The organism is Streptomyces sp. NPDC050743, assembly GCF_044456925.1.
Lineage (GTDB): Bacteria > Actinomycetota > Actinomycetes > Streptomycetales > Streptomycetaceae > Streptomyces.
Genome location: NZ_JBITGJ010000004.1, coordinates 271,107 through 326,928, shown reverse-complemented (window position 1 = coordinate 326,928; position 55,822 = coordinate 271,107). Strand labels below are relative to the sequence as shown.

Annotated in this window: 50 protein-coding genes (2 of these 50 only partly in view); 21 read left to right on the top strand and 29 right to left on the bottom strand. The window is 71.5% G+C overall.

What is annotated here, in order from left to right; translation table 11 throughout:
- On the bottom strand, positions 1-935 hold the 5' portion of the coding sequence (locus tag ACIBJF_RS07405; RefSeq protein ID WP_399172757.1) for a glycerate kinase. It extends 184 nt beyond the left edge of the window; the window shows 935 of its 1,119 coding nt (coding positions 1-935); it begins with the start codon at positions 933-935; its stop codon lies off the left edge, out of view.
- A gap of 183 nt (positions 936-1,118) precedes the next feature.
- Between ACIBJF_RS07405 and ACIBJF_RS07400 the strand changes: the two genes are divergently transcribed.
- From ACIBJF_RS07400 to ACIBJF_RS07390, 3 genes are read left to right on the top strand one after another with little or no spacing between them, the layout of a single operon-like run.
- Positions 1,119-2,204 carry an ADP-ribosylglycohydrolase family protein gene (locus ACIBJF_RS07400; protein ID WP_399172736.1) on the top strand — a complete coding sequence of 362 codons (1,086 nt, stop codon included), beginning with the start codon at positions 1,119-1,121 and terminating at the stop codon, positions 2,202-2,204.
- A gap of 28 nt (positions 2,205-2,232) precedes the next feature.
- Positions 2,233-2,727, top strand: a complete 495-nt coding sequence (locus ACIBJF_RS07395) for an NUDIX domain-containing protein (protein ID WP_399172735.1) — start codon at positions 2,233-2,235, stop codon at positions 2,725-2,727.
- Positions 2,724-3,056, top strand: coding sequence for a hypothetical protein (locus tag ACIBJF_RS07390; RefSeq protein ID WP_399172734.1), 333 nt, complete (start codon positions 2,724-2,726; stop codon positions 3,054-3,056). Before ACIBJF_RS07395 ends, ACIBJF_RS07390 begins: the two co-directional genes overlap by 4 nt.
- A gap of 6 nt (positions 3,057-3,062) precedes the next feature.
- Here the strand turns inward: ACIBJF_RS07390 and ACIBJF_RS07385 are convergent, their stop codons facing one another.
- The gene (locus ACIBJF_RS07385; protein ID WP_399172733.1) at positions 3,063-3,581 is read right to left on the bottom strand and encodes an ATP-binding protein; all 519 of its coding nucleotides are present in this window, start codon (positions 3,579-3,581) and stop codon (positions 3,063-3,065) included.
- 149 nt (positions 3,582-3,730) lie between these two features.
- On the opposite strand from ACIBJF_RS07385, the gene ACIBJF_RS07380 reads away from it, so the two are divergent.
- Both ACIBJF_RS07380 and ACIBJF_RS07375 read left to right on the top strand, forming a co-directional pair.
- A complete protein-coding gene (locus tag ACIBJF_RS07380; protein WP_399172732.1) occupies positions 3,731-4,330 on the top strand; it encodes a TetR/AcrR family transcriptional regulator in 600 nt (199 codons plus the stop codon).
- A 118-nt stretch (positions 4,331-4,448) separates the two neighbouring features.
- Positions 4,449-5,186 carry an SIR2 family NAD-dependent protein deacylase gene (locus ACIBJF_RS07375; protein WP_399172731.1) on the top strand — a complete coding sequence of 246 codons (738 nt, stop codon included), beginning with the start codon at positions 4,449-4,451 and terminating at the stop codon, positions 5,184-5,186.
- 39 nt (positions 5,187-5,225) lie between these two features.
- Here ACIBJF_RS07375 and ACIBJF_RS07370 read toward each other — a convergent pair whose 3' ends face one another.
- The 4 genes from ACIBJF_RS07370 to ACIBJF_RS07355 all read right to left on the bottom strand — a co-directional run bounded on the left by ACIBJF_RS07370 (position 5,226) and on the right by ACIBJF_RS07355 (position 9,897).
- The gene (locus ACIBJF_RS07370; protein WP_399172730.1) at positions 5,226-6,656 is read right to left on the bottom strand and encodes a selenium-binding protein SBP56-related protein; all 1,431 of its coding nucleotides are present in this window, start codon (positions 6,654-6,656) and stop codon (positions 5,226-5,228) included.
- Positions 6,657-6,858: 202 nt separating this feature from the next.
- Positions 6,859-7,347 carry a methylated-DNA--[protein]-cysteine S-methyltransferase gene (locus tag ACIBJF_RS07365; protein ID WP_399172728.1) on the bottom strand — a complete coding sequence of 163 codons (489 nt, stop codon included), beginning with the start codon at positions 7,345-7,347 and terminating at the stop codon, positions 6,859-6,861.
- Between the two features lie 11 nt (positions 7,348-7,358).
- A complete protein-coding gene (locus tag ACIBJF_RS07360) occupies positions 7,359-8,870 on the bottom strand; it encodes a DNA-3-methyladenine glycosylase 2 family protein (protein WP_399172727.1) in 1,512 nt (503 codons plus the stop codon).
- Positions 8,871-9,009: 139 nt separating this feature from the next.
- Positions 9,010-9,897, bottom strand: a complete 888-nt coding sequence (locus ACIBJF_RS07355; RefSeq protein ID WP_399172726.1) for a methylenetetrahydrofolate reductase — start codon at positions 9,895-9,897, stop codon at positions 9,010-9,012.
- A gap of 242 nt (positions 9,898-10,139) precedes the next feature.
- Here ACIBJF_RS07355 and ACIBJF_RS07350 point away from each other — a divergent pair, with 242 nt between their 5' ends.
- Positions 10,140-10,841 (top strand): B3/4 domain-containing protein, encoded by a 702-nt coding sequence (locus tag ACIBJF_RS07350; RefSeq protein ID WP_399172725.1) that lies wholly within the window; start codon positions 10,140-10,142, stop codon positions 10,839-10,841.
- A gap of 17 nt (positions 10,842-10,858) precedes the next feature.
- Entirely contained in the window at positions 10,859-12,709 is a 1,851-nt protein-coding gene (locus ACIBJF_RS07345) for an aminotransferase class I/II-fold pyridoxal phosphate-dependent enzyme (protein ID WP_399172724.1), read from the top strand.
- A 15-nt stretch (positions 12,710-12,724) separates the two neighbouring features.
- On the opposite strand, the gene ACIBJF_RS07340 is transcribed toward ACIBJF_RS07345, so the two are convergent.
- From ACIBJF_RS07340 to ACIBJF_RS07325, 4 genes are all read right to left on the bottom strand, one after another.
- Positions 12,725-13,234: an O-acetyl-ADP-ribose deacetylase gene (locus ACIBJF_RS07340; RefSeq protein ID WP_399172722.1), complete on the bottom strand. Its 510-nt coding sequence runs from the start codon at positions 13,232-13,234 to the stop codon at positions 12,725-12,727.
- Entirely contained in the window at positions 13,231-14,649 is a 1,419-nt protein-coding gene (locus ACIBJF_RS07335; protein WP_399172721.1) for a phytoene desaturase family protein, read from the bottom strand. The genes ACIBJF_RS07340 and ACIBJF_RS07335 overlap by 4 nt, the downstream gene beginning before the upstream one ends.
- 125 nt (positions 14,650-14,774) lie before the next feature.
- The gene (locus ACIBJF_RS07330) at positions 14,775-15,623 is read right to left on the bottom strand and encodes an inositol monophosphatase family protein (RefSeq protein WP_399172720.1); all 849 of its coding nucleotides are present in this window, start codon (positions 15,621-15,623) and stop codon (positions 14,775-14,777) included.
- A gap of 92 nt (positions 15,624-15,715) precedes the next feature.
- Entirely contained in the window at positions 15,716-17,533 is a 1,818-nt protein-coding gene (locus ACIBJF_RS07325) for a gamma-glutamyltransferase family protein (protein ID WP_399172719.1), read from the bottom strand.
- A gap of 128 nt (positions 17,534-17,661) precedes the next feature.
- Here ACIBJF_RS07325 and ACIBJF_RS07320 point away from each other — a divergent pair, with 128 nt between their 5' ends.
- The 6 genes from ACIBJF_RS07320 to ACIBJF_RS07295 all read left to right on the top strand — a co-directional run bounded on the left by ACIBJF_RS07320 (position 17,662) and on the right by ACIBJF_RS07295 (position 22,703).
- Positions 17,662-18,726, top strand: a complete 1,065-nt coding sequence (locus ACIBJF_RS07320) for a biotin/lipoate A/B protein ligase family protein (protein ID WP_399172717.1) — start codon at positions 17,662-17,664, stop codon at positions 18,724-18,726.
- A 188-nt stretch (positions 18,727-18,914) separates the two neighbouring features.
- Positions 18,915-19,421, top strand: coding sequence for an SAV_915 family protein (locus ACIBJF_RS07315; RefSeq protein ID WP_399172716.1), 507 nt, complete (start codon positions 18,915-18,917; stop codon positions 19,419-19,421).
- Positions 19,418-19,723, top strand: coding sequence for a DUF6317 family protein (locus tag ACIBJF_RS07310; RefSeq protein WP_356313933.1), 306 nt, complete (start codon positions 19,418-19,420; stop codon positions 19,721-19,723). The genes ACIBJF_RS07315 and ACIBJF_RS07310 overlap by 4 nt, the downstream gene beginning before the upstream one ends.
- Complete coding sequence (locus ACIBJF_RS07305; protein WP_399172713.1) at positions 19,723-21,021, top strand: hypothetical protein; 1,299 nt, start codon at positions 19,723-19,725, stop codon at positions 21,019-21,021. Before ACIBJF_RS07310 ends, ACIBJF_RS07305 begins: the two co-directional genes overlap by 1 nt.
- Positions 20,999-21,535 (top strand): hypothetical protein, encoded by a 537-nt coding sequence (locus ACIBJF_RS07300; RefSeq protein ID WP_399172712.1) that lies wholly within the window; start codon positions 20,999-21,001, stop codon positions 21,533-21,535. The genes ACIBJF_RS07305 and ACIBJF_RS07300 overlap by 23 nt, the downstream gene beginning before the upstream one ends.
- Positions 21,536-21,992: 457 nt before the next feature.
- Positions 21,993-22,703: a hypothetical protein gene (locus ACIBJF_RS07295; protein ID WP_399172710.1), complete on the top strand. Its 711-nt coding sequence runs from the start codon at positions 21,993-21,995 to the stop codon at positions 22,701-22,703.
- A 14-nt stretch (positions 22,704-22,717) separates the two neighbouring features.
- Here the strand turns inward: ACIBJF_RS07295 and ACIBJF_RS07290 are convergent, their stop codons facing one another.
- From ACIBJF_RS07290 to ACIBJF_RS07250, 9 genes are all read right to left on the bottom strand, one after another.
- On the bottom strand, positions 22,718-24,244 hold the full coding sequence (locus tag ACIBJF_RS07290; RefSeq protein ID WP_399172709.1) for an NCS1 family nucleobase:cation symporter-1: 1,527 nt from the start codon (positions 24,242-24,244) through the stop codon (positions 22,718-22,720).
- 116 nt (positions 24,245-24,360) lie between these two features.
- Positions 24,361-25,383, bottom strand: a complete 1,023-nt coding sequence (locus tag ACIBJF_RS07285; protein ID WP_399172708.1) for a TIGR03842 family LLM class F420-dependent oxidoreductase — start codon at positions 25,381-25,383, stop codon at positions 24,361-24,363.
- An 11-nt stretch (positions 25,384-25,394) separates the two neighbouring features.
- Positions 25,395-26,798, bottom strand: a complete 1,404-nt coding sequence (hydA, locus tag ACIBJF_RS07280; RefSeq protein ID WP_399172707.1) for a dihydropyrimidinase — start codon at positions 26,796-26,798, stop codon at positions 25,395-25,397.
- Positions 26,799-26,826: 28 nt separating this feature from the next.
- On the bottom strand, positions 26,827-27,669 hold the full coding sequence (locus tag ACIBJF_RS07275) for a nitrilase-related carbon-nitrogen hydrolase (RefSeq protein WP_399172706.1): 843 nt from the start codon (positions 27,667-27,669) through the stop codon (positions 26,827-26,829).
- Positions 27,670-27,825: 156 nt separating this feature from the next.
- Positions 27,826-29,391: a PucR family transcriptional regulator gene (locus tag ACIBJF_RS07270; RefSeq protein ID WP_399172705.1), complete on the bottom strand. Its 1,566-nt coding sequence runs from the start codon at positions 29,389-29,391 to the stop codon at positions 27,826-27,828.
- 75 nt (positions 29,392-29,466) lie between these two features.
- Positions 29,467-30,750, bottom strand: a complete 1,284-nt coding sequence (locus ACIBJF_RS07265) for an aspartate aminotransferase family protein (RefSeq protein ID WP_351803754.1) — start codon at positions 30,748-30,750, stop codon at positions 29,467-29,469.
- Positions 30,747-31,589 (bottom strand): nitrilase-related carbon-nitrogen hydrolase, encoded by an 843-nt coding sequence (locus tag ACIBJF_RS07260; protein ID WP_399172704.1) that lies wholly within the window; start codon positions 31,587-31,589, stop codon positions 30,747-30,749. The genes ACIBJF_RS07265 and ACIBJF_RS07260 overlap by 4 nt, the downstream gene beginning before the upstream one ends.
- Before the next feature lie 206 nt (positions 31,590-31,795).
- On the bottom strand, positions 31,796-33,871 hold the full coding sequence (locus ACIBJF_RS07255; RefSeq protein ID WP_399172703.1) for a hypothetical protein: 2,076 nt from the start codon (positions 33,869-33,871) through the stop codon (positions 31,796-31,798).
- Positions 33,872-33,971: 100 nt separating this feature from the next.
- A complete protein-coding gene (locus tag ACIBJF_RS07250) occupies positions 33,972-34,223 on the bottom strand; it encodes a helix-turn-helix domain-containing protein (RefSeq protein WP_399172702.1) in 252 nt (83 codons plus the stop codon).
- 62 nt (positions 34,224-34,285) lie between these two features.
- On the opposite strand from ACIBJF_RS07250, the gene map reads away from it, so the two are divergent.
- Positions 34,286-35,062, top strand: a complete 777-nt coding sequence (gene map / locus ACIBJF_RS07245) for a type I methionyl aminopeptidase (RefSeq protein WP_399172701.1) — start codon at positions 34,286-34,288, stop codon at positions 35,060-35,062.
- 142 nt (positions 35,063-35,204) lie between these two features.
- Positions 35,205-37,772, top strand: a complete 2,568-nt coding sequence (locus tag ACIBJF_RS07240) for an ATP-dependent Clp protease ATP-binding subunit (RefSeq protein WP_399172699.1) — start codon at positions 35,205-35,207, stop codon at positions 37,770-37,772.
- A 50-nt stretch (positions 37,773-37,822) separates the two neighbouring features.
- On the opposite strand, the gene ggt is transcribed toward ACIBJF_RS07240, so the two are convergent.
- On the bottom strand, positions 37,823-39,625 hold the full coding sequence (gene ggt, locus ACIBJF_RS07235; protein ID WP_399172698.1) for a gamma-glutamyltransferase: 1,803 nt from the start codon (positions 39,623-39,625) through the stop codon (positions 37,823-37,825).
- Positions 39,626-39,767: 142 nt separating this feature from the next.
- Between ggt and ACIBJF_RS07230 the strand changes: the two genes are divergently transcribed.
- Both ACIBJF_RS07230 and ACIBJF_RS07225 read left to right on the top strand, forming a co-directional pair.
- Positions 39,768-40,511 carry a hypothetical protein gene (locus tag ACIBJF_RS07230; protein ID WP_399172697.1) on the top strand — a complete coding sequence of 248 codons (744 nt, stop codon included), beginning with the start codon at positions 39,768-39,770 and terminating at the stop codon, positions 40,509-40,511.
- Between the two features lie 108 nt (positions 40,512-40,619).
- Positions 40,620-42,188: an alpha/beta fold hydrolase gene (locus ACIBJF_RS07225; RefSeq protein WP_399172695.1), complete on the top strand. Its 1,569-nt coding sequence runs from the start codon at positions 40,620-40,622 to the stop codon at positions 42,186-42,188.
- A gap of 193 nt (positions 42,189-42,381) precedes the next feature.
- Here ACIBJF_RS07225 and ACIBJF_RS07220 read toward each other — a convergent pair whose 3' ends face one another.
- From ACIBJF_RS07220 to ACIBJF_RS07200, 5 genes are all read right to left on the bottom strand, one after another.
- Entirely contained in the window at positions 42,382-42,801 is a 420-nt protein-coding gene (locus ACIBJF_RS07220) for a DUF6278 family protein (protein WP_399172693.1), read from the bottom strand.
- A 16-nt stretch (positions 42,802-42,817) separates the two neighbouring features.
- Positions 42,818-43,597 carry an exodeoxyribonuclease III gene (locus ACIBJF_RS07215; protein WP_399172692.1) on the bottom strand — a complete coding sequence of 260 codons (780 nt, stop codon included), beginning with the start codon at positions 43,595-43,597 and terminating at the stop codon, positions 42,818-42,820.
- A gap of 35 nt (positions 43,598-43,632) precedes the next feature.
- Entirely contained in the window at positions 43,633-44,268 is a 636-nt protein-coding gene (locus tag ACIBJF_RS07210) for an MBL fold metallo-hydrolase (RefSeq protein WP_399172691.1), read from the bottom strand.
- 51 nt (positions 44,269-44,319) lie between these two features.
- The gene (gene pcaC, locus ACIBJF_RS07205) at positions 44,320-45,609 is read right to left on the bottom strand and encodes a 4-carboxymuconolactone decarboxylase (RefSeq protein ID WP_399172690.1); all 1,290 of its coding nucleotides are present in this window, start codon (positions 45,607-45,609) and stop codon (positions 44,320-44,322) included.
- Between the two features lie 490 nt (positions 45,610-46,099).
- Positions 46,100-47,317 carry a tyrosine-type recombinase/integrase gene (locus ACIBJF_RS07200; protein WP_236580138.1) on the bottom strand — a complete coding sequence of 406 codons (1,218 nt, stop codon included), beginning with the start codon at positions 47,315-47,317 and terminating at the stop codon, positions 46,100-46,102.
- A gap of 1,037 nt (positions 47,318-48,354) precedes the next feature.
- Between ACIBJF_RS07200 and cutA the strand changes: the two genes are divergently transcribed.
- On the top strand, positions 48,355-48,681 hold the full coding sequence (cutA, locus tag ACIBJF_RS07195) for a divalent-cation tolerance protein CutA (RefSeq protein ID WP_006143010.1): 327 nt from the start codon (positions 48,355-48,357) through the stop codon (positions 48,679-48,681).
- Positions 48,682-48,746: 65 nt separating this feature from the next.
- On the opposite strand, the gene ACIBJF_RS07190 is transcribed toward cutA, so the two are convergent.
- Positions 48,747-49,988, bottom strand: coding sequence for a helix-turn-helix transcriptional regulator (locus tag ACIBJF_RS07190; RefSeq protein WP_399172688.1), 1,242 nt, complete (start codon positions 49,986-49,988; stop codon positions 48,747-48,749).
- 131 nt (positions 49,989-50,119) lie between these two features.
- Here ACIBJF_RS07190 and ACIBJF_RS07185 point away from each other — a divergent pair, with 131 nt between their 5' ends.
- Positions 50,120-50,629 carry an ATP-binding protein gene (locus tag ACIBJF_RS07185; protein WP_399172687.1) on the top strand — a complete coding sequence of 170 codons (510 nt, stop codon included), beginning with the start codon at positions 50,120-50,122 and terminating at the stop codon, positions 50,627-50,629.
- A 62-nt stretch (positions 50,630-50,691) separates the two neighbouring features.
- Here the strand turns inward: ACIBJF_RS07185 and ACIBJF_RS07180 are convergent, their stop codons facing one another.
- From ACIBJF_RS07180 to ACIBJF_RS07170, 3 genes are all read right to left on the bottom strand, one after another.
- The gene (locus ACIBJF_RS07180; RefSeq protein ID WP_360964827.1) at positions 50,692-51,192 is read right to left on the bottom strand and encodes an SAM-dependent methyltransferase; all 501 of its coding nucleotides are present in this window, start codon (positions 51,190-51,192) and stop codon (positions 50,692-50,694) included.
- Between the two features lie 494 nt (positions 51,193-51,686).
- Entirely contained in the window at positions 51,687-52,604 is a 918-nt protein-coding gene (locus tag ACIBJF_RS07175; RefSeq protein ID WP_399172685.1) for an SUMF1/EgtB/PvdO family nonheme iron enzyme, read from the bottom strand.
- A gap of 9 nt (positions 52,605-52,613) precedes the next feature.
- The gene (locus tag ACIBJF_RS07170) at positions 52,614-53,408 is read right to left on the bottom strand and encodes an aminotransferase class IV family protein (protein WP_360964833.1); all 795 of its coding nucleotides are present in this window, start codon (positions 53,406-53,408) and stop codon (positions 52,614-52,616) included.
- Between the two features lie 378 nt (positions 53,409-53,786).
- On the opposite strand from ACIBJF_RS07170, the gene ACIBJF_RS07165 reads away from it, so the two are divergent.
- Complete coding sequence (locus ACIBJF_RS07165; protein ID WP_399172684.1) at positions 53,787-54,179, top strand: DUF6415 family natural product biosynthesis protein; 393 nt, start codon at positions 53,787-53,789, stop codon at positions 54,177-54,179.
- A gap of 182 nt (positions 54,180-54,361) precedes the next feature.
- Positions 54,362-55,822, top strand: partial view of an ATP-binding protein gene (locus tag ACIBJF_RS07160; RefSeq protein WP_399172756.1) — the 5' portion only. 57 nt of this gene lie beyond the right edge of the window; the window shows 1,461 of its 1,518 coding nt (coding positions 1-1,461); its start codon is at positions 54,362-54,364; its stop codon lies off the right edge, out of view.

Genomic DNA, 55,822 nt, shown 5'->3' with positions numbered 1-55,822 from the left:
GCGGCCCGCGCGGCGGCGGCGACCCCCGCGGGCGCCTTCCCGTGCAGCGTCTGCTCGTCCAGCGAGCCCTCACCGGTGATCACCAGCGAGGCCCGCTCCAGCGCGGGCGCGAAGCCCAGGACGTCCAGCATGATCTCGATACCGGGCCGGAAGCGGGCCCCGAGCAGCAGCGCGCCGTAGCCGATGCCGCCCGCCGCACCCGCGCCGGGCGACGCCGCGTACTCCGCCGCGCGCGGCCCGGCCTCGGCCTCCAGCACCTTGGCGAAGTGGGCGAGGGCCGCGTCCAGGGCCTCCACGTCGTCCGGCGAGGCGCCCTTCTGCGGGCCGTACACCGCCGGCGCGCCCTTCGGCCCGGTCAGCGGATTGTCGACGTCGCTGGCCAGCACGAGCTCCACCGAGGACAGGCGCGGGTCCAGGCCGGACAGGTCGGCGCGGGCGAGGTCCGCCAGCCCGCCGCCGCCCGGCGACACCGGCTCGCCGCCCTCGTTCAGGAAGCGCGTGCCCAGCGCGGACAGCATCCCGGCGCCGCCGTCGGTCGTGGCGCTGCCGCCGACGCCGAACACGATCGTCCGGGCGCCCGCGTCGAGCGCGGCCCGCAGCAGCTCCCCGGATCCGTACGTGGAGGCCGTCAGGGGCGCGAAGACCCCGGCGGGGAGGCGCTGGAGACCGCTCGCCTCCGCCATCTCCACGACCGCGGTCCGGCCGCGCAGCGCGAACGCGGCGGTCACCTCCTCGCCGAGCGGCCCGGCGACCCGTACCTCGCGGCGCTCGAAACCGGCCGCGACCGCCGCGTCCACGGTCCCGTCGCCGCCGTCGGCCACGGGCAGCGCCTCGACCGTCAGGTTCGGCACGACCCGGCGCAGCCCGGCCGTCACCCGCTCGGCGACCTGCACGGCCGTCAGCGAGCCCTTGAACTTGTCCGCGGCGATGAGCACCCGACGGGTCTCGTTCACTGCAGCGTCCGCCACCTTGCTTTCCCCTTGCTCTCCGGGCCCCGCGCACGTCAGGGCCAGTCGCGCCGCTGCGACCTTAACCGGAGGACACCCCCGTCGTCATGCCCCGACCGAAGGCTGGGAACCGGCTGGGAAGACCCTGGGCAAAACGGGTAGACCCCAGCCATGACCCGCCAGCGCCCGCAGCCCGCCGACCTCCCCGCCCTCGCCGACCGCATCCACGGCGGCTGGCTCGGCCGGATCGCGGGCAACATGCTCGGCAAGCCGGTGGAGCAGGGCGAGGTGTGGACCCGCGAGCTCATCGACCGCTATCTGCGCAAGGCCGAGGCGCTGCCGCTCACCGACTACCTGCCCGAGCCCGCCGACCCGGACCAGACCGCCGTACTGCGCCCGGAGTGGCGCGAGTGCGTGCGCGGCCGGATCCACGGCAGTGTGCGCGACGACGACGTCGACTACGCGATCCTCGGCCTGCACCTGCTGGAGACGTACGGCTTCGGCTTCAGCACCGAGCAGGTCGGCGACCTGTGGCTGCTGCGGCTGCCGTATCTGCAGACCTTCACCGCGGAACGGGCGGCGTACCGCAATCTCGCCAACGGGCTGAAGCCACCGCTGACGGCGACGTACGACAACCCGTACCAGGAGTGGATCGGCGCGCTGATCCGCGCCGACGTCTACGGCTGGACCAGTCCCGGGGACCCGGCCGGCGCCGCCGGTCTGGCCCGCCGGGACGCGGTGCTGTCGCACACCGGCAACGGGGTGTACGGCGCCATGTGGGCGGCCGCGCTGATCGCGGCCGCCTTCACCGCCCCCACCGTGCGGGACGCATTGGACACGGCGCTCGCCGTGATCCCCGCGAGCAGCAGGCTCGCCCGTACCGTACGGCGGGTCATGACCCTGCACGAGACGCGGCTGCCCTGGGAGGAGACCCTGGCCACGCTGGCCGCGGAGACCGCCGGGCTCGGCTGGATCCACACCGTCCCGAACGCCGCCGTCCTCACCGCCGGGCTGCTCTACGGCGACGGCGACTTCACCCGGACCATCGCCCTGACCGTGCGCGGCGGACTGGACACCGACTCCAACGGGGCGACGGCCGGCTCGGTGGCCGGGGTGCTCACGGGCGCGGCGGCGATCCCGGCCCAGTGGAAGGACCCGCTGCGGGACACGGTACGGAGCGCCGTGTTCGGCTTCGACGGCGTACGGATCAGTGCGCTGGCGGAACGCACCCTGCGCCTGGCGACGGCCGGCCCGTAGCCGCCCCGCGCCTGGTTACCCTTCCCCAATGACCACGACTCCTGACTTCGCCACGTACATCGCGAGCCTGCCCCGCGTCCTCGCCGGCGCCGCCGCGCTCTTCCGGGACGCCGAGGGGCGCGTACTGCTGGTCGAGCCCAACTACCGCGAGGGCTGGGCGCTTCCGGGTGGCACGATCGAGTCGGACGACGGGGAGACGCCACGCCAGGGCGCACGCCGGGAAACGCTGGAGGAGATCGGCCTCGACCGGGAGCCGGGCCGGCTGCTGGCCGTGGACTGGGTGCACGGCGTGGGCCGGCCCCCGCTGGTGGCGTACCTGTACGACGGCGGTGTCCTCACGGAGGCCGAACTGAAGGCGATCCGCCTCCAGGAGGAGGAGCTGCTGTCCTGGCGCCTGGTCCCGCGCGAGGAGATCACCGACCACCTCCCCGGCGCCCTGGGCCGCCGCGTCCTGACCGCCCTGGACGTCCTCGCGGACGGCTCCGGCACCGCGGAACTGGAGAACGGCCACCGCGTGGCATGACCGGCCCGAATCCCACCCCTCCCGCCGCCGCTGCCGGATCCGCCGACGACGACCGGGGCTGCCTGCGCCTGGTCCTCGCCGTGCCCGTGGCGCTGCTGACCCTGGTCACCGGTTTCTTCTGCTGGGCGGCGCTGGTGACCCGCCCGTCCGGGCCCTGGGACGACGACGCCTACGCCGCCGTCGTCCTGTCCTGCCTGCTCAGCCTGCTCGCCGCGGCGGCCGCGGTCGGGGTGCGGCTGCTCGGCCGGCGGGTGCTGGGCTGGGGCTGGGCGGCTCCGGCGGCGGCACTGGCCGCTGTGGCGGCGGCGCGCTGGGCGTGTCTGGGCTGACCGCGCTCAGGCCATCGCCAAGGCGGTCTCGGCGCTTTCCACGGTCTGGTGCTCGGACCGCAGTTCGAACCAGATGGTCTTGCCCGTGGCCGTCTCCGTGCTGCCCCAGGCATTGGCGAGCAGGTCGAGGAGTTCCGTTCCCCGCCCGCCTTCCGCGTCGGTGTCGACGACGCTGCGCAGGGGGCCGGCGGACTCGGTGTCCTCCACCTCGCACGTCAGCCGGGAGTCGCGCACCCGCAGGTTGAGCCTGAGCGGCCCACGGGTGTGGCGCAGGGCGTTGGTGACCACCTCGCTGACCAGGAGCTCGGCGGTGTCGGCCAGGTCGGCCAGGGCCCAGTCGCTCAGCTGGGCGGTCACCAGCCGCCGGGCCTGGCCCGCCGAGGTCAGATCCCGGGGCAGGGGCCAGGAGGCATCCCAGACGGTGGCCCGGCCGCGGGGCGCGTCCAGCGGTCGCAGCGGTGCGAGCGCACGAGACCACAGGGCCCACTGCCGGGTGGCCCAGGAGAGGGCGGCGTGGGTGGCCATAGGAATCAGTCCTTCTGAACGAGGCCGTACATGTAGCAGTCGCTACACCTCAAATATATACGTAGCGGGTGCTACGGTAAAGAGATTGCCAAAAGGTATTTATCGGGACATATAGCCCCGAGCTTCCTCACCGCACACAGGAGCCCCCCATGCCCCGGCCGCCCGACCCGGACAAACGACGTGACCTGCTCGGCCGGGTCCGCGCATACGTCCTCCGCAACGGGCTGACGGACCTCTCCCTGCGGCCCCTGGCCCGTGCGCTGGGCACCAGCGACCGCATGCTCCTGTACTACTTCGGCTCCAAGGAACGCATGGTCGCCGAGGCCCTCGCCGGCTACGAGCGCCGGCCTCTCCTGCGCGCCCGCGAGCTGCTGGAGGCCTTCGGCTCACCAACGGACGCGGCGGGCCTGCGCCGCTTCTTGGAGGAGCTGTGGCGCCAGTTCGGCAACCCCGACGTACGTGCCTCGCTCCCCCTCTATCTCGAGGTCATGAGCGCCAGCGTGCTCCACCCGGACCGGTACGGGCCCGTCCTGCACGACATCGTCACCGAGTGGACGGACCTGCTCACCGGCGTCTTCCGCGACCTCGGCATGGACCAGGAGCGGGCCCGCACCCAGGCCGCCCTGCTGGCCGACGCCGCCTTCGGCCTCGTGATCGCCCCGCTGGCGAACGGCCACTGGGACCGGGCCGACAAGGCCTTCCACGTTCTCCTCGACATCCTGGAACCCGGGTGGGGGCCCCAGGCGTGACGCTCGGTCAGCAGCCGCTGCGCTGCCGGCCGGCGCCTCACCGCACCACGGCCGAGGACAGGGGACCCGGCTCCGATATCCGCTCGCCCCGATGGGACCGGCGTCCTACTCTCGGCCCATGGACAAGCCCCTCCTCGCCCTGCTCAGTGGCGCAGGCATATCCACCGACTCCGGGATCCCGGACTACCGCGGGCCGAACGGGCTGTGGCGGCGGGATCCGGAGGCCGAGAAGCTCGTCACCTACGAGTACTACATGGCGGACCCGGAGATCCGGCGGCGGTCCTGGCAGATGCGGCGGAAGAACCGGACGCTCAAGGCCGAGCCGAACGCCGCGCACCGGGCCGTCGCCGAGCTGGAGAAGTCCGGCATCCCGGTGCGGGTCATCACCCAGAACGTGGACGGACTGCACCAGCTCGCCGGCATGCCCGCCCGCAAGGTGCTCGAACTGCACGGCAGCGCACGCGGTGTCGTATGCACCCGGTGCCACGCCCGCGGACCGATGGAGGACGCCCTCGCCCGGGTCGAGGCCGGCGAGGAGGACCCGGCCTGCCTGGAGTGCGGCGGCATCCTGAAGTCGGCGACCGTGATGTTCGGCGAGCGGCTGGACCCGGTCGTCCTCGGCCAGGCGGTGTCCATCAGCAAGGCGTGCACCCTGTTCGTCGCCGTCGGCAGCAGCCTGCAGGTGCAGCCCGCCGCCGGCCTCGTCGGCGTCGCCGCCGACCACGGCGCCCGCCTGATCATCGTCAACGCCGAGCCGACGCCGTACGACGACATCGCCGACGAGGTCGTACGCGAGCCGATCGGCACCGCACTGCCCGCGCTGCTGGGTCGTATCCGGGCCGAGAGCGGTACGTAGGGTCCCGTTCGCCGCGCGAGGGAGTCCGAGCGTGAGCGGTCAGCTGCGGTAGCAGTACGAATCCGAGGACGCGTCGCCGCCCTGCAGCCGCGTCTGGTGCACGCGCAAGCCGAGGAAGTCCGGACCGTGCGGGAAGAAGCGGCTGTCGACGGAGAGGCCGCCGTGGGTGGTGTCGGCGTCGAGCTTGACCATCCACGGGTCGATGCCCGCCGGATAAAGCTGCGCGTCCCAGACGGAGTACAGGGAGTTGGTCACGTACGCGCGCCGTCCGTCGCGGCTGAGCTCGACCATCTGCGCTCCACCGGTGAGCGGAACGTCCGGTTCGGCGGGATGCGGCACTCGGCCGACGACGCCGCCCAGACGCACGGACGCGGTCCGCCTCGGATGGGACGGGTCGCTCACGTCGTACTGGACCAGGTCACCGGTTCCCCACGCGGACACGTACAGCCAGCGGTCGTCCACCGACAGGTCGATGTCGGTGATGAACGGGGGCACGGCACCGAACGGCCGCAGCGCGGGGGGCAGGTCCTCCGCCGGAGCGGACTCGGCGGGGAGGGTGATCACCTTGCGGACCACGTAGTCCTCGCCCTCCCGGTTCCACAACCACACGGACGCCGAGAGGTCCTCCACGTCGACCACGGTGTTCACGAACCCCCACGTGGCCTCGGGGTCGTGCGCGGGGCGCAGTTCCAGCACCATCTGGTTCTCGTCCCCGAGATCGACGACTTGCCGGTGCCGGCCGGAGTCCAGCTCCCAGAAGTGCAGTGAGTGGCCGTACCGGCGACCCAGCAGCAACTCGGGCACGAGTCCGTCCTCGACCATCGACGGGGTCCCCCACTCGCTGGTCACGGCGATGTTCTGGCGCAGATGCCACCAGACGTCGTAGGCGAACCACTGCGGTCCGCGGTCGCTCTCCCAGGCGCGCAGCACGTCGAAGCTCTCGTGGTCCAGCAGCGCGACGCCGCCGGGCCCGTCCGCACCGTCCGCGCCGCCCAGGCAGGAAAGGAACACCCCGTCGGGACCGCAGTGGAGTGTGTGGGGACGCGAATACCCTGCCTTGGCGGCCAGCTCTTCCGGCTCGACCACCTTGGCCAGGCGGGGGCGGGCGGGATCGGGACCGGTGTCGAAGACGTGCAGCCGGGAGGAGCGCAGTCCCGGGACGACGAGGTAGCGCCGCGCGGCGTGCTGATGACCGGCGTGCGCCAGCGCGCTCGAGCAGGCGTTCCAGCCGAAGTGGTGCAGTTCGTTGCCGGGGCCGGGCAGCTCGGCCTGGGCGGTCACACGGCCGTAGGCAGCGGATTCGGGGTCGGTGACGACGGTGAACAACGCGTCCGCGCGCTGCGCGGCCGGGTCGAAACCGACGACATAGGCGAGCTTCTCCGGGGGTGCGGCGACGGCGTCCGCCGGAGTGCGGTACAAGGTGGGGTCACCGTGGTCGCCACCGTGGTGGGCGTGGTCGGTCGTCGTCATGGCTGTTCCTTGTCCCGAACGGGGGCCGGAACCGGAGGGCTCCCGGGAGGCAGTCGGCCTCATCCGTTGCAGATCGATGTGCAGATGCCGGACATACATGCCATACGGCCAGCGTTTCACAGCCCCGAAGCACTGCCAACGCGGCAGCGCGAGCCCCATGGACGTTCCGTTGCCGAACATGCCCGTGCCCGGTCCCGGCGGTTCAGAAGAGGGCGCCGGCTCGCTCGAAGTCCAGCAGGCGCCGTTTGCGGTCCAGGCCGCCGCCGTAGCCGGTGAGGCTGCCGTCGGAGCCGATGACGCGGTGGCAGGGGACGATGATACCGACGGGGTTCTTGCCGTTGGCGAGGCCGACCGCGCGGGAGGCCTGGGGCTTGCCGAGGGAGTCGGCGAGTTGGCCGTAGGTGCGGGTCTCGCCGTAGGGAATGCGCGTGAGCTCTTGCCACACGCCGCGCTGGAAGGGGGTCCCGCGCAGGGCGAGTTCGAGGGTGAACCGCTTCAACTCGCCCGCGAAGTAGGCCGACAGCTGCTCCTTCGCCGCGGCGAAGCAGGGCAGGTCGTCCTCGCGCGGGCCGAAGTTCTCCTCGGGCGGGCGGTGCCGCTGGCCGGTCATGTAGAGGCCGCACAGGGTGCCGTCGGCGTCGGCGACCAGGGTGAGCGGGCCGTACAGGCTGTCGATCACGGTGTGGGACATGGGGAACCTTCTTACACGGGCAGGAAGTTGATCGGGTGGCCGTCGGTCGCCCACAGGTACTGCACGGCGTACGCCCGCCAGGGCCGCCATGCCTCCGCGCGGGCGGAGAGCGCGGCCGGGGTGGAGGGCAGGCCCAGCTCCTGTGCCGCGCGCCGGATGCCGAGGTCGGTGGGGAGGAAGGCGTCGGGGTCGCCGAGGGCGCGCATGGCGATGACGTCGACCGTCCACGGCCCGAATCCGGGCAGCGCCAGAAGCCGGGCGCGGGTCTCGGCCCAGTCGGACTCCGCGCCCAGGTGAAGGGAGCCGTCGGCGAGTTCGCGGACCAGGGTGGTGAAGGTGGTGCGCCGGGTGCGGGGCATCGCCAGGGTCTCGGGGTCGACGTCGGCGAGGGCCTCGGGGGAAGGGAAGAGGTGCGTGAGGCCGCCCTCGGGGTCGTCGAGGGGTTTGCCGTGCGCGGTGACCAGGCGGGCCGCGTGGGTGCGGGCGGCGGCCGTGGAGACCTGCTGGCCGAGGACGGCGCGGACGGCGAACTCGGCCTCGTCGACCGTGCGCGGCACCCGGCGGCCGGGCGCCTTGTCGACCAGGGGCGCGAGCAGCGGGTCGGTGCGCAGCCGGTCGTCGACGGCGACGGGATCGGCGTCCAGGTCGAGCATGCGGCGGCACCGGCTGATCGCCACGGGCAGGTCACGCAGGTCGCTGAGGGTGAGGCGGCAGGCGATGTGGTCGGGGCGGGGGGTGAGGGAGACGATCCCGTGGCCGTACGGCAGGCGCAGGGTGCGCCGGTACGCGCCGGTGGGGGTACCTCCCACGCCGTCCGGGGAGTGGGGGAGCCACTCCTCGACGCCGGGTACGGCGGTGGCGGCGAGGTGGCCGAAGAGGTTGGAGGGGTTGAGCGGGGCGCGGAATGGCAGCCGCAGGCCGATCCCGCCCGGGGTGCCGGCCCCGGCCTTCGGCGCGCGGGCGCGCAGCTCGCTCGGGGACAGGGCGAAGACCTCGCGGACGGTGTCGTTGAAGGTGCGGATGGAGGCGAAGCCGGCCGCGAAGGCGATCTCCGCCATGGGCAGCGGGGTGGTCTCGATGAGCAGCCGCGCGGTCTGGGCGCGCTGGGCGCGGGCGAGCGCGAGGGGACCCGCGCCCAGCTCGGCGAGCAGCTGCCGCTCCACCTGGCGGGTGCTGTAGCCGAGCCGGTCGGCGAGTCCGGGCACGCCCTCGCGGTCCACGACGCCGTCGGCGATGAGCCGCATGGCGCGGGCCACCAGGTCGGCACGCTGGTTCCACTCCGGTGAGCCGGGGCTGGTGTCCGGTCGGCAGCGCTTGCAGGCCCGGAACCCGGCCTGCTGGCAGGCGGCCGCGCTCGGGTAGAACGTCATGTTCTCCGGCTTGGGCGGGACGACGGGACAGCTGGGGCGGCAGTAGATCCGGGTGGTCAGGACGGCCGTGAAGAACCACCCGTCGAACCGCGCGTCCTTGGACTGCACGGCGCGTACGCAGTGCTCCCGGTCGAGGTGCGTGGCTGTCTGCATGCGTCCAGCATCGGCCACCCAGTGCGGCGAACGCTGGCGGAAATCCGACAGCAGCGTTCCCGGGCCTGGTGGGGTGCCGATCCGGGTGGGCGGGGGCGGGGCGTGAGGACGTGGGCGGCCGGACCGGGCCGCGCCAGCCTCACGGCGCGGGTGTCCTGAGGCCCGCGGCCTGCCGGAACCCGGCGATCCACTCGGCGGTGTGGCGCAGCCCGCCGAACGTGTAGAAGTGCACCTTGACCGCGCCGTGCCGCTCGGGGTCGTAGCGGTGCGCGAGCGCGCGCAGGAAGCGGTCCGGGCCGGTCGTACCCATGAGGTTGGTCAGCGAGAAGCCGTACTTGCGGGCGACGGAGGCGCTGGTCGCGACGCCGAACCGGGTGGCGTAGCCGAGCAGGCGGCGTACGCCCGCCGGTCCGGGCACGCCGATGCGGACGGGCAGCTGGACGCCCCGGGCGCGGGCGGCCTCCAGCCAGCCGAGGACGGGGTCGACGTCGAAGCCGAACTGGGTGATGACGTCGCCGCCGAACCGGTGCGCCCCGATGGCCGCCGCCTTGTCGGTGAGCGCGGACCACAGCGTGCCGTCGGCTATCGCGGGGTGGCCCTCCGGGTAGCCGCAGATGCCGACGTGCCGGACGCCGTGGCGCTGGAGCAGACCGGTGCGCAGGACGGAGAGGGCGTCCGGGTAGGGGCCCTCGGGGCGGGCGGGGTCGCCGCCGACGACGAAGACGTTCTCGGCGGTGCCGTCCTCGGCCAGCCCGGACAGGAACTCCTCCAGGGCGGCCTGGGAGGGCAGGCGGCGTGCCGAGATGTGGGGCACGGGGACGAAACCGAGCCGTTTGACGGCGCGGGCGGCCGCCAGACGCATGCCGAGGTCCTCGCCGGCGAGGAAGGTGATGTTGATCCGGGCGCCCTGCGGGATGCTGCCCCGCGCCTCCTCCAGCCGGGGCACGTCCTTGCCGGTCATCTCCAGCGAGAAGTCGTCCAGCAGCGCGGCACCGACCGCCGGGGTGGCGGTGAGAGCGGGGTTCATCGTGCTCCTCGTACGACGGCGTTCGGGACCCCGGCCGATGATGTCACGCGGGGTGCGGGGGCCTCGGCCCGGGGCCACCCCCCGGGGAGACCGTGCGGTCGCCCGCCAGCCGCGTGGCCCGGCATGGGGCGCCGAGCCCGCAGGCGGGTTATGGACCGGTGACACGTACCGGCTTTGGCTCTGGTGACCGGACCACGCCCCCGGCAAGGTGGTGCTCCCGAACCCCGAGGAGGTCCTTGACCATGCGATTCCGGCACGCGGACACCGTCTGGGCCGCGTTTCCCGAACTGGCCTCCGGCGCGCTGTACGCCGACGGCGTCGGCGCCGGTGTGGACACCGGGCCGCGCGCCGCCGAGTACACCGCCCGCGCCCTGGCCCGGCTGGCCGGCGCCACCGAGGGAGAGTTCCCCGAAGTGCTGGCGTGGCGGCGGACGTTCAGCCGGACGGGGCTGAAGCCGACGCAGTACCGGTGCGCCTCGGAGTCGCTGCTGCGGCGGCTGCGGAAGGAGGGGACGCTGCCGCGCATCCATCCGCTGGTCGACCTGTGCAACGCGCTGTCGGTGGCGTACGCGGTCCCGGTGGCGGTCCTCGACGCCGACCGGATCACCGGGCCGCTGCTGGAGGTGCGGCCGGCCGGCGGCGACGAGACGTACACGGCGTTCGGCGGGGGCGTCGAGCGTCCCGCGCCCGGCGAGGTGACCTTCGTCGACTCCGCGGGCCGCGCGCACGCCCGGCGCTGGACCCACCGGCAGAGCGGCCACTCGGCGGTCGGCGAGCACACCCGCCGGGTGCTGGTGGTGGCGGAGGCCATGCACGACGGCGGCGCGCAGACCGTGCCCGAGCTGCTGAAGACGGTCGAGGCGGAGGTCGCGGCACACTGGGGGATCGGGACGCAGACGGCCGTACTCACCCGGGCCGCGCCGGACTTCGTCTTCGGCGGCTGAAGCGGGCGCGTGACAGCATGAGCACGGTGGACGAGGGGCGAGGGGTGCAGGCGGGCGCGGGCGAACTCCCGGGCCGCGGCTCGGACTTTCTGCAGCTGGCGGCCGGTGACGTGCCGGCCGGCGGGAAGGCCGAGTGGCTGGCCGGACGGCTGCGGCAGGCGATAGCGGACGGCCGTCTGGCGGTGGGCAGCAGGCTGCCGCCCACCCGGGTGCTGGCTACCGAACTCCGGGTCTCCCGAGGGGTGATCACCGAGGCCTACCGCCGGCTCGCCGAGGACGGCCACCTGGAGGGCCGCCGCCGCGGGGGGACGGTGGTGGTGGCGGCCCCGTTCGTTCCTGGCGTCCGCGGCGACGGGTCTCCGGGACGCGAGGAGGCGCGTACGGCCCCTGCGGGTGCGGCGCTCGGCCGGCCTCTCCCCGGGGCATCAGCGACCTTGCCCGCCGACACGCCCGGAACCCAGGGCACCGGCATGACCGGCGCCGTGTGGCCAGGGGCATCCGGCACCGAGTCGCCCGGCCCGCCACACGCGTCCCGGACCGTGCCATCCGGTCCATCGGCAGCGCCCCCCACCGCACCCGGCACACCGTCCTGTCGCGCCCGCGCCGCGACGCCGCCCTCCAGCGCGCGGTGCCCGTCGCCGCCGCCTCGCGCACCGCGACCCCCGCAGCCGCCCACCAGTCGCACCTGCCCCAGAAGCTCCGATCGCCCCACAGTCCCCACCGCACCCGCGACGCCGTTCTTCCGAGCCCCCGGTGCCGACGTCTTCGACGCGTTGCGGGAGGCGCCGGCCGTCGTCGATCTCACTCCCGGGCGGCCGGATCTCGCCGCCTTTCCGCGTACCGCCTGGCTGCGTGCCGAGCGTGCCGTGCTCGCGGAACTGTCCGCCGAGCACTTCGGCTACGGCGACCCCCGTGGCGCTCCCGCGCTGCGGCGGGCCGTCGCCGAATGGCTCGCGCGGATGCGGGGCGTACGGGTGGAGCCGGACGAGGTGCTGATCGTGGCCGGCACCGCCCAGGCGCTCACGCTGCTGCACCAGGTGTTGCGGGCGGACGGCATCGACGCCGTCGCGGTGGAGGACCCCGGTTCGCTCGGCGGCCGCCAGCACCTGCGCAACGGGGGCCTCGACACCCCGCCGGTGCCGGTCGACGGGGACGGGGTGCGGGTGGACGCGTTGCACGCGACCGGCGCCCGCGCGGTGCTGCTCACGCCGGCCCACCAGTTCCCGACCGGCGTGGTGACCAGCGGCGAGCGCCGGCGTGAGCTGCTGGGCTGGGCACGGGACGGCGGGCTGATCCTGGAGGACGACTACGACGCGGAGCACCGCTACGACCGGCCGCCGGTCCCCGCGCTGCGGGCGCTGCTGGCCGACCGGGTGTGCTACATGGGCAGCGTGTCGAAGCTGCTCGCTCCGGCGCTGCGCATCGGCTGGCTGGTGGCCCCGCCCCGGTATCGCACCGGCCTGGTCGACGCCAAGCGGTTCAACGATCTGGGCAACGCGGTGCTGCCGCAGCTGGTGCTCGCCGGGCTGATGGAGTCCGGTGGGCTGGAGCGGCATCTGCGGCTGTTGCGGCGACGGCACCGCGATCGCCGCGACGCGATGATCGCCGCGCTCGCCGAACATCTGCCCGGCGGGACCGTGCACGGCGCCGCGGCGGGCCTGCATCTGACGGTCACCTACACCGCGGACGTACCCGACACCGAGCTCGCCGCCGCCGCGCTGGCCCGGGGTGTGAAGTGCCAGCCCCTGTCCTGGCACCGGCAGTTGCCCGGCCCGCCCGGCCTCGTCCTCGGCTACGCGGCCACCGCGCCGGGAGTCGTCGCCGAGGGCGTGGCGCTGCTCGGCAGGACCCTGCGCGAGCTGTCCTGACAACCGCGGCGCGGATCAGCCGACTTGGTGGGCGAACGCCTCGTACGCCGGCTCGTCGAAGAGGACGAAGCGCACCTCCTCGACGGCCGTCGGCGTGTTCCGCACGGTCTCCACGGCGATCCGTGCCGCGTCTTCCATCGGCCACCGGTACACGCCCGTGGAGACGGCCGGGAACGCGACCGTGCGGGCGCCGAGTTCGTCGGCTGTCTTCAGGGACTCGCGGTAGCAGGAGGCGAGCAGGTCGGAGCGGTCCTCGCTCTGGCTGTAGACCGGGCCGACCGTGTGGATGACCCAGCGGGCGTCGAGTTCACCCGCCGTCGTGGCGACCGCCCGCCCGGTGGGCAGGCCCTTGCCGTACCGGGAGGCGCGCAGGGCGCGGCACTCCTCGAGGATGGCGGGGCCGCCGCGCCGGTGGATCGCGCCGTCGACCCCTCCGCCGCCGAGGAGGGAGGAGTTGGCCGCGTTGACGATCGCGTCGGCGCTCTGCCGGGTGATGTCGCCCAGGACGAGGGTGATGGTGGTCATGCCTGCCTCAGTCTTCGCCATACGGCCTTGGCCGCGTTGTGCCCCGACATGCCGTGCACGCCGGGTCCCGGCGGGGTGGCCGAGGAGCAGATGAAGACGGCCGGATGAGGGGTGTGGTACGGGAACAGGGACAGTCTGGGGCGCAGCAGCAGCTGGAGTCCGGACGCCGCGCCGCAGGCGATGTCACCGCCGACGTAGTTGGCGTTGTGGGCGGCGAGCTCGGCGGGGCCGGCGACGGCGCGGGCGAGGACGCGGTCGCGGAAACCGGGGGCGAAGCGCTCCAGTTGGCGTTCCATGGCGTCGGTGAGGTCGCCGGACCAGCCGTTCGGGACATGGCCGTACGCCCAGAAGACCTGCTTGCCCTCGGGGGCGCGGGCCGGGTCCACGATGCTGGGTTGCACGGTGATCAGGAACGGCCGGCCGGGGGCGCGGTCCTCGCGGGAGGCGGCGCGCAGGGCGGTGGAGATCTCGTCCTTGCTCGCGCCGATCTGCACGGTCGTGGCGGAGCGGGCCTCGGGCGCGGTCCAGGGCACGGGGCCGTCCAGCGCGTAGTCGATCTTGAAGACGCTGGGGCCGTAGCGGTAGTGCGCGTAGTGGTCGCCGAAGCCGGCGATGCGGGCCAGCGCGGTGGGCGAGGTGTCGAAGACGTACGCCCGCGCGGGGGGCAGGTCGTCCAGGCGCTTGATCTCGTAGTCGGTGTGCACGGCGCCGCCGAGGTCCTTCAGGTAGGAGGCGAGGGCGTCGGAGATGGCCTGGGAGCCGCCGCGCGGCACCGGCCAGCCGCGGGCGTGGGCGGCCAGGGCGAAGACGAGACCGATGGCGCCGGTGGCCAGGCCGCCGAGCGGCGCGATCACATGGGCGACCAGGCCGGCGAACAGGGCCTTGGCCCGCTCGTCCTTGAAGCGGCGCAGCAGCCAGGTGGACGGCGGCAGCCCGGCCAGGCCGAAGCGGGCCAGGGTGACGGGATCGCGCGGGAGCGCGGTCAGCGGCAGGGACATGAAGTCCTCGACGAGGGTGTCCCAGTGGGCGAGGAACGGCTCGACCAGTCTGCGGTATGCGCCCGCGTCCCGTGGTCCGAAGGAGGCGGCCGTCTCGGCCACCGAGCGGGACAACACGGCCGCGGTGCCGTCGAGGAAGGGATGCGCCATCGGCAGCTCGGAGTGCAGCCACTGAAGGCCGTAGCGGTCGAGGGGCATGGCGCGGAACGCCGGTGAGTTGACGCCGAGGGGGTGGGCGGCCGAGCACGGGTCGTGCCGGAACCCGGGCAGGGTCAGTTCCTCGGTGCGGGCGCCGCCGCCCACGGTGGACTTCGCCTCGAACAGCGCGACGGAGAAGCCACGGCGGGCCAGCTCCACGGCAGCGGTCAGTCCGTTCGGTCCCGCACCCACCACGACCGCATCGAGCATCGACGGCACCTTCGGACCCCTTCGTCAGCCGATGGCCACTCGGGCTCAGGATATGCCGGGGGACCGACATTCCCCCGGGCCGGGTGGCCCGGTGGACCGGCGGACGGGGCCCGGCGGGACGCCGCCCCTCGGATTCAGGCCACCGTGCGCAGCAGATCGGCCACCCGGCGGGCGGTCGCGCTGTCCCGGGCCGCGGTGAAGGGCAGGGCGTTGCCGCCGGTCACGCGGAACGGCTCGCCGTCGCGGGTGAGATGCGTCCCGCCCGCCTCCTCGACCAGGAGCAGCCCGGCCGCGTGGTCCCAGGCCGCCTCCCAGGAGAACGCGACGGCGTCCAACTCGCCCCGGGCTATGGCGAGATACTCCAGGCCCGCCGAACCGCAGGGGCGGGGGGCGAGGCCGTCGGTCCACAGGGCGCGCAGCGCGCGCTTCTGCTCGTCGGTGGTGTAGTCCGGGTGGGACGTGGCGACGACGAGGTCCCGGCCGGGCGCGGGCGGGCCCGCGAACAGCCGCTCGCCGTCGAGGAAGGCGCCCTGGCCGCGGACCGCGGTGGCGAGCTGGTCGCGCGCCGCGGCGTAGGTCCAGGAGGCGAGGACGACGCCCCGGTGGGCGAGGGCGACCAGGGTGCAGAAGCCGTCGTCGCCGTGCACGAACTGGCGGGTGCCGTCGACCGGGTCGACGATCCAGACCGGGGCGTCGCCCTGGAGCGCGGCGTAGGTCGCCGGGTCGGCGTGCACCGCCTCCTCTCCGACGACGACCGAGCCGGGCAGCAGGGCGCCGAGGTCCGCGGTGAGCCGCAGTTCGGCGAGCCGGTCGGCGTCCGTCACCAGGTCGTGCGGGCCGCTCTTCTGGTCCACCTCGTGCTCGGCGAGGCGGCGGAAGCGGGGCAGGATCTCGGCCGCGGCGGCCTTGCGGACCGCTTCCTCCACGTCGGCCGAGCAGCGGGCGAGAAACTCGTCGATGGTTTCCGTCATTGCTTCGATCATGCCCTCCATGAGACCACGCCCCGCTGACAATCCCCGCCCGCCCGGTGCACAGCGGGTGGAATCGGGATGAAGAGCAGGTGCCGGACGATCAGTCAGCGGCCGACGGCGTACCCCTGCATCCCGCGCGGGTTCGCCGCCGCCGAGAGCACGCCGGACTCCGGGTGCCGGGCCACCGCGCACAGGCGTCCCTCGGACCAGGCGGGGCTGACGGTGACGTCGTGGCCGCGCCGCCGCAGTTCCTCGATCACCTCGGCGTCCGTGCGGGACTCCACGGTCACGCTGCCGGGGCGGCGGCCGCGCGGGTAGAAGGAGCTGGGGAAGCTGTCGTTGTGCCAGTTCGGGGCGTCGATCGCGCCCTGGAGGTCCAGGCCGCCGCGGACCGGGGCGCGCAGGGCGGCGGCGAGGAAGAAGTGCAGCTGCCACTGGTCCTGCTGGTCGCCGCCGGGCGTGCCGAACGCCAGGACCGGCGCGCCGTCCCGCAGCGCGAGGGACGGGGTGAGGGTGGTGCGCGGGCGGCGGCCGGGGGTGAGGGAGTTCGGCAGGCCCTCCTCCAGCCAGGTCATCTGCAGGCGCGTGCCGAGCGGGAAGCCCAGCTCGGGCACGACCGGGTTGGACTGCAGCCAGCCGCCGCTGGGCGTGGCGGCGATCATGTTCCCCCAGCGGTCGACGACGTCCAGGTGGCAGGTGTCGCCGCGGGTCGTGCCGTCGGCGGCCACCCGCGGCTCGCCGGGGAACTCCGCGACCGTCGGCTCACCGGCGCCCATCGGGTCGAAGCCGCGGTCCTCGCCGCTCTCCACGCGCGCGTACGCCTGCGCCGGCAGCCGCGGGGTGCGGCCGCCGGGACTGCCGGGCCGCAGCTCGAAGGAGGCCTTGGCGCCGACCAGGGCGCGCCGCGCGGCGTTGTAGTCGTCCGACAGCAGCTCGGCGACCGGCACCTCGGCCGCGTCCCCGTACCAGGCCTCGCGGTCGGCCATGGCGAGCTTGCAGCCCTCGATCAGCAGGTGGACGTACTCGGCGGAGCCGTAGGCGGGCAGTTCGGGCGGGAGCAGGGCGAGCTGCTGCAGGAGGGCGGGGCCCTGGCTCCAGGGGCCCGCCTTGCACACGGTCCAGCCGTTCCAGTCGTAGGTCACCGGTGTCTCATAGGTGGCCGACCAGCCGGCGAGGTCGGCCTCGGTGAGCGTGCCGGTGTGCCGTGCGCCGCTGGTGTCCATGGTGGGCCGCCGGGACTGCCGCACCAGCGCCTCGGCGATGAACCCGGAGCGCCACACCTCGCGCGCGGCATCGATCCGGGCCTCCCGGTCGCCGGCACCGGCGGTCTCGGCCAGCAGCCGCTTCCAGGTATCGGCGAGAGCGGGGTTGCGAAACCGCTCACCGGGCCGGGGCGCCCGGCCGCCGGGCAGGTACACCTCGGCCGACGAGGTCCACTCGGTCTCGAACAGCTCCCGCACGGTCTCCACGGTCGCGCCGAGGTTCTCCACGGGCGCGTGCCCGTGCTCGGCGTATCCGACGGCGTACTTCAGCACGTCCTCCAGGGACTTCGTGCCGTGGTCGCGCAGGAGGAGCAGCCAGGCGTCGAAGGCGCCGGGCACGGCGGCCGCGAGCGGCCCGGTGCCGGGCACGAGGTCCAGTCCGAGCCCCCGGTAGTGGGCGACGGTGGCGCCGGCCGGGGCGACGCCCTGACCGCACAGCACCCGCACCTCACCGCCCGCCGGGGCGAGCAGAATCGGCACCTCGCCGGCCGGCCCGTTCAGGTGCGGCTCCACCACGTGCAGCACGAAAGCGCCGGCCACGGCGGCGTCGAAGGCGTTGCCGCCGTCCTCCAGGACCGCCATCGCCGACTGGGAGGCCAGCCAGTGGGTGGAGGACACCATGCCGAAGGTGCCCTGCAGGGTGGGCCGGGTGGTGAACACGACAGACGCCTCCTCGGCTCGGGTACCTCGTGCGGGTGATCGTACGAGCGTGATCGCCGTCCGGGAACACGGCGACGACCTGCGCCGTTGATCTCGTGCGGGAGGCGGCAGGGACGGAGGCGCAGACAGTGCACGGTGAGTACAAGGTGCCCGGCGGCAAGCTCGTCGTCGTGGACGTGGACGTCGAGGACGGCGTGCTGCGGCACGTGCGCGTGGCGGGCGACTTCTTCCTGGAGCCGGACGAAGCGCTGGACGCGGTGAACGGCGCGCTGGAGGGCGCCCCGGCGGACACCGACGCGGCCGGTCTGGCCACGCGGATCGAGGCGGCGCTGCCCACGGGGACGGTGATGTACGGCCTGACGTCGGAGGGCGTGGGGATCGCGGTGCGCCGGGCCCTCGCGCACGCCACGGACTGGACCGACTACGACTGGCAGCTGATCCACGAGGACCCGCAGCCGCCCGCGCTGCACATGGCCCTCGACGAGGTGCTGACCGCCGAGGTCGCCGCCGGCCGGCGGCCGCCGACGCTCAGGGTGTGGGAGTGGGGCGCCCCGGCGGTGATCATCGGCAGCTTCCAGTCGCTGCGCAACGAGGTGGACGCCGAGGGCGCCGCGCGGCACGGCATCGAGGTGGTGCGGCGGATCTCCGGCGGCGGCGCGATGTTCGTGGAGCCCGGCAACACCATCACCTACTCCCTGTCGGTGCCCGAGTCCCTCGTGCAGGGCCTGTCCTTCCAGGACAGCTACGCCTACCTGGACGACTGGGTGCTGGGCGCGCTCGGCGACATGGGCATCCGGGCCTGGTACCAGCCGCTGAACGACATCGCGACCGACCAGGGCAAGATCGCGGGCGCGGCCCAGAAGCGGATCGTCGGACCCGGCGGGGGCCCCGGCGCCGTCCTGCACCACGTGACGATGTCGTACGACATCGACGCCGACAAGATGGTCGAGGTGCTGCGCATCGGGCGGGAGAAGCTGTCCGACAAGGGGACGCGCTCTGCGAAGAAGCGGGTCGATCCGCTGCGGCGGCAGACCGGTCTGCCGCGTGCGGCGGTCATCGACCGGATGATCGAGTCGTTCCGCGCGCGGTACGGCCTGGCGCCGGGCAAGATCACGGACGAGGAGCTGGCGCGCGCGGAGGACCTGGCGCGGACCAAGTTCACGTCGGCGCGGTGGACGGCCCGGGTGCCGTAGCGGCCGGGCCGGCCGGAAGCCCCGGTTCAGCAATGGGTCAAGGACTGCTCTATCGCCGGCCAAGCAGTCGTATGAGTTCCGTGTACGCCCGCCCTCCCACCCCGACATAGCCGGATTTGCGCCCTTGACCGCTGGCTACCGTGGTCGGGCCCGATCGGCCACGCAACCACGGGGAAGAGGTGACGGCGATGGGGGCGCCGATACGTTCACGCCTGCTCGATTTCCTGGAGCCGGACCCGCCGGGAGAAGCCGCTCCCGAGCAGGGACCGGACGCACCTCGTTCGCACCTGATGGACCTCGTCGAGGCGGCACCTGGGCCGAGCGCGGCCACGGACGAGCGGCCTCGTCCCAAACCCGGCGTGCCGCCCTACCACACACCGGTGTTCGTCCCGGCACATCCGAGGTCCGTCGCGGCGACGGGGACGAACGGGCGCCCGGCACGGGTGCCGTTCATCGTGTGCGAGCTGTTCGCCCACCCCTCGGGCGGCACCGTGGCCTTCGCCTTCACCGCACTGGACAAGCTGGTGGAGGCCCTCGGCGAGGCCCAGCCGTGGGTCGCCGCCTCGATCGGCCCGCTGGCCGAGGCGATGGACGAGCAGGGCGTCACCGTCCTGCTGGATCCGCGGGTCAGGCCCGCGGAACCCAACTGGCGGCCGGAGGACCTGGCCGCGTACGCGCGGGAGGTGCGCCGGTGACGGCCGACTTCAAGGTCATCTACGACGACCTCGCCACGCTGGCGAAGACCTTCCACGACCAGGCCGACGACTACCGGAAGCTGAAACCGGACGTGACCCCGCCCGTGGTCAGCGGCGGCGACCCGGGCCTGGACAGCGCGATCAAGGAGGTCGCCGACCTCATCGAGAGCCTGCACATCCTGCTCGCCGACCGGCTGGACGAGCACGGGGACAAGGCCGCGTACGCGCGTGACTCCTTCCACCGGCACGACGTGGACGTCCACGGCGTGTTCGAGGACCTCACCCCGGAGGACTGGCACTGATGGGCGACAGCTGGGTGGGCGGCGACATCGGCGGCCTGCACACGATGGCCACCACGTACAAGAACGCCAAGGACAAACTCGACGGCGTGGTCAAGCCGCTCAGCAGTGCCGTCGAGAAGCTGGCGGGTGACGCGGACTGGAAGGGCGACGCGGCCGAGACGTTCCGCGGCAAGTGGAGCGAGGACCAGATCACCGCCGGCGGTTTCGCCGAACTGGTGCACCGGGCGGGCGAGATCCTGGGAACCCTCGCCGACGCGTTGTCGACCTGCGAGACGTCCCTGCAGAACGCGGAGCACGTCGCCGCCGGCAAGGGCGTGGCGACGGACGCCAAGGGCGCGCCGCAGCCGATCATGACGGCGGACCCGCCGAGCGCGGAGGGCCAGAAGACCATCTCGGCGATGAACGAGTACGCCAAGGTGCGCGACGAGATCCTGCACACCGCCCAGCACGCGCGGCTGACCGCGGCGCAGCAGCTGCAGGGCCTGTACGACCAGGTGACGTCGAAGGACGGTGCGGCCTCCACCGGTGACAAGGTCACCATCGCCGACTACCTCCGCGGCCTGTACGCGTACGACGCCGAGGACGCCCGGGCCGGCGGCGCGAAGGCCCGCGCGAAGCTCGACGACGCCAAGAACGAGGCCCAGGCCGCCAAGAAGGAGCTCCGGGCGGAGCGCAAGGCGTACCAGAAGGCGGGCAGGGCCCTGCCCAAGGACCTGCCCGCCAAGGGCGCCTACCGCGACGCGCTCACCAAGGTGGACGACCTGGAGACCGCGATCGCCCGCGCCGAGAACGGCAGCACCGCACTCCCCTACGACCGTGCGCTCAACGTGAAGCTGGCCGACGCCGCCGACCTGCTGCGCGCGGGCGAGAGCCTGGAGAAGGTCCCGGACTTCCTGAAGGAGATCCCGGTGCTGGACGTCGCCGCGGCGGGTGCCTGCGGGCTGCTGGAGGCCTCCAGCGACCATGACGCGGGCTGGTCGTGGCAGCGTTCGATCGCGACCGACGGCGGCGCCAACGTCGCCGGCCTGGTGGCCGGCACGGCCATCACGGCGGGCCTCGTGGCCGCCGCGCCGTTCGATGTGCCCGTCGCGGTGGCGGCGGGGGTCGGCGGTGCCGTCGTGATCGGCGCGACCGGCATCATCGACCACTCACTCCACGAGCACTGGAGCGAGGACATCCATGATCACGGAGTGGTCGGCGGAGTGCTGACCGGCACGGGGCACGTACTGTCCAAGACCGGGGACGACTTCAAACGGCTCGGAAAGGACGTGTGGCATGGCATCACGAGCATCTTCTGAGACGCCGGACGCCCGCGTGCCCGCCCGGATCCCGTCCCTCAACGGGCTGGGCACCAGCTGGTACGAGCGTGGCACGGGCTACTGGCTGCGCCGGGTGCGCCTGGCCGTCCTGATGCTGGCCGTCCTGGCCTTCCTCTGCTTCGCCGCCGTCGAGCTCTACGAGGGGTTCCGCACGGTGCTGCCGTCGGGCGTGCGCCCCGTGTGGGACTGGGCGCAGGTGGCCGGGGCCGTCGCGGCCCTGCCCTGGGGCTGGGTGGTGCAGCGGCGGCAGCACCGCAGGCAGCTCCTCGATCCGCCCGAGCCGGACGAGTTCCGTGGGCGCAAGCGCGCGGAGGTCCGCCGCTCCGGGGCGCTGGCCTACGGCGGACGCGGTCTGCTGGTGCTCGCGGCGCCCGTCCTGCCGGCGCTGGCCGGGTTCGCCGTCGGCTGGAGCGCCGGCATGCTCACGGTCCGCGAGTACCCCAGCGAAGCCGGCGCCCGCCGCTGGCTGGAGGCGCACCCCACCGGAACATGAGCGGAACACCCCTCGACGTCCCGTCCCTGCCGAGGCCGGGCATCACCTGGTACCGGCGGGGTCCGCGCCACCGGCCGCGCCGCACGCTCGGTGCCGCCGCGTGGCTCGCGGTGCCGGCCTTGCGCGTCCGCATCGCGGCGTCCGTCGTGGCCGTGGCGTGGGAGGCCGGTGCGGCGCCGGGATCACCGCAGGACTCGCCTCGCCCCGCCCGCACCCGGCGGCGATCAGCCGGAGGGCACGGCCGGCGTCGGGCCGGAACGGTGGGGCGGCGGCGCTCGTCTCGACCCGGTTGGAGGTACAAAACAGACAGAGCAGTACGTCATGAGCGCACCGCCGTGACCGCGCGGGCACGCTGCGAGTTTCCGCTTCCGCACCACAGGGACTCGTGTGACACTGGCGTCCCACGTCCCCCATGCGGACCCCTTCCGTACCTCCTCCCCCACACGAGAAGTGAGCCGTGCGTTCCCTTCCTCTGCCGCTCGCCCTCACCGCGCGACTGACGCCGGTCGCGGTCCTCGCCTGTGCCGGCTGGGCGCTGACGTCCGGCCCGGCCGCGCCTCAGGCGGCCGCCGGGCACCAGGCGAACCAGCAGACGTCCACCCAGTCCTCCTCCTCTTCCTCCTCCTCGTCCTCTTCCTCCTCCGGCCCGTCGTCCACCGCGGCGGCGAAGGCGTACAGCAGCGCGCCCTCGCCCTGCACCAGCGTGCCCGCGGCGACCGTCAAGTCCCTGGTGCCGGGGGCGAAGACGACCGGCAAGGAGATCCCCTCGACCGACACCAAACTGCGCCGCACCTGCTCCTGGAACGCGCTGCAGGGCTACGACTACCGCTGGCTCGACGTGACCTTCGAGATCAGCGAGTCGGACCAGGCGGCGACGCAGGAGTACGAGCAGCGGGTGAAGGAGAAGAGCGGCGGCGGGGCCGTGCCGGGGCTCGGGAACAGCGCCTACTCCGTCGTCGGCCTCTCCACGGAGGACAAGCAGCAGACGCGCGAGGGCGTGGTGATGGTCCGGGTGTCCAACGCCCTGGTGATCGTCACCTACAACGGCAGCGACTTCGAGACGAAGAAGGCGCCCGGTACGGACGAGATCAACAAGGGGGCCATCAAGGCGGCGCGGGCCGCGGTGGGCGCGCTCGGAGGCGGTCAGCCGGACTCGCAGTCCGGCTGACCGCCCCCGCCTCCTTATGCCGTCGCCTCCCGGCGGCCCGTCAGCAGCGTGAGGGCCAGGTAGAGCACCAGGGACGTGCCGAGGCCCACCGCCCAACCGTAGTCGGCAAGGGAGGACAGGGCGGGGATGGGGCGGCCGTCGATCAGGGGCTTGAAGCTGGCCCCGCCGATCGCCAGGACACCGCCCGCGAGGAAGGCGACCACGGCCCGCCAGTTCCAGCCGCCCGCGTACCAGTAACGGCCGCCGGTGCGGTACAGGTCGGCGAGGTCCAGGCGGGTGCGGCGCAGCAGCCAGTAGTCGGCCACGAGGATGCCGGCGACGGTGCCGAGGAGACCGCCGACCAGACCGAGCCAGGTGAAGATGTAGCCCTGCGGGTCGGAGTACAGCTTCCAGGGGAAGATCAGGACGGCGAGGACCGCGGTGATCAGGGCCCCGGTGCGGAAACTGACCTTCCGCGGCGCCACGTTGGAGAAGTCGAACGCCGGGGAGACCAGGTTGGCCGCGATGTTCACCGAGAGGGTGGCGACCAGGACCGTGACCAGCGCGTAGAGCAGTCCGACCACGTTGTCCGTCTTCGCCGCCAGCTGGACCGGGTCCCAGACCGGCTGGCCGTACACCGCCTGCGAGCCGGAGGTGACCAGGACGGACAGGAACGCGAAGAGGGTCATGGTCGTCGGCAGGCCGAGGGCCTGGCCCCACGTCTGGGCCTTCTGACTGCGCCCATAGCGGGTGAAGTCGGGAATGTTCAGACTCAACGTGGACCAGAAGCCGATCATGCCCATCAACGAGGGCCAGAAGATCTTCCAGAAGCCCCCGCCCCAGCCCAGCTTGGAGGGCTGGTCGAACAGCGGGCCGACGCCGCCGGCCTTGCTGCTCATCCACCACAGCATCACGAACGCGCCGACGAGCACGAAGGGCGCGGCCCAGTTCTCGAAGCGGCGGATGGTGTCCATGCCCCGGTAGATGATCGCGACCTGGATCGCCCAGAAGATCGCGAACGACAGCCACATGGTCCAGGCGTAACCGCCGACGTGGGCCGCGTTCGACCAGCCGCCGCCGATCAGCTTCCCGGCGAGGAAGTAGATCGCCTCGCCGCCGATCCAGGTCTGGATGCCGAACCAGCCACAGGCCACCAACGCCCGTACCACGGCGGGGAGGTTGGCGCCGCGCACGCCGAAGGAGGCGCGGGCGAAGACCGGGAAGGGGATGCCGTACTTGGGGCCGGCGTGCCCGGTCAGCAGCATCGGCACGAGCACGATCAGGTTGGCGAGGGCGATGGTGAACACCGCCTGCTTCCAGTCCATGCCGACGGCGATCAGACCGGAGGCCAGCGTCCAGGAGGCCGTGTTGTGGGCCATGCCGACCCAGAGCGCGGAGAAGTTGTACGTGGTCCAGGTGCGCTTCTCGACCGGGACCGGCAGCAGATCCGCGTTGGCGTAGGGGCCGCTGGGCTGCGGCGAACCGGGGGCTATCGTCACCCGGCCGTCGGGCAGGGTGACTTGGGCGGACGACGGTATGGCGGTGGGAGCGGTGTCGGTCATGGGCAGGCCAATCGAACGAGGTCGGGACGGGAGAGGCCGTGCGGGCACCAGCCCCTCCCCTTCGGCTGCGGGGAGGGGTGACCAGGAGGTGGGGGACTCGAAGTGACGGCGGGGGCTCAGGCGTTGACGGCCGGGATCACCTTCGTGCCGTAGGCGTCGATGGTGGCCTCCTGCGCGTCGTGCATGTCGTACACCGCGAACTGGTCGACGCCCAGGGCGCGGAGCGCGGTCAGTTTCTCGATGTGCTTCTCGGCCGGCCCGATGACGCAGAACCGGTCGACGATCTCGTCGGGCACGAACTGGGTGTCCGGGTTGCCGCTGCGCCCGTGGTGGGCGTAGTCGTAGCCCTGCCGTGCCTTGATGTAGTCGGTGAGTGCGTCGGGGACCTGGGCGGAGTGTTCGCCGTACTTGGCGACCAGGTCGGCGACGTGGTTGCCGACCATGCCGCCGAACCAGCGGCACTGCTCGCGGGCGTGGGCGAGGGCCTCGGGCGAGTCGTCGGCGGTGACGTACGCGGGGGCCGCCACGCAGATGGTGACCTCGCCGGGGTCGCGTCCGGCGGCCGCCGCCGCGTCCTTGACGGCCTTCACCATGTACTCGGTCAGATACAGGTCGGACAGCTGGAGGATGAACCCGTCGGCCTCCTCGCCGGTCATCTTCAGCGCCTTAGGGCCGTACGCAGCCATCCAGACGGGGAGCTGGGCGCCCGGCTTGATCCACGGGAACTTCACGACCGTGCCGCCGCCGAGGTCGGCGGACTCGCCCCGGGCGAGGGCCCGGATGACCTTCATCGCCTCGCTGATGCGGGCGAGGGTGTTGGGTTTGCGGCCCGCGACCCGCATCGCGGAGTCGCCGCGGCCGATGCCACAGACGGTGCGGTTGCCGAACATGTCGTTGAGGGTGGCGAAGGTGGAGGCGGTGACCTCCCAGGTGCGGGTGCCCGGGTTGGTGACCATCGGGCCGACCTTCAGCTTCGAGGTGTTGGCCAGGATCTGGCTGTAGATCACGAACGGCTCCTGCCAGAGCACGGCGGAGTCGAACGTCCAGCCGTACGTGAAACCGTTGCGCTCGGCCCGTTTCATCAGGCTGATGACGCGGGAGGCCGGCGGGTCGGCTTGCAGGACGAGTCCGAAGTCCATGGGCGCCACTCCTAGTTGAGGTACTGACAGGTGGAGCGCGGGGTGAAGGCGCCGTGGCCGGCGCGCCCGGTGTACTCGCGCTCGGTGATGACGGGTTCGCCGCGCGAGAGCACGGTCTCGACCCGGCCGGTGGTGCGCTTGCCCTCGTAGGCCGAGTAGTCGACGTTCATGTGGTGGGTCTCGGCCGACATGACCTGCTCGGCGTGCGGGTCGTAGATCACGATGTCGGCGTCGGCGCCGGGGGCGATGGTGCCCTTCTTCGGGTACAGCCCGAACATGCGGGCCGGGGTGGCGCAGGCGATCTCGATCCAGCGGCGGCGGGAGATGTGCCCGTCGACGACGGCCTGGTGGAGCAGGTCCATGCGGTTCTCCACGCCCGGCAGGCCGTTGGGGATCTTGGAGAAGTCGCCGCGGCCCAGTTCCTTCTGGCCGGTGAAGCAGAACGGGCAGTGGTCGGTGGAGACGACCTGGAGGTCGTTGGTCCTCAGGCCCTGCCACAGCTTGGCCTGGTGCTCCTTCGGCCGCAGCGGTGTGCTGCACACGTACTTGGCGCCCTCGAAGTCGGGCTCGGCGAGGTTGTCGGTGGACAGGAACAGATACTGCGGGCAGGTCTCGCCGAACACGTTCAGCCCCTCGTCGCGGGCCCGTGCCAGCTCGGCCACCGCCTCCATCGCCGAGACGTGGACGACGTACAGCGGGGCGCCCGCGACCTGGGCGAGCCGGATGGCGCGGTGCGTGGCCTCGGCCTCCAGCAGGGCCTTGCGGACCTCGCCGTGGTAGCGCGGATCGGTCTCGCCGCGGGCGAGGGCCTGCTCGACCAGGACGTCGATGGCGATGCCGTTCTCGGCGTGCATCATGATCAGGCCGCCGTTCTCGGCGGAGCGCTGCATGGCGCGCAGGATCTGCCCGTCGTCCGAGTAGAAGACGCCCGGGTACGCCATGAACTGCTTGAACGACGTCACGCCCTCCTCGATCAGGAGGTCCATCTCCTTGAGCGTCTCCTGGTTCACATCGGAGACGATCATGTGGAAGGCGTAGTCGATCGCGCAGTTGCCCTCGGCCTTGGCGTGCCAGGTGTCCAGGCCCTCGCGCAGGGTGTGGCCAACGCTCTGCACCGCGAAGTCGACGATCGTGGTAGTACCGCCCCAGGCGGCGGCGCGGGTGCCGGTCTCGAAGGTGTCGGAGGCGAAGGTGCCGCCGAAAGGCAGCTCCATGTGGGTGTGGGCGTCCACGCCGCCCGGGATGACGTACTTGCCGGTGGCGTCGATGACCCGGTCGGCGGTGAACGCCTCGGCGGCGGGGGTGCCGGAGGCGGCGAGGGCGGCGACGCGGCCGTCCTCGATCAGGACGTCGGCGTGGATCTCGTCCGACGCGGTGATGACGAGTCCACCACGGATGACGGTACGGCTGCTCATGCTGCTCCCTCGGTCAACAGTGCTGCGGTCAGGGTGCGGTCAGCGGTGTGTACGCCCCCGGTGCCCGGTCCCGGTAGAACTGCCAGCGGTCGCGGACCTCGCGGAGTTTGGCCAGGTCCAGGTCCCGTACGACGAGTTCGGTCTCCTTGTCGCTCGCGACCTCGCCGACGAACTGGGCCTCGGGGTCCACGAAGTACGTCGTGCCGTAGAAGTCGTTGTCGCCGAGGTCCTCCACGCCGACCCGGTTGATCGCGCCGACGAAGTACTCGTTGGCGACGGCCGCCGCCGGCTGCTCCAGCTGCCAGAGGTAGCGGGACAGGCCGCGGGAGGTGGCCGAGGGGTTGAACACGATCTCGGCTCCCGCGAGGCCCAACGCCCGCCAGCCCTCCGGGAAGTGGCGGTCGTAGCAGATGTAGACGCCGATCCTCCCCGCGGCCGTGTCGAAGACGGGCCAGCCGCTGTTGCCCGGGCGGAAGTAGAACTTCTCCCAGAATCCCTGCACTTGGGGAATGTGGGTCTTGCGGTACTTGCCGAGGTAGGAGCCGTCCGCGTCGATCACGGCGGCGGTGTTGTACAGGACGCCCGGCTGCTCCTCCTCGTACATCGGCAGCACGAGGACGATGCCCAGCTCGCGGGCGAGGGACTGGAAGCGGCGTACGGTCGGGCCCTCGGGGATCCGTTCGGCGTACTCGTAGAAGGCCTTGTCCTGGACCTGGCAGAAGTAGGGGCCGTAGAACAGCTCCTGGAAGCAGAGGACTTGGGCGCCCTGCGCGACCGCGTCACGGGCCGCCTGCTCGTGGACCTGGATCATGGATTCCTTGTCGCCGGTCCATGCGGTCTGGAACAGGGCGGCGCGGATCACTCGGCTCATCGGGGACCTCCGGTAGCTCGGTGTGCCGTGAGCGTAGAAAGCCCGCGAGGACGGTTCGATTGGCAGCGTGTCACGTCTGCGGGCCGTGCGCGTGCCACCGTGTCACGTGTGCAGAGGCCCATGTTTCACCGCCGTTTTCCCAGGTCGTCGCATGTTTCACCCCTGTTGCGCGTCGTGCGCGAGGAGCGCGATGTGCACGGAAGCCGCCTGTTCGAAGTCGTCCAGGTCGACGCCGAGGCGGGCCTGTATGACCTCCAGGCGGCGGTAGAGGGCGGGCCGGGAGACGTGGTGGAGCTGGGCGGTGCGGGACTTGTTGCGGCCGGTCGCGAGATACGTCCGCAGGACGTTCAGCAGCTCCGGTTCGGCCGCGCACAGCAGCCCGTCCAGCTCCCGCTCGGCGAAGGACTGCACCTGCGGGTCGTCGCGCAGCAGCCGGATCAGGCCGCGCAGGTGCACGTCCTTCAGCCGGACCACGGCCGGCAGGTCGAGGGCGGCGGAGGAGTCGGCGACGGCGTCGGCGACATGCCGGGCCTCGCGCAATCCGCCGGGCACGTCGTCCCAGCCGGTGCGTGGGTCGCTGGCGGCGACCACCGCCCCTGACCCGGCGCGCAGCCGGGCCGCGAAGTGGGCGGTGAGGGCCTCGGCGTCCTGGTCGCGGGCGAGGCTGAGCAGCACGGCGGCCCGGCCGTCGGCGAGTTCGGCGACCAGCCCGGACATCCCCAGCAGCCGCAGCACGCGGTCGAGTTCGTCCGGGGCGCGGCCGAGCACGACGAGCGGGACGAAGGTGCGCCGGTTGACCGGCAGCCCGGCCGCGCGCGCCCTGGGCAGCAGCCTGCACGCGGGTACGACACCGGAGAGCAGATCGGTGACGAGGCTCTGCGCGGACTCCTCCTCCCAGGAGTGCGCGGAGCCGCCGCCGAGCATGCGGTGCAGGACCAGCGCCTCGGCGGCCCGGTCGGCGAGCAGCTGTCCGGTGGCCGCGTCCCCCCGGTAGCCGCACAGCAGGAGCCGGCCCCAGCGCTCGCCGCGGCCGCCGAGTTCGGCGCTGATCCAGCCGCCTTCGGCGCCGGCGCCGGCCTGCCGAGCGATCCGCTCCCAGTCGCGCAGCACGTCGTCCACCGCGGACCGCTCGCCCGCCGTGGCGAGGACGCGGTGGGCGAGGTTGGTGAGCACGACCGGGCAGCCGCTGTGCCGGGCGACCTCGTCGAGCAGGCGTTGCAGCGGCGCACCGGCCGTGATCAGGGCGGTGAGTTCGGTCCGTACGGCCTCCGAGAGGCTGACGGCGGCGAATTTCCGCCGTACCAGCCTGGACTGCACCTCTTCGGTGAGCTCGGCGAACGGGAAGGGCCGGTGTAGGACGACCATCGGCAGTCCGCACCGCTCGGCGGCCCGGCGCATCACCTCGGGCGGCGCGGGGAAGGCGCGCCCGAGGCCGAGCACGACGGCGGAGGCCTCCGCCCGGTGCAGCGACTGGATGTACTCGGCCTGCTTGGCCTCGTCACCGGCCAGCAGCACCCCGGTGGTGAGCACCATCTCGCCGCCGCTGAGCATCACCCCGACGTCGGCGGCCTCGGCGACGTGCACCCAGCGCACCGGCCGGTCGAGCTGTCCGGCGCCCGCCACCACCTCGGGTTCTCCGGCGAGGACCCGTTCCAGGGTGAGCACCTGGCGGACGGAGAGGGCGGGTTCCCAGCCGTACCGGGACTCCAAGGTGGTGGTCATGGCCGTACACCCGTTCTCTAGTGCGTGTTCCTGAGCGCCCGTTTCTCTAGTGCGTGTTCCTGAGCGCCCGTTTCTCTAGTGCGTGCTCCTGAGCGCCCGTTCCAGGATCGCCGCGCCCTCCTCGGCCTCCGCGACGGTGAGCGACAGCGGTGGGGCGATGCGCAGGGCGCTGGTGTTGTGGCCGCCGCCCTTGCCGATGAGCAGGCCGCCCTCGCGGGCCGCCTCCAGCACGGCCGCGGCCGCCTGCGGATCGGCCTCGTCGGTGCCGGGCTTGACCAGCTCGACGCCGATCATCAGCCCTCGTCCCCGCACTTCCCGGACTCCCGGCAGCTGGGCGGCGACGGCCCGCAGCCGCTCGATGAGCAGGCCGCCGACCCGGCGGGCGTTGCCCTGGAGATCGTGTTCGATCAGGTAGGTGAGGTTGGCGAGACCGGCGGCCATGGTGAGCTGGGTGCCGCCGAACGTCGAGATGCTGTTGGCGTCCAGGCAGTTCATGATCTCGGCGCGGGCGATCACCCCGCCGATCGAGGAGCCGTTGCCGATGCCCTTGGCGAAGGTGACGATGTCCGGCGGGCCGCTGCGGGCGTGCGCCTGCCAGCCCCAGAAGTGATCGCCGGTGCGGCCCCAGCCGGTCTGCACCTCGTCGGCGATCCACAGGATGCCGTGCTCCTTCAGGACCTCGCGGAAGGCGGCGTAGAGCCCGTCGGGCGGGGAGGTGAAGCCGCCGACGCCCTGGATCGGCTCGGCGATCAGCGCGGCCGGCGGGCGGGTGTGCCCGAGGATGTCCTTCAGGTCGGCGACACAGGCGTCGATGAACGCGCGGTCGTCCAGCCCGGCGAACGGGCCCCGGGTGCGCACGCCGCCGTGGACGTACAAGGTCTGCAGCGGGGACAGCGAGGTCGGTGACCAGCCGCGGTTGCCGGTGATGCCCACGGTGCTGAAGGAGCGGCCGTGGTAGCTGTTGCGCATGGCCAGGATCGTGTTGCTGCGCCGGTAGGCGGTGGCGAGCAGCAGGGCGGTGTCGTTGGCCTCGGTGCCGGAGGTGGTGAAGAAGACGCGGGCGTCCGGGATGCCGCTCACCTGGGCGATGCGCTCGGCGAGTTCGACCATCGGGCGGTTGAGGTAGAGGGTCGAGGAGTGGATGATCCGCCCCGCCTGCTCACCGACCGCCTTGGTCACCTCCGGCAGCGCGTGCGCGGTCATGGTCGTGAGGATGCCGCCGAAGAAGTCCAGGTACTTGTTGCCGGCGGAGTCCCAGACGTGGCGGCCCTCGCCGTGGGTGATCTCGATCGGCTCGTCGTAGTAGAGGGCGAGCCAGTCGGGCATGACCTGGCGGTGGCGGGAGTAGAGGTCGTTCACGGCTGCACCAGCCCTTCGTAGGCGTCGGGGCGGCGGTCGCGGTAGAAGGCCCACTGCTGCCGCACTTCCTCGATCAGGTCGAAGTCGAGGTCACGGACGAGGAGTTCCTCGGACTTGTCGCTCGCGAGCTCGCCGACGAACTGCCCGCGGGGGTCGACGAAGTAACTGGTCCCGTAGAAGTCGTTGTCGCCGTACTCCTCCTGGCCGACGCGGTTGATGGCGGCGATGAAGTACTCGTTGGCGACGGCCGCCGCCGGCTGCTCCAGCTGCCACAGATAGCCGGACAGGCCGCGATGGGTGGCCGAGGGGTTGTAGACCAACTGGGCACCGTTGAGGCCGAGTTGCCGCCAGCCCTCCGGGAAGTGGCGGTCGTAGCAGATGTAGACGCCGACCTTGCCGACGGCCGTCTCGAAGACGGGCCACCCCAGGTTGCCGGGCTTGAAGTAGTACTTCTCCCAGAAGCCCTTGACCTGGGGGATGTGGTGCTTGCGGTACTTGCCGAGGCAGGTCCCGTCGGCGTCGATCACGGCGGCGGTGTTGTAGTAGAAGCCGGACTGCTCGACCTCGAAGACGGGGACGACGATCACCATCCCGGTCTCACGCGCGAGGTTCCGCATCCGCCGCACCGTCGGCCCGTCGGGCACCGGCTCGGCCCATCGGTAGTGCTCCGGCTCCTGGACCTGGCAGAAGTAGGGCGAGTTGAAGACTTCCTGGAACCCGATGACCCTGGCGCCCTGCCGGGCCGCCTCACGGGCGTGCTCCTCGTGTTTCGCCACCATGGACTCGGTGTCGCCGGTCCAGGTGGCCTGGACCAGGGCGGCTCGTACGACGTTGGCCATGAGCTGCTCCTTCGACGGGACCGTCAGAGCCTCTACGCCCGTAGAGCAGGCCGTAGAGGGACGAAAGTAAGCCTCCGGGAGGCCCTTGCCAAGACCATCGTCGTCAACCCGCGGAGTCGATCACGTTTCACACTCCTGTGGGTGAGCGAGGGCGTCGCTCGAAGGGGTGAAACGGAGCATACCGGGCCGAGGTGATGGATTGCCGGTCACGTCGCGTGTCCGGCCACCCGCAGCGCGTGCAGGAGATCCCAGTGCCGCTCGTCGGAGACGGCCCGCGCGGCGCGGAGCAGCAGCGGCACGAGCCGGGGCGGATCGGGTACGACGCTCCGGGCGGCCTCTTCGGCCGTACGGACCCGCACCCAGGCGTCGAGCAGCGCCTCCGCCGCCCGTCGGCGCCCCTCCCCCTCCAGCCGCAGCACGGCCGCGCCGATCTGCTCCGCCGGGCGGGCCACGCCCTGCCGCAGCAACTCCCGCCCGTCGGCCTCCCGTCCGGCCGCGGCGAGCGCGTCGGCGGCGGCGACCAGCCGCTCCGCGGGCAGCGAGGCGCCCTCCCACAGCAGCGTCGCCCAGTCGGCGCCGAGGCCGGCGCGATGCAGGGCGTCCGCGAGCGCCGGGAACCGTTCGGCGGGCCACTGCACGACCTCGACGAGCAGCACATGTGCCTCCCCGCTCCGCCCCTCGGCCCTGAGCCGGGCGAGCCGTTCCACGACCCCGGCCACCGCCGCTCCTACTTCGGCGTCCACCACCTCGACGGGGGCCGCCGCGGGCTCGTCCGCCTGCACGCCCCCGGCGAACCTCGCCCCCCTCGGCGTGCGACGCCCATTCACTTCCGGCGCGCCCGACGGCGCCGCCGACGGCAACACGACCTGCTCGGTCGCGTCGCCCTCCGCCGCCATCCCGGCGAACCGCGCACTGCCACGGCGACGTTTGCGGGGCTTGGCGGGGGCGGGTGTTCCGGGGGACGGGGAGGGCGGGGTGGAGGGTGGGGTGCGGGGCGAGGGCGGGGTGGCTTGCGGGGTCCGTGGGGCGGCGTGGGGAGCGGGGGCGGTGGCTTGCCCGATCGGCGTGGCGAGGCCGGCAGGGGGCGGGGTGCCTTGCCGGGGCGGTACAGCGGCATCGGGAGGGGTGGCTTGCCAGGGTGGCGTGGTGACGTCGGGAGCGGGAGGGGTGGCTTCCCAGGCCCGCGCCTCGAGGCCCCGAGCGGGCGGGCCGGCCTGCCGGGTCGGCATGGCGCCGGGCGGGATGGCCTGCGGGGTCGGCACGGCTGCGTCGGGGGCCGGGACGTGGAGGGTACCGGGGTGGCGGGCGTGGGCGGGTGTGCCGCCGAGCGGGGCCGGAGCGGCGACGCCCCGAGCGGGCGGGTTGGCCTCCGCGGGCGGCGCGGTGGGGTCGGGCGTGGGGACGTGATGGGTGCGGGCGCCGGAGTCCTCGGGGGTGCGGGCCTGCGGGCTGTGGGCGGTCCTGATGCCGTGCGGGGCCGGAGCGGCCGCCGAGGCGCGTGGCGCGGGGTCGGCATCCGGGGAGCGCGGCGGCACCGCTGTGGGCTGTTGCCGCCCCGCCGCTTCCATGCCCCCGCCTTCTCCGAACCACGGCGGCCGGGACTCACCACCACGCCGCTCTCCCCGCCACTCCCCTTCCGCCGATCGCCCCTCACGGCCGGCACCCGAGGCGGCCGACGGCACTCCGCCGAGCGCCACCCGCCCCGCCGCTTCCATGCCCCCGTCCTCGACCCACCCCGGCCCGGACTCGCCCGCACGCCGCACGGCGCCCGTGTCCGCCGCTCCCCGGCGGTCCAACTCCGCAAGGCGGGCGCGGAGTTCGGTGTACCTCGCGGTGGCGCGGTCGTGGTCGTCCTGGGCCCAGGCGAGGTCGAGGCGGAGGGCATCGGGGTCCGCGGCGGTGGAGAGGAGGCGGGTGAGTTCGGCGTGGCGTTCGGCGGCGTAGCGCTGTTCGCGGAGCATCACGTCGAGGCGGTCGAGCAGGGTGTCCCGCGCGCCGGGGCGGGCGTCGTACGCCGCGAGTGCGGCCCGGTACAGGGCGCGGGCCCGTTCCCGCTCGGCGGCAGCGGCGGCGGGGCCGTACGCCGCGGCGAGGTCCTCCAGCAGGGCCTCCACCACGTCCCACGGCGGCACCTCGCGCCCGTCCAGGCAGGCCCGCATGCCGTCGGGGTCGCGCTGCCAGAAGACCCCGCTCCATCCTCCGCCCTGATCCAGGCGCGCCAGCAGACCGTCCAGGTAGCTCGCGAACTCCCGTACTCCACCGGGAAGTCGATCCACCGCCATCGCTCAGCTCCCGCCCGACCGCCGGCCCTTTCGCTGGGTAGGCAACACGAGTCGTGTTACGGCGCTGCTACGCAGAGTTTTCCGGCAGAGCGCGGGCGCCTCACGCGGCCACGAACGCACACCGTGCGACCAGCTCGTCCATCGACAGCCCGAGGACCCCGGCCAGCGCGGCCACGGTGAAGAACGCGGGCGTCGGCGCCCGGCCCGTCTCGATCTTGCGGAGCGTCTCGGCGGACACGCCCGCCTGCGCGGCGACCTCGGACATGCTCCGGCCGCCACGCGCCTCGCGCAGCAACCGTCCGAGCCGCTCGCCGCGTTCGCGCTCTTCGGGGGTGAGAGGGGTGCGCACCATGCGCCCATTCTAATACCGGCCCGCACGGCGCCCCCCATTTAAATACCGGTATAGTAATTGGCATGGTGGAGCTGAAGACAGACACATCGATCGACGCGATGCACGCGGCGGGCCAGGTCGTCGGGCGGGCCCTGACGGCCGTACAGCGGGCCGCGGGCGTCGGCGTCAGCCTGCTGGAGCTGGACGAGGTGGCGCGGGAGGTGTTGCGCGAGGCCGGGGCCTCGTCGCCGTTCCTCGGCTACCGCCCGTCCTTCGCCCCGACCCCCTTCCCCGCCGTGATCTGCGCCTCCGTCAACGACGCGATCGTGCACGGCATCCCCACCCGCTACCGGCTGCGCGACGGCGACCTCGTCTCGATCGACTGCGGCGCCATCCTGGACGGCTGGGCCGGCGACTCGGCGATCAGCTTCACGGTGGGCCGCCCGCGCCCGGCGGACCTCCGCCTGGTCGAGACGGCCGAGCGGGCCCTGGCGGCGGGCATCGAGGCGGCCGTCGCCGGCAACCGCGTCGGCGACATCGCCCACGCCGTCGGCCGGGTCTGCCGTACGGCCGGATACGGCATCCCGCACGGCTTCGGCGGCCACGGCGTGGGCCGGCGTATGCACGAGGACCCCGACGTGCCGAACGAGGGCCGCCCCGGTCGAGGGCTGCCGTTGCGCCCCGGCATGGTCCTCGCCATCGAGCCCATGCTCATCGCGAGCGGCAAGGACGCCTACTACGCGGCGGACGACGGCTGGACCCTGCGCACGGCGGACGGCTCCCGCGCGGCCCACGTCGAGCACACGGTGGCCGTCACGGAGTCCGGTCCCAGGATCCTCACGGCGCGGGAGACACCCTGATCCCCTGAGGGGCGCGGAGCCGGAGAGCCCCTCCCCCGCAGGCGAACATGCCCACCCCCACAGATCGTGACATCGTGGGCATGAGCAACCCGCCCCGGGTTACCCGGCCGCTCCGTCTGTCGTCAGCGAAGGAGCCCATGCCATGACCGACGGCTACCCTCCTGACCCCTTCGGTGAATTCCTGGCCCGCTTCTTCGGCGGGTCCGGCGGAGCCCGGGGCGCGCCTCGCCATATCGACATCGGCCGCCTGCTCAGCCAGCCGGCCCGCGAGCTGGTCAGAGGGGCCGCCTTGTACGCCGCCGAGCACGGCAGCCGGGACCTGGACACCCAGCACCTGCTGCGCGCGGCCGTGGCGGCCGAGCCCACCCGGAGCCTGCTGAGCCGGGCGGGCGCGGACCCGGACTCGCTCGCGTCGGAGATCGACGGCCGGGCGGGCCCGGCCCAGCACCCGCCGGGCGAGGTGCCGCCGCCGACCTCGCTGTCGCTCACCCCGGCCGTCAAGCGCGCCCTGCTGGACGCGCACGACATGGCGCGGGCGAGCGGCGCCGGGTACATCGGCCCGGAGCACGTGCTGAGCGCGCTGGCGGCCAACCCGGACTCGGCGGCGGGCCACATCCTGAACGCGGCCCGGTTCTCGGCCGGCTCCCTGCCGTCGGAGGCCCCGGAGGCCGGCACCCCGGTCCGCGTGGAGCGGCAGCGCGCCACCGGCACGCCCACGCTGGACAAGTACGGCCGTGACCTGACCGACCTGGCCCGGCAGGGCCGGATCGACCCGGTCATCGGCCGGGACACCGAGATCGAGCAGACCATCGAGGTGCTGTCCCGGCGCGGCAAGAACAACCCGGTGCTGATCGGGGACGCGGGCGTCGGCAAGACGGCCATCGTCGAAGGTCTCGCCGAGCGCATCGCCGACTCGGACGTCCCGGACGTCCTGGCGGGCCGCCGGGTCGTGGCCCTGGACCTGACCGGCGTCGTCGCCGGCACCCGCTACCGGGGCGACTTCGAGGAGCGCCTGAACAACATCGTGGAGGAGATCCGCGCCCACTCGGACAAGCTGATCGTGTTCATCGACGAGCTGCACACCGTCGTGGGCGCGGGCTCCGGCGGCGAGGGCGGCTCGTTGGACGCGGGCAACATCCTCAAGCCCGCCCTGGCGCGGGGCGAGCTGCACATCGTGGGCGCGACCACGCTGGAGGAGTTCCGGCGCATCGAGAAGGACGCGGCGCTGGCCCGCCGGTTCCAGCCGATCCTGGTGCCCGAGCCCACGGCCGAGGACACCATCGAGATCCTGCGCGGGCTGCGCGACCGGTACGAGGCCCACCACCAGGTCCGCTACACCGACGAGGCGCTGGTCGCCGCCGTGGAGCTGTCCGACCGGTATCTCACCGACCGCAGGCTGCCGGACAAGGCGATCGACCTGATCGACCAGGCGGGCGCCCGGGTCCGGCTCGGTGCCCGGACGAAGGGCGCGGACGTGCGCGCCCTGGAGCGCGAGGTGGAGCAGCTGGTCTGCGACAAGGACCAGGCGGTCGCCGGCGAGGACTACGACAAGGCCAAGGAGCTGCGCGACCGGATCGGCGAGCTGAAGCAGCGCATCGCCCAGGCGAGCGACGAGGACAAGGCCGACGAGGGGCTGGACCTGGAGGTGACGGCGGAGGCCATCGCCGAGGTCGTGTCCCGGCAGACCGGCATCCCGGTCAGCCGGCTCACCCAGGAGGAGAAGGAACGGCTGCTCGGCCTGGAGGAGCACCTGCACCAGCGGGTCGTGGGCCAGGAGGACGCGGTCGCCGTGGTCTCGGAGGCCGTGCTGCGCTCCCGTGCGGGGCTCGCGAGCCCGAACCGGCCGATCGGCAGCTTCCTGTTCCTCGGGCCGACCGGCGTCGGCAAGACCGAGCTGGCCCGGGCGCTCGCCGAGGCGCTGTTCGGCAGCGAGGACCGCATGGTCCGGCTCGACATGAGCGAGTACCAGGAGCGGCACACCGTCTCCCGGCTGGTCGGCGCCCCGCCCGGGTACGTCGGCCACGAGGAGGCCGGTCAGCTCACCGAGGTGGTGCGCCGGCACCCGTACTCGTTGCTCCTGCTGGACGAGGTGGAGAAGGCGCACCCGGACGTCTTCAACATCCTGCTGCAGGTGCTGGACGACGGCCGGCTGACCGACTCCCAGGGCCGGACGGTGGACTTCACCAACACGGTCATCGTGATGACCAGCAACCTCGGCTCCGAGGCGATCACCCGGCGCGGTGCCGGGATCGGCTTCGGGCCGGGCGGCGCGGACGCGGACGAGGAGGCGCGCCGGGAGCAGATCCTGCGGCCGCTGCGCGAGCACTTCCGGCCGGAGTTCCTCAACCGTATCGACGAGATCGTGGTCTTCAAGCAGCTGACCGGCGAGCAACTGCGGCAGATCACCGACCTGTTGCTGGAGGGCACCCGGCGGCTGCTGGACGGGCAGGGCGTCACGGTCACGTTCACGGACGCGGCCGTCGACTGGATCGCCGAGCGCGGCTACCAGCCGGAGTACGGCGCGCGGCCGCTGCGCCGCACCATCCAGCGGGAGGTGGACAACCAGCTGTCCCGGCTGCTGCTGAACGGCACGATCTCCGAGGGCAGCCGGGTGACGGTGGACGTCCGGGACGGACGGCTGGACTTCCGCCCCCAGGAGACCCCGCCGCCCGCCCCCGAGGAAACCCCGCCGCCCGCACCGGAGTTGTGAGACCTCGGGCGCCGGGCCCCCTAGGGGACCCGGCGCCTGAGTCACCGCGGCTAGGGTGCCGGGTCCACGACCATCGCCGATCCGCCGCCGCGCCGTACCTTCTCGGCGGCGGCCAGCCACTTGCCGCCCGGCAGCCGCTGCACACCGGTCGCCGCGCCGATCTCGGGGTTGAGCTTGAAGGAGTGCCCGATGGCCTCCAGCTGCTTCCTCAAGTCACCGTTGTACAGAGCCGGTTCGAGTTCCGTCTGGGCCGCGTTGCGCTGGCTGGCGCGGGGTGCGGCGATGGCGTCGACCAGCGGCAGACGCCGGTCGAGGAACCCGGTGAGGGTCTGCAGCACGGTGGTGATGATGGTCGCGCCACCGGGCGAACCGAGCGCCACCACGGGCCGGTTGCTCTTGTCCAGCACGATCGTCGGGGAGATCGAGGAGCGGGGCCGCTTGCCCGGACCCGGCAGGTTCGGGTCGTGCACCGCCGGGTTGGCCGGGGCGAAGGAGAAGTCGGTCAGCTCGTTGTTGAGCAGGAAGCCCCGGCCGGGCACGGTGATGCCGCTGCCGCCGGTCTGCTCGATGGTGAGCGTGTAGGAGACGACGTTGCCCCACATGTCGGCCACGGTCAGATGCGTGGTGTTCTCGCCCTCGTACGTCGTCGGGGCCGCCGTACCGCCCTTGCCGCAGGCCGCCGGGTGGCGCGGGTCGCCGGGGGCGAGCGGGCTGGTGAGGACCGCGTCGTCCTTGATCAGGCAGGCCCGCGAGTCGGCGTACTCCTGCGAGAGCAACTCTTTCGTCGGTACGTCCTCGAAGGCGGGGTCGCCGACCCAGCGTCCGCGGTCGGCGAAGGCGATGCGGCTCGCCTCGATGAAGTGGTGGAGGTACTGCACCTCGCTCGCCTTCGACAGGTCGGTGTTCTCCAGGATGTTGAGGGCTTCGCCGACCGTGGTGCCGCCCGAGGAGGAGGGGGCGATGGAGTACACGTTCAGGCCGTGGTACGACGTCCGGGTGGGCGCCTGGAGCTTGGCCCGGTAGACGGCGAGGTCCTTCTCCTCCAGCTTGCCGGGGCGGGCGTTCCAGCCGGAGGCGGAGTCCACGGGCGGGTGTTCGACCGTCTTGACGATGTCGTCGCCGATGTCCCCGCGGTAGACGGCGCCGACGCCCTCGCGGCCCAGTTCCTCGTAGGTGCGGGCCAGTTCGGGGTTCCTGAGCGTGGAACCGACGACCGGCAGCTGCCCGCCGGGCAGGAACAGCCTCGCGGTGTCCGGGAAGTAGCGGAACCGGGTCTCGTTGGACGCGGTCTGCGAGCGGAAGGTGTCGTCCACCGTGAAGCCGTCACGGGCGATCCGCTCGGCCGGCTTCAGGACCGTGCCCAGCCGCCTGCTGCCCCACTCGTCCAGCGCGGTCTGCCAGGTCGCGGGCGTGCCGGGGGTGCCGACGCTCAGGCCGCTGCTGACGGCGTCGGCGAAGGCGAGGGGCTTGCCATTCTCCACGAACAGGTCGGAGTCGGCACTGAGCGGCGCCGTCTCGCGGCCGTCGATGGTATGCACCGTACGCGACTTGGCGTCGTAGTAGACGAAATAGCCGCCTCCGCCGATGCCGGCCGAGTAGGGCTCGGTGACACCGAGCGCGGCGGCGGTGGCGACAGCGGCGTCGACCGCGTTGCCGCCGTGTCTGAGTACCTCGATGCCGGCGGCGGAGGCGTCGGCGTCGACGCTGGCCACCGCGCCGCCGTAGCCGACGGCCACGGGAACCTTCGGGGGGGGTTCGCTCTTCGTCGCGGGGGGCGGCGCCGCCGCTCCCACCGACACCAGCGCGGCCGAGACCGCCAGTACCGCCAGTTTCCGCGTGCCAGGACGACCCATCCGTACCTCCCGTCGGGACAGTCCGCGCAGCGTAGCCAGATTGTCGTAGTACCGACAGTACGCCTGGGGCACCCGCCATACGACCGTCACAGATCGAACACCGGTACGTAGCCGTCGCCCGAGCCCGCTACCATGCGCGGCCATGAACGACGACGTGCGCAACATCGTCCTTGGGCTGGTCGCGACCGGGATATCGGCCTCGCTGGGCTGGCTCGCCCGTACGTATCTGTGGCGCCGCAAACTCCGGCGCAAGCAGGCGTTCTTCGGGCTGCCGGACAACTCCGAGTCCCTGCTGGTGGTCAACCGCGACGCGGGCGGGCCGGACCTGACGGTGACGCGGAACGACGTGTTCGCGCTGCTGGAGCTCTCGGCCCTGATCAAGGACTGCCACGCGAACGCCCGGGTCGTCGCGCACGACGGGGCCCAGCAGGGCTTCGGCGAGCGCACCGAGTTCTGCCTCGGCGGCCCGGCCTCCAACCGCCGGATGGCCGCCCATCTCGCCTCGCTGCTGCCGGGGGTCCGGGTGAACACGGACGCCGAACCCGGGCCCGACCGCGGCGCCTTCCGCATCGGCGGCGAGAACTACCGGCTGGAGAAGGGGCAGAGCGAGTACGTGCTGCTCGCCCGGCTCACCATGGGCCGGGACGCCCGCCCGGTGTTCCTCTTCTGCGGCCAGCTAGCCATCACCAACCAGGCCGCCACCCGCTATCTCGCCCGCCACCACGAGCGACTGGCCCGCAAGTACGGCACCGGCTCCTTCGTGCTGCTGCTGAAGGTGGTCAACTCCCAGGCGTACGGCCCGGATGTGGTGGAGCTGGTGGCGGACGTGACGCGGGCGGCCCGCACTCCCCTGCCCGACACGGCGTCCGCCGAGGCCGCCGCTTAGCGGTTCAACAATCTTTACTGGTACGTAACTTACTGACGGGTTACTTGCGGTAAGCGCGCACGGTTACCGTCGGGTCACTTTGCACTGACACAAGTGAAGGAGTGACCCATGGGACACGGTCGCACCGCTCTGCGTACCGCCGCCGCAGGAGCCGTCTCGGCGGCACTCGTCGCCGGCGGCGTCGTCGGCCTGGCGCCCGCCGCTCAGGCCGGCACCCCGAACGTCCGGTTCGTCGACATCACCGGCGACGGCGGCACCGTGCTGAAGGCGAACGTCGTCACGCCCGCGGACGCCGACGGCTCGCACGGCTACCCGCTCATCGTGCTGCCCACGAGCTGGGGCCTGCCCCAGGTGGAGTACCTCGCCCAGGCGCAGAAGCTCGCCGACTCCGGCTATGTGGTGCTCACATACAACGTGCGCGGTTTCTGGCAGTCCGGCGGACAGATAGAAGTGGCCGGTCCGCCGGACATAGCGGACGCCTCCAAGGTCATCGACTGGGCCCTCGCGAACACCCCGGCCGACCCGCGGCACGTGGGCATGGCCGGGGTGTCGTACGGCGCCGGGATCAGCCTGCTCGCCGCCGCGCACGACAAGCGCATCAAGGCCGTTGCCGCGCTCAGCGGCTGGTCGGACCTGATCGACTCGATCTACTCGGGCCGCACCCAGCACGTCCAGGCGGCCGCCGTACTGGACGGCGCGGCCACCCTCACCGGCCGGGAGAGCCCCGAAGTCCGGGACATCTTCGACCACTTCTACGCCTCGGACCTGTCCAGGGAACAGGAGATGATCGACTGGGGGCGGAAACGTTCCGCCGCGACCTATGTCGACCAGCTGAACAAGAACGGCGCGGCCCTCATGCTCGCCAACGCCTGGGGCGACACGGTCTTCCCGGCCAACCAGTACGCCGACTTCTACCAGAAGCTGACCGTGCCCAAGCGGCTCGAACTGCGCCCCGGCGACCACGCGACCGCCGAGCTGACCGGTCTGTTCGGACTGCCCAACGACGTCTGGACGGACACCGAGCGCTGGTTCGACCACTATCTGAAGGGCGCCGACAACGGCATCGACCATGAGCAGCCGGTCCAGTTGAAGTCCCGTAGCGCGGGGGGATACGAGGGCTACCCGGACTGGAAGTCCGTCGAGGCGACACGGCGGAAGTTCGCGCTCACGGGCTCCACCACCATCCACGCGAACGTCGACTCCGGCGCGGACGGCGGGATCGTCTTCCTCTCCAGCATCCTCGACCAGGTCGCCCAGCTGCCGCCCATGGCCTCCATCCCGCTGCTGCCGCGCCGTTGGGCGGCCGTGTGGCAGTCGGAGCGGTACGGCAGCACCCGGAAGGTGCGCGGCACGGCCACCGTGCACACCACGCTCACTCCCACCGCGGAGAGCGGCACCCTCGTCGCCTACCTGTACGACGTGGGACCGCTCGGTATCGGCAAGCTCGTCACGAACGCGCCGTACACCTGGCACGGGCGGACGCCCGGTGAGCCGTTCGACGTCGACCTGGACCTGTTCTCCACGGCCTACGACGTTCCCGCCGGGCACCGCCTCGCGCTGGTGGTCGACACGGTCGATCCGCTGTACATCGAGCACAACCCGTCCGGCGCGCAGCTGACCTTCTCCTCGCCCCCGGACGACCCGTCGTACGTGTCCGTCCCGCTCGGCGAGCAGTGATCTCCGGCTGCCGCCGGACGAGCCTGGCCCGTGTGAACTGCCGCCCCCCTGGGGTCTCGCAGCATGCAGAACGGCACATCTTAGTCGAGGGTCGGCGGCGATGGGCTTCCCGGCCGGAAGGAACTCGTCCGCGCGCAAAGGGGCGTCCACGTGGTGTAGGTGAACTGGCCAGTGCCCAAGGGGAGATACCGGCTCAGTTCTCGGCGATCTCCGCGTACAGCTGGGACAGCTCGGGAACGCCGCTCGCCGCCCAGTCCTGCCCGGCGCCGACGACCTCGACCTCGCGGCCGGAGGTCAGCCGCACGACGGGCTCGCCGTCGGGGCGGATCAGCCAGGCGGCGCCGGGCACGGTGCGCACCACGACCGTGCCCAGATACAGTCCCGCGTCGTTGCCCAGCCAGGGCAGGGTCTCGGCGTCGTCGCGCCAGCGCGGGACGAGCTGGTCCAGGGCCTCCAGGGAGGCCGGGGTGTCGTCGAGGCGGACGCCCGCCCGGGCCGCCTGCGAGCGGAGCAGTTCGCACTCGGACAGCAGCGCGGCGATCCCCTCGGGATCGGCGGGGATCGCCGCCGCACCGCTCTTCTTGTGCCGGTGGCCCAGGAACGGAAGGTTCATGGACTTAAGCCTGGCATCAGACGTCGAGGTCGACCACCACCGGAGCGTGATCGGAGGCGCCCTTGCCCTTGCGCTCCTCACGGTCGACGTAGGAGTCTTTGACGGCCTTGGCGAAGGGGCCGTTGCCGTACACCAGGTCGATGCGCATGCCGCGGTTCTTCGGGAAGCAGAGCTGGCGGTAGTCCCAGTACGTGAACGGGTGGTCGTACTTCAGCGGGCGCGGCACCACGTCGTTCAGGCCGGTCTCGCGCAGGGAGGCGAGGGCGGCGCGCTCGGCGGGGGTGACATGGGTGGAGCCCTCGAAGGCGGCCACGTCGTAGACGTCGTCGTCCGTCGGTGCCACGTTGTAGTCGCCCATGACGGCGAAGGGGCGGCCGCCCTGCGCGTCGCCGTACACGGCCGCCTTCAGGGCCTCGAACCACTGGAGCTTGTAGGCGTAGTGCGGGTGCTCCACCTCGCGGCCGTTCGGCACGTACACCGACCAGACGCGGACCGGGCCGCAGGTCGCCGAGATGGCGCGCGGCTCGGTCACGCCCTCGAAGCCCGGGTCGCCCGGCAGGCCCTTGACGACGTCCTCGATGCCGACGCGGGAGAGCACCGCCACGCCGTTCCACCGGCCGGTCGCGTGGACCGCCGACTCGTAGCCCAGCTCGCGCAGCTGGTCGAACGGGAACTGCTCCTCGGCGACCTTGGCCTCCTGCAGGCACAGCACGTCGGTGCCGCTGCTCTCCAGCCAGGCCAGCAGCCTCGGAAGGCGGGCGGTGATCGAGTTCACGTTCCAGGTAGCGATGCGCATGCCTCACAACCTACCCGGAGCCTGTGACAACGGGCTCAGACCTCCGCGGAGGCCCCGGGCGTCAGCCGCTGGTGGTCCGTGCCGCCCAGGGCGCCGATCTGGCGGTCGTAGATCGGGCGGGCCAGGTCGGTCAGCAGGGCGTCGTGGACGTCGTAGGCGCGCTGCGGCCTGACCTCGCGGACGTAGTCGATGACCTCGGAGATCTTGTTCCACGGGGCCATCACCGGGAGCATCAGCGTCTGAACCGGATGGGCGGGGACGGTGAGGGCGTCGCCGGGGTGGAAGACCTTGCCGCCGTCGATCAGATAGCCGACGTTGGTGATCCGCGGGATGTCCGGGTGGATCACCGCGTGGAGTTCGCCGTGGACCTGTACGTCGAAACCGGCCGCGGTGAAGGTGTCGCCGTGGCCGACGGTGTGCACCCGGCCCGGGAAGGCCGCCGTGATCCGTTCGGCGACGGACCTCAGCGTCCAGATCCGGGCCGCGGGGTTGTTCTCCATGGCGGCCCGGAGCCGGAACTCGTCGAAGTGGTCCGGGTGCTCGTGCGTGATCAGGATGGCGTCGGCGCCGAGCGCGGCGTCCTCCTCGCTGAACCCGCCGGGGTCGATGACGAGCGTCTGACCGTCCTTGTCGAGGCGGACGCAGGCGTGGGACTTCTTCGTGAGCTTCATGACACACCATCCTGCCGAAACGGCGGCCCGCCGTGCGCGAGGCGGCACGGCTCACTCGGCGGGCGTGGTCTCCTCCTGGATGACCTGCCGGGCCACCCGGAACGCGCTGTTCGCGGCGGGCACCCCGCAGTACACGGCGGCCTGCAGCAGCACCTCCTTGATCTCGTCCGGGGTGAGCCCGTTGCGCAGGGCGGCCCGGGTGTGGAAGGCGAGGTCCTCCAGATGGCCGCCCGCGACGAGCGCGGTCAGCGTGACGCAGCTGCGGGTACGGCGGTCCAGGCCCGGCCGGTCCCAGATCTCGCCCCAGGCATAGCGGGTGATGAACTCCTGGAACTCCCCGGAGAACCCGTCGGCCTCGGCCAGCGCCCGGTCCACGTGCGCGTCGCCGAGCACCTCCCGGCGGATCTTGAGCCCGGTCTCGTACCGGTCGGGCTGCCCGGCCGGCTGTGCCGGTACGGCGGCCGGGGCTATCTCGGCGACCGGCGTGACGTGCGGCGCCGCGGCGATGGCGGGGCTGACCGGGGCGGCAGGCAGGGCGGTCTGGCCGGTGTCGTAGGGCTGCTGCCAGGCGGTGGAGAAGTGGTGCACCAGCAGGTCGGTGACGGCCGCAGGCTGCTCGACCGGGACCAGGTGGGAGGCGCCGGGGACGACCGCGAGCCGGGCGTCCGGGATGCCGGCGACCAGGGTGCGGGCCTCGGCGGGCCCGGTGACCTGGTCGTCGGAGCCGACGAGCACGAGCGTCGGCACGCCGACCCGGCCCAGCTCGGTGCGCACGTCGAACGAGGCGAGCGCCTCGCAGGCCGCGATGTAGCAGCCCGGTTCGGTGGTGCGGACCATCTGCACCGCCCACTCGGTGATGGCCGGCTGCGCCGCGGCGAACCCGCCGGTGAACCAGCGGTCCGGCGAGGTCCGGGCGATCGGGTCGAGCCCGTTCGTACGCACGATCACACCGCGCTGGCGGAACTCGTCGGCGGTCCCGAACCGGGGCGAGGCCGCGACCAGCGCCAGCGAGGCGAGCCGCTCGGGGTGGCGCAGGGCCAGCTCGATGCCGATGGCGCCGCCGAGCGCACAGCCCGCGTAGCCGAACCGCTGCACGCCGATCGAGTCCAGCGTGGCCAGCAGCCGGGTGGCCACCTCGGCGACGGACCCGGCGGGATGGGCGGGGGCCCCGCCGTGACCCGGCAGGTCGAACCGCAGGACCCGCCACTGCCTGGTCAGTTCCGGCACCTGGCGGTCCCACATGTGCCATGTGGTACCCAGTGAGGGACCCAAGATCAGGACCGGAGCGTCTTCTGGCCCGTCAAAGCGGTATTGCAGGGTGTTCGGGGGTGTCTCACTCACGCCCCAGACCCTCTCACGTCTCACGAAATCTCACACGGCCAGGTGAACCCAGCGGCTCGTGACCCTCGCGGGGCGGCACGCCCGGCACCGCCGAGACCCTCATGGGTCCACGTACGTGTTCTTCGATGTGCACGCCTGACCGTGGGGACAGCGCGTCCTCCCGGCTCGCACACCCTCCCAATCCCTGCGCCGCACAGCTTCCCACCCTCGGCACGGCTTCCAAACGGTCTGGTTTGCAGCAAAGCGTGTAGTGCCGTCCCCAAGGATCGGCATGACGCACCTGAAAACCTTCCGGGATTCACCGACGAACAGCCCGAACGCCACACGGCGGGCAAGCTCTGCCTTGCCTCGCAGGAGGGGAGACGTTGGCCGTAGCCTGGCCGCCCCTCCCCCTTGCCGTCGCTGGTCCACAGCCAGCAGCGGCTTCCGGGTTCACTCGATTTGACTGCCATACGGCTGGGCAGGTCGCTCAATCGGCAGGCCGCCTGAGTCACGCTTGCCCCTCCGTCGCAGCACCGTGCAGGCCGTCCCACGTTGTGGCGGCTCCGCGGAGGTCCTCCACGTCCGGCTTCACGTACCACTTCTTGGTGGTCTTGACGTTCGTGTGTCCGGCCCACCGGGCAAGGATGTGATCCGGCACGCCTTTGTTGGCGAGGTATGTGAGGCAGGAGGAGCGAGCGTCGTAGAGGCGCACTCTGCGGAGTTCAAGGATCTCCATGAGCCGGTAAGCGCGTCTGCGGAGCTGCTTGATCGTGAAGGCTTCCCCGGTCTCGTGCACCACGACGTATCCGGAATCCGAGTAAGCCTCACCGAGGACGAGCTTCTCCTTGGCTTGGAGAGCCCTGAACGACTTGAGGGCAGCCAGCACCGGTGCCGGCAAAGGAAGATCCCGTTCCCCGGCCAGGGACTTGGTGTCCTTCTCCACAACGTACCGATTCCCCATCATTGTCCGCGTGTTGGCTATGGTGATCGTGGCGGCTTCCAAGTCCACGTCTTCCCATCGGAGTCCGCAGACTTCAGCCGGACGTAGACCCATGAGGGACAGCAAGAGAGCAGCGTAAAGCCGTTCTGTCCGGACACCGTGAATGAACGTCTGAATCTCCTGCACGTTCCACGGCTTCACCTCCTGCTTCTTCTTTCGCTCTTCTTTACGTGCCCTACGTGGGATGGTCACATGTTGGGCTACATTCATGGTTACTAGCCGACGCGTAACGGCTCGATTCAGGGCGTCCTTCAATCGGGCGAGACTCATCTCCACGCTGGTCACTCCAAGCGGAGTACCTGCTTTGTCACCGCGTACCCGCCCATGCTTCAACGCCCAGTGCATCCAATTTTCTACATCTTCCTCGGTGAGTTCTTGAAGCCGGATGCGCCCCAGCCTCCCCCGAACTCGATCGAGGGTAACCCGATAGTTGTAAATAGTGGTTTCTTCCAGATCCTCTGCCTTCATGGCCAGCCACTGATCAAGCCACTCATTTACATTTATCTGGTTGGGCGGTACGAACGTCCCTTCCTCGCGGCGGTTGGTGATGCGCGCGTACTCAGCCTTCGCCTCCTTGAGAGTGGCGAACGTACGAGTCAGCTGTTTGCGCCTCCCGGTGGCAGGGTCGATGCCTACGTCGACTACGAACCGGTAGCGCACCTGTCCCCTGGAGTTGGGTGGAAGCTTCTTGATCGGAACGGACAGGGGGTACTCACTCTCCTTCAAGGGGACCTGCACGAGCAGGGCGCCGGATCATCTGGCTGGCACCAGACCAGTGCCATTCCGTTTCACGGGCTGCTGAGTTCGCTGCAGCTCCGCCGCCAAGCACAGCCGCGCATGCGAACGTCCTCAAGGAACCTCACGATCGCCGGTTTTGCTAACCGGCGATCGTCGTCTATGTTGCGCACCGCATCACGAAGGCGGCATCCGCTTAGGCCCGCCGCCGCCAGGGCCAGCCGACGCGCAACCAGGTGCGCGCCGTCCGTGGCGAGCACCAGCAGACCGTCATCGGTGGGGCGGTCGAGATTCCGGGCAGCGAGTCGCTCGTCCTGATGGCGAGTGCCACTTGCCGTGTTGCGGCGCCAAGACGTGCCGCACGGTATGCGAGGGCGGCACTGACGCCGCGATAGCCGGGTTGCAACAGGTCCTCGCCGAACAGGCCAGCCACGCAAAGGCAGACGTACAGCCCGGCGGAAAGGGTCCCGTAGTCGCCGGCTGTCTGGCTGTACCAGGCGTTCAGACGCGCCGCGGGTATAAAGAGCGGGTGCAGTGAAGCGAGCGGATCGAATAGCGGAGTCAGACAGGCGGACCTCCCCAAGTAGGAGCCCTGCCAGCAAGGCAGTCACACGGGTGCAGGATTCCAAGGCATTTCGCAACCTGGGCCGCAGTGGAGCATCTGCACATCCTGGCCTGGTGTTTTCCGGGACGTTGTACGTTGACATGGTCCGGACGGAGGTATCCAGTCCTGTGGTCCTATTTCTCGTCTGCCGTGAGCGAATGGCCGCCGACAACCAGCAAGTCCTCCTGTCGCGGGCTTGTGAAGCGCACGGGCCCGGCGCCTGCATAATGCAGCCGCACGACCTCGTTGATGAGAACCTGCCACCGCAGTGCCGAAGCGACGCGCCACCCCGCATGGCCCGCCGTCACTTGACTGGTACAGGTCGTGGTCGAGCCCTCACTCGCCTTGAGAGGTGGCGACCGGCTCTCGGTGTGCCCTGGACGGCTGGGTAGGGTCGCGGTACCCGAGCTGGAGAGGTAGTTGCATGGCCCACGATATTGTGATTGCTCAGACGACCAGCGACGACGAGGGGCAGGCGACGATGCTGGCCCGAGGTGCGGTCGAGAGCAAGCTGGCAGCGGGAGTCCACATCGATGCGCCAATCACCGCCTTCTACTGGTGGAAGGGGAAGGTCGAGGCGGCGCGGGAGTGGCGCATCTCGTATATGACTACGACGGACCGTCTTCCCGCGCTAGAAGCGTGGGTGCACGAGAAGCACTCGTACGACGTCCCCCAATGGATCACTCTGCCCGTAACCGGCGGGTCGGAGGCGTACCTGTCCTGGGTCTTCGAGGAGACGGAATCGGACTGAGGAGCCACGGGCCGGGCGTCGGCGACGTTGGTGCCCTGGGCTTGCCGCGTACCACCCGAGGTGGATCAGGATGCGAACCGCCCGAAATGAACGGCAAGTTCGTGCTCGCTGTCAGGGAGCAACGCTGCAATAGCCGCCGCCCGCTCCTTGCCCATGGTGTTGGGCTTGGCCTGTGCCGCCGCAGCGAACTGGCGGGCCACGTAGACGCCTTGGTCGACGTCGCCCCCACGCAGTAGGGCCGACGCCAGATCACCGAGGACTACGACGCCCCCGTCCGGTAACCCGTCTCCGAGGCGGTCGACCGCGGTATCAGCTGTGGACGTGAGCTCGGGGCGCCTCAGCTGGCCGTACACGGACAGGGCCAACGAGTCCATGCGGTATGGGGTCACGAACCTGACCCATGCCTGCTCGCTGGTGTGGTCCGCGAAATCGTAGGCGAAGCGCGCTCGGTCTAACGCCTGGAGCGCCCCCACCTCGTCGCCGGCCGCCGCAGCTTCTTCCGCGTGCCTACCGAGAACCCAGGCGGCAGCAGTAGCGTTACCGTGGCCTCGCACGTCGTTGGCGGCTTGGGAGAGGAACTCCATCTTCGACTTTGGCGTCAAAGCGCCGTAGCTGCTGTAGGTCAGGGCCAGGGCTCGGAGTGGAGGATGCCCGGCAGCCGCCGCGCACTGCGACGTGACCTTGTAGTAGGCGTTGGCTTTGTCGTGCTCCCCCAGGTCCCAGGCCACCCAACCGGCCAGAGCGGCGGTTTCCCCGGCGGCGATGGTGAGAGCGCCTTCGTGTTCGCCTGCACGAGGCAGGGCCGCAGTGATCGCGTCAAGATGCGACTCGACCGTTTTTTGTAGCCGCCGCGCGCTGAGGTTGAGTTCCTGGACGTGCAGTTCAGCGGCTCGGTCGATGAGCGCGGCGGCAGCGGGCGAATCGATCTTGGTCCCCTTGCTGAGGGCGAAGGCGAGGCGCCCCCAGGGCTCGGCGGCCACGCTCACGCCGATAGTGGCGCTACCCAGGAGCGTGCGACGCTTCACGGCGTCTTGGTCCTCCCCGGCATCGGCATGCCCCTTCCTCTTCCGAGCGCGGGCGGCCTTGGCCTCCCGCAGTAGTTCCTCGATAGGGACACCGCAGGCCGCCGCGATGTGGCCGATTGTGTGGTTGGTAGGAATGTTCTCGAAGTTCTCATAACGGCTGATCTCTCGGCGGGTCATGGTGTCCCGGCCGGAGACAGCGTTGATCGCCTCCGCCTGCTCCTCCTGTGTCCGGCCCGCCTCCTGCCGAAGCCGGAGGAGCAGGTCGGCGAACGGGTCTGGCATGAGTGTGACCTCTGTCGGTGGGCGGAATCCAATCATGGCCTCAATTCCCCCCTTCAGTTTCCCCCTTGACATGATTTTCCCCCTCTGGATTCCCCTGGTCGACGGCGTCGCCGCACGGTGCCATAGCCCACATGACCAGGCTCCAAGAGGCGGCCCCGCCCGGCGGGGGCATCCGCAGCTGTGCGGCTACAGCAGGCGCGTCATGCGTCAGGCCGGTTCGGGAAGATGAGGCCGGCGCATGGGCGAGGGCAGAGGTACCGGCGGCATCCCATGCCTGTCAGGCGGCCCTTCTCCCCGACCTTGCGAAGGTCGGGGAGATGCGGCGCATAGCCAGGGCGTTCCTGCGGCGGTGCCGTGTTTCCGAGCCGGTGGCGGGGTTCGTCGTACTGGCCGTTTCGGAGCTGGTCACCAACGCCGTGGTCCACGGTGAGGGCGAAGTCATGCTCCGCATCACGGTGGCCGTCGACGTGGTACGTGTCTCGGTAACCGACCACAACCCGGCGCCCGCTGTGCTCAAGGAAGCCGGACCCGACGGCGAATCGGGGCGCGGGATCCGGCTGGTCGATGCGATCTCAGACGCATGGGAGAGCAACGGCGAGGAGACGTGGTGTGAGTTCCGAGACGCGAGGGCTGCAGCTTGAGCCAGACCTCCAGTTGGTTCCCGACGATGCAAATGGCAAGCCGGGCAGCTCAGTCGCTTCTGTCATACAGGGCGCTCCGAGGGCCGTTCGCTTGCCTTCGCCCAGTAATTCGGTTCGAGCATCTCGCCGGGCCAGGCGGGCTGACGGATCGGGCCACGAGGCCCCATCTGTTCGAAGTACGGTGCCAAGTCGATCACGGGCGTTCCGTCTACAGCGTCGAGATCGGTGACCAACAGGTCCCGTCCTTCGACCTGGAGCAACCGCGGGTAACTGACCGCCAGTTGATTGGGACGCCGGTGGTTGCGGTGGACAAAGGTACCGGTCGGCGGCCAGCCCGGATTTCCGCGGGGGCTGCGCGCGTGGAGCTGGACGTCTTCGGGTCGCGCCAGGTGGAAGCGCCACGTCACCGTCAAGTGGGAGAACTCATCGATGCCCTGGAGGGTTTCCAGGGGGTATGCGTCGTTGAATCGGATGACCGACTCGACCCCACCCTGGTAGTCATCCTGAACGCAGGTGTGGCCGCCAACGACCGTTGCGATCGATTCGACCTCGTACGTCGTCACCGGTACTGGTTCCTCCCCCTTGGAGACGCGGATCCACAAGCTGTCGTACGGGGCCCTGAGCCCGTGTCGCGGTCAGCCTATGTCCCGCAGCATGTTCCGTGCCCGGTGGTCCAGTTCGGTGACGTGGCGACCGACGCGTTGCCGGTCAGGCGGCAGCTCGCTCTGAATGCGGACGATGCCGTCGCGGGCACGACCGGACTGGGCTGGACATCTGTCATGGCCGCGCCCGGCAGGAAGCCCCTCGTGACGCCGACGAGAACGGCCGCTGCCTGGTGCTCGTGCAGTCGCTCACCCAAGAGGGACGAGGGGCCTGGCGGGGTCGAGGACGCCGGCGCCATCACATGGTGTGAGCTGAGATTGGCGGCAAGCTGATGACAAGCAACCGCAGTACGAGGTGCGCCCCGTCCTCGCCTGATGCGGGTAGCGCCCTGATGGCCGGAGCCGTCTCTCACGGCTGCCGATGCAGGATCGACTGGTCGCTCACGGTGCCCGAATCACGCTGGCATAGCACAGCGGAATCCAGTGTCGTTGTCCTTCATCGAGGCAGCGGCAGTGTTCATCAAGGACGGCGCAGCCCGTTCGATCGGGGACGTGAACGCCGAGCCTTTCAGGTGGTACCGCCCGTTGCTGGGCTCCTCTTCGGTGGAGCACCACTCCCAGACGTTGCCGCACATGTCGAAGATGCCGAATGGGCTGACGCCGGACTGGTAACGGGAAACGGGGGTCGTCGCGTCGATGCCGGCCTCGGCCGTATTCGCCTTCGCGGCGGTCGGTTCGTTGCCCCAGGGGTAGATGCGCCCGCGCGCTCCGCGAGCAGCCTTCTCCCACTGCCGAGCGGTCGGCAGAGCTTTGCCTGCCCAGCGGGCGTATGCGGTCGCGTCGTGCCACGTCACCCACACCACGGGGTGGGTGGCCAGGGCGGCGGGGCAGCGGCCGTCAGGCCAGTGCTGGGGTGGCCGGTGATTGGTGGCTTGTACGAACTTCGCGTAGTCCTCGTTGGTCGTCGGGTAGACGTCGATGAAGAACGGCTCCAGCCACACCGCGCGGTTGTCGGGGCCGGAGAGGTAGATGCCCTCCTCGACGAGGGCCATGACCTTCCCGTCGAGCGGGTGCCGGCGGGTCCTCGGGTCCTTTCGCAGCAGTTCCTCGGCGCGCTCATCATGCTCAGCAGCGGCACGTTCGGTCAGGAGCGTGGCGAACCGCTGCTGGACGTCGGGCTCGGCTTGGGCCAGGAGAGTATCCAGGGCTGCCTGGTTGTCGAGTTCGAGTTCGATGGTCTCCGCCCGGCTCTTCCAGCGAGGAATCTGACGGGGGTTGACTCCCACCAGTTCAGCGAACTCCTTCTGTGTTTTCCGCATGGCCTTGCGCAGCAGCTCGGCTTCACGGCCGGTCCACCTAGTCACCCCCGCCATGGTGCTGCTTTACAGCGTCTCGCCGGGGATCGACAGGTACGCCTCCTGGAGCCGCGTCAAGACGGGGTGCTCGACGGGGAGCTGGGTGTCGTCGATCGCGGCCAAGGGGCGGACGCCGATCGAGGTGTTCGTGGCGAAGGCCGCAGCCATGCCTTTCGCCTGTTCCAACGTAACGGTAGCGGTGCGGTGTTCGACTTGCTGCTGGAGCAGGGTCATGGTGACGCCGGGCAGTACAGGGGCGTCGGGCCACACCACGGTGCCTTCCTGGTCGATGAAGGCCACGTTCCAAGTACCGCCCTCGGAGACGAAGCCGTCGCGGCCGACGAACAAGGCGTCGTCGAAGCCCGCTCGCTGGGCCGCGCCCCTGATGTGCAACGCGCCGAAGAGGCCGACGTGCTTCACCTCGGGGAGGTCCCGCTCGTAGACCAGGCTCTGGGCGCGCAGCGGAGCCGGCGGCAGGGCGCCGGCTCCGCGCACGGACACGAGAACGTGCGGTTCGTTGGCGTCGGCCGGATGGCCCAGCTCGACCTTCGGGTCGTAGATCGTGACACGCACGACGCATGGATGGGGCTCTGCCTCCAGGGCCTGACGGACGTACTCGCGCACACGGTCGGTGTCCAAAGCCGCATGCCACACGATCTTGCAGTCCCGTGCGAGGCGTTCCATGTGCAGTGTCAGGCCGCGGATAGTGCCGTCGGAGTCGACGCGCATGGACGTGAAGTGGCCGACGTTTGTGAGCGCCAAGGGAAGCAGGTCGTCTACGGATACGGGCGTTCCATCGAGAGTCACCATGGCGCCCAGCATGTCAGGCCCCTTTGCTCCGGCGGCACCCCAAACAGGGTTACTGACGAGTCAACGTCATCTGAAAGTCATTCCCCAGGCTTCACCGCGAGGTGTTCTCTAGTCACCGCGCAATCACGTCGAGTGATCGGCGAGGTGATCAGCGCGGCGCGATGTCACGACGCCGCATGCCGCGCTCCCGTGTGCCACCCGCCTGGAAGGACACGGTTGCGCCCGACACCAGGCGTCTCACCGACCACGGCCAAGCCGAGTTGGCCTCATGCGAACAGGAGTTGTCTCATGCGTCGTCGGCTGACTTTCCGCCGGGACGCCAGCCAGCGCGTTGGCCCGAGCGGACAGGGCGCTGTCGGTGCCGAACCAGGCCCTGACCGCGATCGGTCGATGGCCGCAGCGGAGACGGTGGCGCTCGTGCTGGACGAGGAGTCGCCGCTGCCGGAGAGCGCCGCCGACGTGGAGGAACTCGCCTGCCGCCTTCGCGGTCACGTCAGCCAGCTCGGGCTGGTTGTGCCCCCGGAAGCACCCGTACTGCGCCGCGCGCAGCAACTCGCGTCGGCGGGAATCCCCGAGGGCTACATGCCCAGCAGGGTCCATCTGGTCAGGCTGGCCGAGGCAACCCAAGACCTTATCGCTGCCGTGCAGGCCCACGACGTGGCCCCTGCGAAGCCGGTCCAGAGACGGCGCTGGTGGAAGCCGCCGATCAACGTGCTGCGCGGCGCGATCTTCGCTCTCGCCCTCGCCCGCGTGGTTTTGGCCGCGTCGGTGCCCCGGACATGACCGCCGCCGGGGCAGTTCTGATCGCGCTGATTCTCGGTCCCATGGCGTGGCTGGCTCTTCGTGGTGATCGAGTAAGCGGCCGCATCGCTCCACGGGAGCTCGACCCCACGCAGCACACACCAGACCTGCGCAGACCTGACGCCGGAGCCCGCGTAGCCACCCCCACCCTGACGAGGATTCCCATGCCTGACAGCGCCCTTGCGGCAGGGCCAGCCGCCACCGGCCACCGCCGACGGCGGCCTCAGATCGACGCGTTCACGCTGCACCGTGTCCACCGCGCCGTCGCACTGCCCCTAGTGTTCCTTGCCGCACTGCTTGGTGCCGCCTTCATCCTCTGGTCGGTGTCCGCAGTGGGCCCCGGCTGGCTCCTCGCCGGCCTGGTCTGCGGACTGGCGGGGGTCGCCACGCTGGCGGCTCGCGGAGCGCGAACGGCTGCAGGGGCCGTGCAGACGGCTGCGGAGCATGCCCAGGCAGCGGCACTGGCAGCGATCGCAGGAGCAGCGGCGGCCGTCGAAAAGTCGGTGCAGTGGTCGGCAGACGAGCTGTGCCGCGGGGGACGGCCGCCGCTGCCGGACCTGCAGGTGCCACCATCGGCCAGTCCGAACGTCGAGATCAACAAGGCGTTGAGTGCCCTCCAGGTGCAGGCCATCGCGTCGCTGATACGGGTGCACGACGAGTCCCAGTCCGTCGTACTCCTGGAAGTGCTGCGTCGCCTGGCCATGCGCGAGCACGCGCTGGTCGGCAAGGCGCTTGAGGCACTGAGCCAGCTGGAGATGCTGACCGACGACCCGGAGCTGCTCGCCAAGATCTTCGAGATCGATCACCTCGTGACGCGGATGCGTCGCCAGGTCGAGAGCACGGCGGTGCTGGGCGGGCAGTCCCTGCGCAGCGTGCGTCGGCCCGTTCCCGTCAAGAGCGTGCTGCGCGGCGCCGTCTCCGAGGTCGTGCAGTATCCGCGGGTGGCGGTTGCGGCGGGGTCCGTGGGCGCGGAGCTGGGCCTTCCCGGCCATGTGGGTCCGGACCTGACGCACCTGCTGGCTGAGCTGATCGAGAACGCCTGTGAGTGTTCCGATCCGGCTACGAAGGTGATGGTGCGTGCGCAGCGGGTGGCGAACGGGTTGGCGGTCGAGGTCGAGGACCGGGCCATCCCCATGCATCCGCAGACGCGGGCGCAGATGAACCACCTGCTCCAGGCCCCCGAAGAGGTCGACGTCAGCGGCCAGGTGCGAGCGGGGCAGCTCGGCTTGCTGGTCGCCGCGAAGATCGCCCAGTCGCACGGGCTGTCCGTTCTCCTGCAGGAGAACGTGACGGGAGGCACCACCGCCCTGGTGGTCATCCCGGCACGGCTCCTAGTAGCGATTCCCTCCGTCGACGATGCGAGCGCGCTGCCCCAGGACGCCCGCCCCTTGGCGCCGCAACCGCAGCAGGTTGCCGCGACTCCAGCCACTCCGAGGCCGGGGCAGGTCCCACACCCCGGTACCGCAGGGGCTCCGGAACCCGCACGGGCAGGTCACTCTGCTGATGCGCCCGCCCTTCCCACGCGTAGACGCCAGGCCGGCACGTTCCATCCGCCACACGAGCGGGAGCAAGCCCCCGTGATCGCGGCGACGCCAGGGCTCGCAGCCGCCTTCCGCACCGGCATC

Coding starts and splice junctions, on each gene's coding strand:
- ACIBJF_RS07400 (WP_399172736.1), top strand. CDS start 1,119: ATGACCCGCCAGCGCCCGCAGCCCGCCGACCTCCCCGCCCTCGCCGAC.
- ACIBJF_RS07395 (WP_399172735.1), top strand. CDS start 2,233: ATGACCACGACTCCTGACTTCGCCACGTACATCGCGAGCCTGCCCCGC.
- ACIBJF_RS07390 (WP_399172734.1), top strand. CDS start 2,724: ATGACCGGCCCGAATCCCACCCCTCCCGCCGCCGCTGCCGGATCCGCC.
- ACIBJF_RS07385 (WP_399172733.1), bottom strand. CDS start 3,581: ATGGCCACCCACGCCGCCCTCTCCTGGGCCACCCGGCAGTGGGCCCTG.
- ACIBJF_RS07380 (WP_399172732.1), top strand. CDS start 3,731: ATGCCCCGGCCGCCCGACCCGGACAAACGACGTGACCTGCTCGGCCGG.
- ACIBJF_RS07375 (WP_399172731.1), top strand. CDS start 4,449: ATGGACAAGCCCCTCCTCGCCCTGCTCAGTGGCGCAGGCATATCCACC.
- ACIBJF_RS07370 (WP_399172730.1), bottom strand. CDS start 6,656: ATGACGACGACCGACCACGCCCACCACGGTGGCGACCACGGTGACCCC.
- ACIBJF_RS07365 (WP_399172728.1), bottom strand. CDS start 7,347: ATGTCCCACACCGTGATCGACAGCCTGTACGGCCCGCTCACCCTGGTC.
- ACIBJF_RS07360 (WP_399172727.1), bottom strand. CDS start 8,870: ATGCAGACAGCCACGCACCTCGACCGGGAGCACTGCGTACGCGCCGTG.
- ACIBJF_RS07355 (WP_399172726.1), bottom strand. CDS start 9,897: ATGAACCCCGCTCTCACCGCCACCCCGGCGGTCGGTGCCGCGCTGCTG.
- ACIBJF_RS07350 (WP_399172725.1), top strand. CDS start 10,140: ATGCGATTCCGGCACGCGGACACCGTCTGGGCCGCGTTTCCCGAACTG.
- ACIBJF_RS07345 (WP_399172724.1), top strand. CDS start 10,859: ATGAGCACGGTGGACGAGGGGCGAGGGGTGCAGGCGGGCGCGGGCGAA.
- ACIBJF_RS07340 (WP_399172722.1), bottom strand. CDS start 13,234: ATGACCACCATCACCCTCGTCCTGGGCGACATCACCCGGCAGAGCGCC.
- ACIBJF_RS07330 (WP_399172720.1), bottom strand. CDS start 15,623: ATGATCGAAGCAATGACGGAAACCATCGACGAGTTTCTCGCCCGCTGC.
- ACIBJF_RS07315 (WP_399172716.1), top strand. CDS start 18,915: ATGGGGGCGCCGATACGTTCACGCCTGCTCGATTTCCTGGAGCCGGAC.
- ACIBJF_RS07305 (WP_399172713.1), top strand. CDS start 19,723: ATGGGCGACAGCTGGGTGGGCGGCGACATCGGCGGCCTGCACACGATG.
- ACIBJF_RS07300 (WP_399172712.1), top strand. CDS start 20,999: ATGGCATCACGAGCATCTTCTGAGACGCCGGACGCCCGCGTGCCCGCC.
- ACIBJF_RS07290 (WP_399172709.1), bottom strand. CDS start 24,244: ATGACCGACACCGCTCCCACCGCCATACCGTCGTCCGCCCAAGTCACC.
- ACIBJF_RS07285 (WP_399172708.1), bottom strand. CDS start 25,383: ATGGACTTCGGACTCGTCCTGCAAGCCGACCCGCCGGCCTCCCGCGTC.
- hydA (WP_399172707.1), bottom strand. CDS start 26,798: ATGAGCAGCCGTACCGTCATCCGTGGTGGACTCGTCATCACCGCGTCG.
- ACIBJF_RS07275 (WP_399172706.1), bottom strand. CDS start 27,669: ATGAGCCGAGTGATCCGCGCCGCCCTGTTCCAGACCGCATGGACCGGC.
- ACIBJF_RS07270 (WP_399172705.1), bottom strand. CDS start 29,391: ATGACCACCACCTTGGAGTCCCGGTACGGCTGGGAACCCGCCCTCTCC.
- ACIBJF_RS07260 (WP_399172704.1), bottom strand. CDS start 31,589: ATGGCCAACGTCGTACGAGCCGCCCTGGTCCAGGCCACCTGGACCGGC.
- ACIBJF_RS07255 (WP_399172703.1), bottom strand. CDS start 33,871: ATGGCGGTGGATCGACTTCCCGGTGGAGTACGGGAGTTCGCGAGCTAC.
- ACIBJF_RS07250 (WP_399172702.1), bottom strand. CDS start 34,223: ATGGTGCGCACCCCTCTCACCCCCGAAGAGCGCGAACGCGGCGAGCGG.
- map (WP_399172701.1), top strand. CDS start 34,286: ATGGTGGAGCTGAAGACAGACACATCGATCGACGCGATGCACGCGGCG.
- ACIBJF_RS07240 (WP_399172699.1), top strand. CDS start 35,205: ATGACCGACGGCTACCCTCCTGACCCCTTCGGTGAATTCCTGGCCCGC.
- ggt (WP_399172698.1), bottom strand. CDS start 39,625: ATGGGTCGTCCTGGCACGCGGAAACTGGCGGTACTGGCGGTCTCGGCC.
- ACIBJF_RS07230 (WP_399172697.1), top strand. CDS start 39,768: ATGAACGACGACGTGCGCAACATCGTCCTTGGGCTGGTCGCGACCGGG.
- ACIBJF_RS07225 (WP_399172695.1), top strand. CDS start 40,620: ATGGGACACGGTCGCACCGCTCTGCGTACCGCCGCCGCAGGAGCCGTC.
- ACIBJF_RS07220 (WP_399172693.1), bottom strand. CDS start 42,801: ATGAACCTTCCGTTCCTGGGCCACCGGCACAAGAAGAGCGGTGCGGCG.
- ACIBJF_RS07215 (WP_399172692.1), bottom strand. CDS start 43,597: ATGCGCATCGCTACCTGGAACGTGAACTCGATCACCGCCCGCCTTCCG.
- ACIBJF_RS07210 (WP_399172691.1), bottom strand. CDS start 44,268: ATGAAGCTCACGAAGAAGTCCCACGCCTGCGTCCGCCTCGACAAGGAC.
- cutA (WP_006143010.1), top strand. CDS start 48,355: ATGGCCCACGATATTGTGATTGCTCAGACGACCAGCGACGACGAGGGG.
- ACIBJF_RS07190 (WP_399172688.1), bottom strand. CDS start 49,988: ATGCCAGACCCGTTCGCCGACCTGCTCCTCCGGCTTCGGCAGGAGGCG.
- ACIBJF_RS07185 (WP_399172687.1), top strand. CDS start 50,120: ATGACCAGGCTCCAAGAGGCGGCCCCGCCCGGCGGGGGCATCCGCAGC.
- ACIBJF_RS07175 (WP_399172685.1), bottom strand. CDS start 52,604: ATGGCGGGGGTGACTAGGTGGACCGGCCGTGAAGCCGAGCTGCTGCGC.
- ACIBJF_RS07170 (WP_360964833.1), bottom strand. CDS start 53,408: ATGCTGGGCGCCATGGTGACTCTCGATGGAACGCCCGTATCCGTAGAC.
- ACIBJF_RS07165 (WP_399172684.1), top strand. CDS start 53,787: ATGGCCGCAGCGGAGACGGTGGCGCTCGTGCTGGACGAGGAGTCGCCG.